A 54,980-nucleotide genomic window follows, 5' to 3' on the forward strand; every position below is an offset into this window, starting at 1 on the left:
CAACACCCTGTACTACGCCTTCGGGGCGCTCGCCTTCCAGCTGATCTTCGACGTGGCCGCCGCCTACTCGCTGTCCAAGCTGCGGCCGGTCTTCGGCAAGGTCATCCTCGGCATGATGCTGGCCACCCTGATGATCCCGGCCACGGTGCTCGTCGTCCCGCAGTACCTCACGGTCCTGGACGTGCCCCTGGTCCAGCGCAACCTGGTCAACTCGCCCTGGGCGATCTGGCTGCCGTCGGTCACCAACGCCTTCAACATCTTCCTGCTGAAGCGGTTCTTCGACTCCATCCCGGGCGAGCTCCTCGACGCCGCGGCCATGGACGGCGCCTCACCCCTGCGCACCCTGCGCTCGATCATCCTGCCCATCTCCCGGCCGATCCTCGGGGTCGTCTCCATCTTCGCCGTCGTCGGCGTGTGGAAGGACTTCCTCTGGCCGATGCTCACGCTGCCCGACCCGAGCAAGCAGACCCTCAACGTGGGCATCTACTCACTGGCCAGCGGCGTCCCCGAGAACGTCCTGATCGCCGCGCTCACCATCGCGTCGATCCCGACGCTGCTGATCTTCCTGCTCTTCCAGCGCAACATCATGAGCGGTCTCACCGCGGGCGGCCTCAAGGGCTGACGCCCGCCCCCCGAAACCGCCCTCCCCTCAGCACTCCGCCGCCGGCCCTTCCATCCTGCCCCGCTTACCGGGCCGGCGGCGGAGTCCCACCTGCCCGAAAGGAACGTCAGTGGCAGCCAACCGTCCGTCCGAGGCCACCGAATCCTGGTGGCGCGACGCCGCCATCTACCAGATCTACGTACGCAGCTTCGCCGACGGCGACGGCGACGGCACCGGCGACCTGGCAGGGGTACGGGCCAGGCTGCCCTACCTCGTCGAACTGGGCGTGGACGCCCTCTGGTTCACCCCCTGGTACCTCTCGCCGCTTGCCGACGGCGGTTACGACGTGGCCGACTACCGCACGATCGACCCCGCGTTCGGCACCCTCGCCGAGGCCGAGAAACTGATCGCCGAGGCCGGCGAACTGGGCATCCGCACCATCGTGGACATCGTGCCCAACCACGTGTCGGACCAGCACGCCTGGTTCCGCGCCGCCCTCGAAGCCGGCTCCGGCAGCCCCGAGCGCGACCTCTTCCACTTCCGCAAGGGCCGCGGCGCGAACGGCGAGATCCCGCCCAACGACTGGGTCTCCGAATTCGGCGGCACCCCCTGGACCCGGCTGGACGACGGCGAGTGGTACCTCCACCTCTTCGCCACCCAGCAGCCCGACCTCAACTGGGCCCACCCCGCCGTCCGCCGCGAACACGAGGACGTCCTGCGCTTCTGGTTCGAACGCGGCGTCGCCGGTGTACGCATCGACTCCGCCGCCCTGCTCGCCAAGGACCCGGCGCTCCCCGACTTCGTCATCGGCAGCGACCCGCACCCCTTCGTCGACCGGGACGAACTCCACGACATCTACCGCTCGTGGCGTGCCATCGCCGACGAGTACGGCGGGGTCTTCGTCGGTGAGGTCTGGCTCCCCGACACCGAGCGCTTCGCCCGCTACCTGCGCCCGGACGAGCTGCACACCGCCTTCAACTTCAACTTCCTGGCCTGCCCCTGGGAGCCGGAGAAGCTGCGGACCGCCATCAACGACACGCTCTCCGAGCATGCCTCGGTCGGCGCCCCCGCCACCTGGGTCCTCTGCAACCACGACATCACCCGGACCGTCACCCGCTACGGCCGCCAGGAGACCGGGTTCGACTTCGCCGCCAAGACCTTCGGCACCCCCACCGACCTCGCCCTCGGTACCCGCCGGGCCCGCGCCGCCGCCCTCCTCTCACTGGCCCTGCCCGGCGCCGCCTACCTCTACCAGGGCGAGGAACTGGGTCTGCCCGAGGCCGACATCCCGCTCGACCGCATCCAGGACCCGATGCACTTCCGCAAGAACGGCACCGACCCGGGCCGGGACGGCTGCCGAGTGCCCATGCCCTGGGCGGCGGGCGAACCGTACGCCGGCTTCGGCGCCACCACGGAGCCCTGGCTCCCGCAGCCCGAGGGCTGGTCCGGCTACGCCGCCGACATCCAGAACGGCGACCCGGACTCCATGCTCAGCCTGTACCGCCAGGCCCTGCGGCTGCGGCGCACCGAGCCGGGCTTCGGGACCGGAGGAGAGCCCGGCATCCGACGGCTGACCTGGCTCGACGCCGCCCCCGGGGTGCTCGCCTTCGCCAGGACCGACGGGCTGCTCTGCGTCGTCAACCTGGCCGCCGAGGCCGCGGAGCTGCCCCCGCACAGCGCGGTGCTGCTCACCAGCGGACCCCTGGACGAGGCCGGGCGCCTCCCGCAGGACACGGCGGTGTGGCTGCGCGCCTGACCGACGCCCCGGCGGGGCCGCATCCGCCGCACGGGCCGGGACGCATGGGAGCGCGTCCAGGCCCGTGCGGCAGGTTCGCGGGCGGGCCGGGGCTGCGGCACAGTGGGCTTATGGACGCTCCGAACGATCTGAATGCCCTCGCCGCCGAGCATCTGGCCGCCGCCCGTGACGCGCCGCACGGCCGCAGCGCCCACCTCGTGCTCCACCAGGACCCGCTGCGGCAGTCCGTCATCGCGCTCACCTCGGGCTCCGCGCTCGACGAGCACAACGCCCCGCCCGCCGCCTCGCTCCTTGTCCTGCGCGGCTCCGTCCGGCTCACCGCCGCCTCCGGCGACGTCGAGCTGACACCCGGACGGCTGCACCCGGTCCCCCAGGAGCGGCACGGGCTGCTCGCCCTGGAGGACGCGGTCGTCCTCCTCACCGCGGTCAACCCCTGACACCCTCTTGTGAGAGCGCTCTCAGAGTAGGCAGGATGGGCCGGTGACCTCGCTTCCCGGCCTCCGGCCCTACCGCCCCGAAGACAGCGCCGCCCTCTCCGACATATGCATACGCACCGCCGCGGGCGGCGGCGACGCCCGGGACATCTACCCGGACCACGACCTGGTGCCGTCCATCTTCGCCACGCCCTACGCCGAGCTGGAACCGGACCTCGCCTTCGTCCTCGACGACGGCACGGGCCGCGCGGTCGGCTACATCCTCGGCACCGCCGACACGCCCCGCTTCGTGAAGGAGTACCGCGAGAGCTGGCTGCCCAGGGTCGCGGACCGCTTCCCGCGGCCCGAGGGCCCGCCGCTGAGCCCGTCCGACGAGATGGCCGCCCTCCTGCACAACCCGGAGCGCATGGTCCTGCCCGAGCTCGCCGGCCACCCCGCCCACCTGCACATCGACCTGCTGCCCGACTGGCAGCGCAAGGGGTACGGGAAGGAGCTGATGCACACCTTCCTCGCGGCCCTGGACGCCAAGGGGGTCGAGGGCGTCCACCTCTCCATGCTCACCTCCAACACACCCGCCAGGGCCTTCTACGACCGGCTCGGTTTCACCGAGATCCAGGTCCCCGCCCCCGGCCCCGTCAGCTATCTCGTACGCGACACGCGGACGGATCAGTAGCACCCGTCCACCCTCCGGAGGGTGCGGCCCGCGATTGCTGGGCAGGTACTGACCGACCGCCGCCGCCGGGCGGCGGATTCCGGCTGGGAGGCGTGTGACGTGAACGAGCGCACCGTGTGGCAATTCACCGACGACCGGGGGCAGTTGTCGGCATCCGGCGAGCGACCGCAACGGGTGCTCGCGTACATCCAGGCCGGTGCCACCCTGGGGGACCACGGGATACGCCCGGCCGGGCTCTTCGGCTCCGGCCACGACGACCCGGCCGCCCCCGACCCCGCGAAGACCGGGTCGCTCCCGCTCGACGGGATCGCGTACGCCGGTGCCGGGGCCACTCTGGACGTGGACGCCTTACTGAGCTGCGCACCGGACCTCGTCGTCGCCGTCAGCTACGGCGGCGGCCAGGTCTACGGCCTCGACCCGGAGACCGCCAAGCACCTGGAGGGCCACGTCCCGGTCGTCGTCATCGACGTCGGCCAGGGGCGCACCCTCGCCGGGATCGGCGACCGGTTCGCGGAGCTGGCCCGCTCGCTCGGCGCCGAGGAACCGGCCTCGGCGAGCCGGGAACTGGACGCCGCCCGGGACCGGCTGCGCGCCCTCACCGAGGGCCCGGACCGGGCGAGGGTCCTCGCCCTGTCCCCGGCCGACCAGGACCAGGCATACCTGGCCCGCCCCCGCATGTGGCCCGAGCTCCGGGTCCTCGCGGACCTCGGCGTCGGCCTGATCGAACCCGCCGAGGGCCCCGGGGCCAACTGGTCCACGGCGGGCTGGGCCGAGGCCGCCGCCCTGCGCCCCGACGTCGTCCTCGCCGACATCCGGGGCAACGCGACCCCGCTCGCCGAGCTGCGCGGCAACGCCGAGTGGGCGGCCGTCGCCGCGACGGCCCGGGTCGTCCCGTGGAACCCGGAACCGGTGTGCAGCGCCCACGCCCACGCCCGGTTCCTGGACCTGGTGGCCGACGCGCTGGACACGTAGAGCCGCTGGTCGGCCGGGGCCGTACGGTGGGCCGGACGTTCCGTCACCCCTCCGCCGCACCCCGGGAGACCCCGCCCTCATGCCCGACCGCCCCGACTTCCTGGTCATCGGTGAATGCGTCGCCGACATCGTCCGCGTCCCGGACGCCCCCGACCGGGTGCACCCCGGGGGCAGTCCGGCCAACCTGGCGTACGGCCTGGCCAGGCTCGGCCACGACGCGGAGCTGCTCACCCAGCTGGGCCGGGACGACAACGGACGGCTGATCCGCGCGCATCTCACCGGGGCGGGCGTCGAGGTGCTGACGGACGGGGCCCCCGGCGCCACCCCGTCGGCCGTCGTCACCCTGGACGGCGAAGGCCGCGCAGCGTACGCCTTCGACATCACCTGGACGCTCGGGCAGGTGGCCCTCGACCGGCAGCCCCGGCACGTCCACACCGGATCGATCGCGGCGGTGACCGAACCCGGGGCGGCCACGGTGCTCGCCGCCGTCGAATCGCTGCGCACGGCCGCCACCGTCAGCTACGACCCCAATGTGCGGCCCGCGCTGATGGGCGACCACGGGACCGCCGTGCGCCGGGTCGAGCGGTGCGTGGGTCTCAGCGACGTCGTCAAGGCCAGCGACGAGGACCTGGACTGGCTGTACCCCGGCCAGGACCCGGCCGAGGCCGCCCGGCGCTGGCTCGGCTCCGGCCCCGCCCTCGTCCTCGTCACCCGGGGCGGCGACGGCGCCACGGCGGTCCTGCCCGGCGGTCAGGTCGACATCGGCGCGCTGCCCGCCGAGGTGGTCGACACGGTCGGCGCGGGGGACGCCTTCATGTCCGGCACCCTGCACGCGCTCGCCGCCCACGACCTGCTCGGCGCGTCCGGCCGGCAGCGGCTGCGCTCCCCGGAGCGGGGCACGGTGAGCGACGTACTGCGCCACGCGGCGGCCTCGGCGGCGGTGACGGTGGCACGGGCCGGCGCGAACCCGCCGGACGAGGCGGAGCTGCGCGGGGCGCTGGGACTGGACTGACATCCGGTCAGGACCGCACCCTCGACCCCCTCCGGCGCGTTCCCCTTCAGAGGACCGACGACGCAGGGGAGGGGCCGGGGCATGGTGCGGGACGCGGGGACGGCGACCGTGGTGACGGGGCTGGGGCTGGTCACCCCCGCGGGCGACGACGAGCGGGCCTTCTGGGCCGGGCTGTGCGCGGGCCGGTCCACGGCCCGGCGCTGCGAGGAACTGGCCGGACTGCCCGCCGACTTCGCCTGCCGGGCCGACCGGACAGATCTGGACGAGGCCATCGGGGGCCGGACCGGCTGGCGGATGGCGCGGTTCGCGAAGATGGCCCTGGTCGCCGCGCGCCGGGCCGTCGCCGACGCCGGGCTGCGCCCGGACCGCTGGGACGGCGGCCGGGTGGGCGTCGTGCTCGGCGTCGGCGTCGGCGGGGTCTCCGCCCTCGTGGACAACGTCCGCCGGTTCGACGGCGGCGGCGCGCAGGCCGTATCGCCGCTCCTCGCGCCGATGATGATGCCCAACGCGGCGGCCGGCGAGATCGCCGTCGACCTGGGCGCCCACGGCCCCAGCCTGGCCCCGGCCACCGCCTGCGCCTCGGGCGCCACCGCCCTCGCCACCGCGCACGACCTCCTGGCCACCGGCCGCTGCGACCTCGTCGTCGCGGGCGGCGCGGAATCCGTCCTGACGCCCCTGGTCGCCGCGGCCTTCGCGCAGCTGGGCGCGCTCTCCACGCGCACCGGCGACCCGGCCGCCGCCTCCCGCCCCTTCGCACCCGACCGCGACGGCTTCGTCCTCGGCGAGGGCGCCGGGGTGCTCGTCCTGGAGCGGGGCGCGCACGCGGCGGCCCGGGGCGCCCGGGTGCGGGCCGTGCTCGCCGGGACCGGGGCCGCCACGGACGCCCACCACCCCACCGCGCCGGACCCCGGCGGCCACGGCGCCCGGCGCGCCGTCGAGGCCGCCCTGGACGCGGCGGGCTGGGCCGCCCACGAGGTCGGCCACGTCAACGCGCACGGCACGTCCACGCCGCTGAACGACGCGATGGAGGCCGAGCTGATCGCCGGCCTCTTCCCGCACCGGCCTCCGGTCACCGCCCCGAAGGGCGTCCTCGGGCACACGCTCGCCGCCGCCGGTGCGATCGAGGCCGCCGCCACCGTGCTCACCCTCGAACACGGCGTCGTCCCGCCGGTCGCCAACCTGGACGCGCCGCCCGCCGACTGGGACATCGACTGCGTCACCAAGGAGCCGCGCCGCCTGCGCGTCGACCGGGCCGTCAGCCACTCCTTCGGCTTCGGCGGGCACAACGTCGCCCTCTGCTTCGAACGGGTTCGCCCCTCCGGACGGTGAACATCTGCACGAGCGCGGTGTCCTGACCGTACGCCGGTCGTTCAGCTTTGTATGACCACCACGCTCACCGGCGTCGATCCCCTCGCACGCCCGCTCACCTCCGTACTCCTCGGCGCCGACGCCCGCCGCGAGCACGGATTCTGGCGGCGGCTCGTCGCCACCGAACCGTTCCGGCTGCCGCCCGGTCCCGCCGCCGGCGGCACCCCGGACGAACGGCTCGCCCGCGCCTACGCACGACTGCGCACCCTCAACGACGCCCTGGACAGCGCCGCCCGCCCGGCCTCCGACTTCCGGGCGCTGGCGGCGCTGCACGAGTGGCTGGCCCCGGTCGACCCCGCGCTCGCCACCATCGCGGGCATCCACTACAACCTCTTCCTCGGCAGCCTCCTGGACCACATCGCCGACAGCCCCCGCGACCTGTCGGACTTCCTGACGCTGCGGCGTACCGGAACCTTCCTGTGTACGGAGGTGGCGCACGGCAACGACGCGGCGGCCGTCGAGACGACCGCCTCCTACGACCCCGTACGCGACGGGTTCGTGCTGCACACCCCGCACTGCGGGGCGCAGAAGTTCATGCCGAACACCGGACGGCCCGGCGGCCCCAAGTCGGGGCTCGTCGCCGCGCGGCTGCTGGCCGGCGGGGCCGACCGGGGGGTGTTCCTGCTGCTCGTGCCGCTCACCGGTGCCACCGGGCCGCTGCCGGGCGTACGGGTGCGCGGGCTGCCGGCCCGCATGGGCAGCCCCGTCGACCACAGCCTGACCTCGTTCGACCACGTCTTCGTGGGGCGCGAGGCGCTGCTGACGGGCCCGCAGGGGTGGATCGACGGCGACGGGGAGTTCCGCAGCGCCATCGAGGGCCGGCGGCGCCGCTTCCTCGCCTCCATCGCCCGGGTCGTCACCGGCAGGATCTCGATGAGCGCCAGCGCCGTCGGCTCGGCCCGCGCCACGCTGGCCGTCGCGGTCCGGTACGGCGGCCACCGCCAGGTCTCCGCCGGACGCGGGGCGCGGCTGCCGGTGCTCGCGTACCGCACCCACTACGGGCCGCTCGCCGAAGCGATGGCCACGGTCTTCGCGATGAGCCTGCTGCACCGCCGCGTCCTGGACCGCTGGGAGGCGGCCCAGGCGGGGCCCGAGGCCGGGCGGGAGGCGGCCGAGCGGCTGGTGGACATCGCCAAGGGCTGGATCACCTGGCGGGCCAGGGCCGTGATCGTGGAGTCCCGGGAACGCTGCGGCGCCCAGGGCCTCCTGGAGAACAACGGGATGGCCGCGCTCGTCACCGGCGTCGAGGGCGCCATCACCGCCGAGGGCGACAACCTCGCCGTCCACGCCAGGGCCGCCGCGGCCCTGCTCGCCGACCGCCCCGCCCACGAACCCGCTCCCGCGCACGGCGACCTCACCGACCTGCGCTTCCTGGTCCGGCTCCTGGGGTGCGCCGAGGAGCTGTGGTTCGCGCGCGCCGGGGCCCGGGCGGCCCGCACGGCGCCGGGCGACCCGCTCGGCCGGTGGAACGCGGCGGCGGGCCCCGCCCTGCGCGGGGTCGAGGCGCATGCCTGCAGGCAGGCGGCCGAGGCGTACGCGGAGGCGGTCGAGGCGCTGCCCGCCGGGGCGGACCGGGACCGGCTCGGCGAGCTGGCCCGACTGTTCGCCCTGGGCCGGGTCGCGCGCGACGGCGGAGACCTGCTCGCGGCCGGTCATCTGAGCGCCGGTCAGGCGGAGGCGCTGACGGACCACACCGAACGGCTCATCCAGGCGGTGGCCCCCCACCTCCCGGAGCTCGCCGGCTCCTTCGCCCTCCCCGACGAGCTGCTCGCCGACTGGCCGATCACGGGCGCCGGTTACGCCGACGCGTACGACGATCCGGAGGCCCACTGGCACACGGAGGAGGGCCGATGACGGGCACCCTCGCCCGCCGTGCGGCACGAGCCGTGCGCGGGCTCGGGGCCGGGGCCGTCCTCCTCGCCTACTGGACGACCGTCGCCGTGTGCGCGCGATGGTGCGAGGCGCCCCGGACGGGCGTTGGCGAATCGGTTCGCCGCAAGGCGTAACCGGAGCGACGCTGCTCAGTTGTTCCGGCGTCGGGGCCGTGCGCGCCGGCGCCGGACACCCCACCGGATGGGCATGAGGAAAGGAAGACCATGAGCACGATCCACCCCCGCATCACCGACGTACTCAGCCGTACCTTCAAGGTGCCCGTGGCCGAGATCCTTCCGGGCTCCACGATGGACAGCCTGGACATGGACTCCCTCGCGGCCGCCGAGTTCGCCGTCGTCCTCCGGGAGACCACCGGGGTCGAGCTGGACAACGGGACCCTGACCCGGGGGACCACTCTCGCCGAGCTCACGGCGCACCTGCAGGCGTCGGCCGGCGCCCGATGAGGACGCCGGCCATCGCCGTCACCGGGCTCGGCATGATCACCCCGGTCGGCAACGACACCGAGTCCACCTGGGACGGCGTGTGCGCCGCCGTGAGCCCGGCCCGCACCGTCCCCGCGCTCGCCGGGTGCGCGGTCGACTTCGCCTGCGTGGTCGACGGCATCGACCTGGACGCCGAGATCGGGCGCCGTACCGCCTTCCGGATGGGCCGGTACGTCAAGTTCGCGGTCCTGGCCGCCAGGGAGGCCGTCGCGGACGCCGGGCTCGACCCGGCCGGCTGGGACGGCAGCCGGGTCGCGGTCGTCGTCGGCACCAGCAGCGGGGGATCCGCGCACCTCACCGACCAGGCGCTGGTCCTGGAGCGGCGGGGCCCGGAGGCGACCTCGCCCGCCGGGGTCCTGCTGACCATCCCCAACATGCCCGCCGCCGAGATCGCGATCGAGATGCGGGCCACCGGCCCCAGCATGGCCCCCTGCACGGCCTGCTCCTCCGGCGTCACCGCACTGTCCGTCGCCCGGGACCTCCTGGCCGCCGGGCAGTGCGACGTGGCGATCGCGGGGGCGACCGAGTCGACCGTCTTCCCGATCGCCATGACCGGCTTCGCCCGGTCCGGGGCCGCCGCCCGCGCGGACGGCGACCTGTCCCGGCTCAGCCGGCCCTTCGCCGCCGACCGCGCCGGACTCGTCATGGGCGAGGGCGCCGCCGTCATGGTGCTGGAGCGCGTGGCCGACGCGGAGGCCAGGGGCGCCGAACCACGGGCCCTGCTCGCCGGCACCGGCGCCACCACGGACGCCCATCACCCCACCAGCCCGAACCCCGACGGGCGGGTCGCCGGGGCCGCCGTCGAGGCCGCCCTGCGCGACGCGGGCTGGCGGGCCGACGAGGTGGAGCACGTCAACGCGCACGGCACCGCGACCCTGCGCAACGACGCCGCCGAGGCCGCGCTGATCAGCCGGGTGTACCCGCACCGGCCACCCGTCACCGCCCCCAAGGGCGTGCTCGGGCACTGCATGGGCGCGGCCGGGGCGATCGAGGCCGGGCTGACGGTCCTCACCCTCCAGCGCGGGGTCGTCCCGCCGGTCGCCAATCTGGACGCGCCCGCGCCCGGGTTCGACATCGACTGCGTCACCAAGGTGCCGCTGGTACGGCAGGTCCGCCGGGCCGTCAGCCACTCCTTCGGCTTCGGCGGGCACAACGCGGTGGTGGCGCTCCAGCGCCCGTGAGCTGCCGTTCCCGGGCGGACGAGGGCGCGGCTGATCTGCGCGTAAGCCCGTGGTAGCGTGCCCGAGCCAGTCGAACTCCACGTAGGGGTCAGGGAATCCGGTGCGAATCCGGAACTGACGCGCAGCGGTGAGGGGGACGGGCGGGGCCACGGCCACTGGGAGACCCGGCGTCTCCCGGGAAGGCGTCCCGCCCGGACGAACCCGAGTCCGAAGACCTGCTGGCGACCGCCGTCCGGGACCGGGCGGCGGGTTCCGTACAGCGGGCCCCGCGCATGGGCCCAGAGACGCCGAGGTACCCCGTGCCGCCGATATCCGGCCCCGCCCGTTCCGCCGCCCTGCTCACCGCCGCCCTCCTCCTGCTGACCGCCTGCGGGGGGCCGCCCTCCGAACAGACCGACGCGACGGGGAAGTCGGACGGCTATCCGGTCACGCTCAAGAACTGCGGGCGCACCGTCACCGTGGACGCCCCGCCCCGGCGTGCCGTATCCGTCGACCAGGGCACCACGGAGATCCTGCTCTCGCTCGGCCTCCAGGACCGGATCGCCGCGACCGCCACCTGGACCGACCCGGTGATGAAGGGCCTGGAGAAGGCCAACGCGGGCGTGAAGCGGATCGCCGACAACCGGCCCTCCTCCGAGAAGGTCCTCGACCAGGAACCCGACCTCGTCGCCGCCGACTTCGAGTCGACCCTCGCCAAGGGCGGCGTCGCCCCGCGCGAACAGTTCGAGAAGCTGGGCGTCCCCACCTATGTCGCGCCCGCCGACTGCACCGCCAAGGACAACACCAAGGACGGCGACGGCGTCCGCACCGGAGCCCTGACCATGGACAGCGTCTACGCCGAAGTGCGCGACCTGGCGCGGGTGTTCGGCGTGCCCGAGCGTGGCGAGAAGCTGGTCGGGCGGCTCCGTGACCGTATCCGCGAGGCCGCCGACGGCATCGGCGGATCCGGCACCTCCGTCATGTACTGGTTCGCCAACTCCGAGGCCCCCTACCTGGCGGGCTGCTGCGGGGCGCCGGGCATCATCAGCCGGGAACTGGGCCTGAAGAACGTCTTCGGCGACACGCACGACGAATGGCCCCAGATCAACTGGGAGACCGTCGCCGACCGCAACCCGGACGTCCTCGTCATCGGCGACCTCACCCGCAAGTCCCAGACCGCCGAGAGCGCCGCCGGGAAGATCGCCTTCCTGGAGTCCAACCCCGTCACGAAGACGATGGACGCCGTACGCCGCAAGCGCTACGTACTGCTCAGCGGCCAGGCCATGAACCCGACCATCCGCACGGTCGAGGGCGTGGAGCTGGTGGCCGCCGGGCTGCGCGACTTCGGGCTCGCGGGGTGACGGCCACCGACCGGCTCGCCGCCCCACCCGGAAAGGCCCCGCGTGACCGGGCACCGGAAGCGGCGCCCGCACGCTCCCGGCTGCGCGGCGGCCTCCTGTGGACCGGTGGCGTCGTGCTGCTCGCCCTCTCCGTCGCGGTCGCCGTCACCATCGGACCCGCCCGGATCTCCGTCGTGGACGTCTGGTCCGCCGTCGCCGCCCACCTCGGCGTCGGCGAGGTACGGCTCAGCCCGATCCGCGACGGCATCATCTGGAACCTGCGCATGCCGCGTACGCTGCTCGCCGCCGTCTGCGGGGCGGGCCTCGCGGTCTGCGGAACCGTCATGCAGTCCCTGCTGCGCAACCCGCTCGCGGACCCGTTCGTCCTCGGCGTCTCCTCCGGCGCGTCCACCGGCGCGGTCCTCGTCGTCGTGCTCGGCGTCGGCGGGGGAGCGGTGACACTGCCCGCCGGAGCGTTCGCCGGGGCGCTGTGCTCCTTCGCCCTGGTGATGCTGCTCAGCCACACCCTGGGCGGCTCCACCGACCGGGTCGTCCTCTCCGGCGTCGCGGCCATGCAGCTGTTCTCGGCGCTGACCTCGTTCGTCGTCATGACGGCCGCCGACGCCGAGCAGACCAGGGGCGTGCTGTTCTGGCTGCTCGGCTCGCTCGGCGGGGTCGGCTGGACCGATGTGTGGGTCTGCTCCGCCGTTCTCGCCGTCAGCCTGCTGATCTGCCTGGGCCACGCCCGTACGCTCGACGCCTTCGCCTTCGGGCAGGACGCGGCCGCCGCCCTCGGGGTGAACGTCGCCCGCGTGCGGACCGTTCTGCTCTGCACGACCGCGCTGCTCACCGCCGCGCTCGTCAGCTCGGCCGGGGCCATCGGCTTCGTCGGGCTGGTCCTGCCGCACGCCGCCCGCGCCCTCACCGGCTCGGGCCATCGCAGACTGCTGCCGGTCACCGCGCTCGCCGGAGCCGTCTTCCTCGTCTGGGTCGACACGCTCGCCCGGACCGTCCTCGACCCCCAGGAGGTCCCGGTGGGCGTCGTCACCGCCCTGATCGGCGTGCCCGCCTTCGTCGCCGTCCTCTACCGCACCAGGCGGCCCGCGTGACCGGGACGACGGCCGAGGGCCTGCGGGCCGAAAGGGTCGCCCGGGAAGCCGGCGGCCGCCTCCTCCTGGACGGCGTGACGCTCGCCCCGGAGCCCGGCACCACCGTGGGCCTGATCGGACCGAACGGCTCCGGCAAGTCCACGCTGCTGCGCATCCTCTCCGGGGTCCTCGCCCCGCACACGGGCGTCGTCACCCTGGACGGCGCACCGCTGCCCGACGTCGGCCGCCGCGCGGTGGCCCGGCGCGTCGCGGTCGTCGACCAGCACGCCGCCACCCAGGACGAGCTGAGCGTCCTGGACGTCGTACGCCTGGGCCGCATCCCGCACCGGCGCGCCTGGTCGGCACCGACGGGGGCGGACGCGGCGGCGGTGGACGAGGCGTTGGAACGCACCGGGCTCACCGGCCGTCGCGACCAGTCCTGGCACACGCTGTCCGGCGGGGAGCGCCAGCGCGTCCAGATCGCCCGCGCGCTCGCCCAGCAGCCGCGCGAACTCCTCCTCGACGAACCGACCAACCATCTGGACATCCAGCACCAGCTGGAACTGCTCGCCCTGGTCGCCTCGCTTCCGCTGACCGCCGTCGTCGCCCTGCACGACCTCAACCTGGCCGCCATGTTCTGCGACCGGATCGTGGTACTCAGCGGGGGCCGGGCGGTCGCGGGCGGCACCCCCGCGCAGGTCGTCACCGAGGAACTGATCGAGGACGTCTACCGGGTGCGGTCCGTCGTCACGCCGGACGGACCGCAGGGGCGGCCCTCGGTGCGCTTCCTGCCCTGACGGCGCCGGGCACACGAGAGGGCGGGCCCGTCGGCGGGCCCGCCCTTCGCTTGTGGTGCGGTGCGGCAGTCATGCCGGCGGGGGGTCAGCGGTGGCGTCCGCGGCCGAGGTCGCCGCCGGTGTCCTTGCCGCCCATGTCCTGGCCGCCCATGTCCTTTCCGCCCTTGGTGGTGCCGTCCGCGTAGTCGATCTGCTCCTTGCGCAGCTCGGCGGAGACCTCCTTCTGCTCGGTCACCCTCTGGGTTTCCATCCGGACGCGCTCGACCGGGACGGTCTCCTTGCGCGTCGTGGCGCGCTCCGCGTGGAGGGTGACCTCCACGTCCTGCTCGGTCAGATCGCCCGTGCGCGCCGTCTTGTCGCCCGGCTGAAGCGGCTCACGGACCACCCGTACCTCCTCGTGCGAGACCGGAACGCTGCGCGTGACGTTCTCGGTGACGACGTACTTGTGGAGGCGGGCCCTGCCGCTCTCGTACTCCTCGGTGCCGATGTGCAGCTGCTCCTCGGAGCGGATCATCTCCTCCTTGCCGCCCAGGTCGGCCCCGGACCGCTGGGCACCCGCGCCGGCTCCGGCCAGCGGGCGTCCCGCGCCCGTGCCCGCCGCCTCGGTGTCCCGGTGCCTGCCGGTGCCGGCCGACTGCGTGCGGTCCGTGCCGGAGGTGCCGGCCGCACCCATGGCCCCGGCCCCTGCCCCGGCCGCCGCGCCGGTCCCGGCCGCGCCCATGGTGCCGGTGCCCGTGGTGGTCGGTGCGCCGGTCCCGGACTTGTCGCCCAGGTTGCCCCGGGTGTTCCTGGTCAGGCCGTAGTGCCGGTACAGCTCCTCCTCCTCCGACACGGACAGATGCGCGTCCGCGTCCACCCGGGGGGCTTCCTTGACCTGGTCCTTGCCGTGGGAGATGTGCAGGTCGGAGCCCACTCGACGGGCTCCGGCGAGAGGCACGAAACTCTCCTTCATGCCGAACAGGCCGGTCTTCACCGTGATCCAGTCCGGGCGGCCGGTGCTGTCGTCGACATACACGCGGCCCACGTTGCCGATCTTCTCGCCCTCGGTGTCGTACACCGTCAGGCCGTCGAGCTCTCCGGAATCCGTGAAACCGTCAGCGGCTCCCATATCCGAATCCTCCTCGCCCGGGCGCGTCCTGTGGGTGGGTCCAGCAGAGAAGGCGCGTCCGGATTCCATCGCGCCTCACCCGGATGGACGCTGCAACCGCCCGGCCACCGGGGGCGGCGCGCCGTGTCCGCATCGGACCGGCGCAGCCCCCGCGTCACGCGGCTGCGCGGCTTCCGCGCCTGTTACGCCATCCGGGTGAACGGGCCGGTCCTCGGACGCCCCGGCCCCGCCGCATATGATCAACGGGTCCACGCCGACCGGCGTCCCGCCGCGCCATCCGGGGGTGCCCCATCCGTTCCGTACGCATCCGGCTCCCCGCACAACGCGGCGAACTGCTCGCCCGGCGCGAGGACGGCGCGGAGCTGCACCACCTCGTGTGGCGGCTGGGACCCGGCTGGCGGGTGTGCAGCAGCGCGGTCCTGGGCGGCGGCATCGGCCCGCGCGAGTGGATCCTCAACGCGCAGGTGCCCGGCGGCTACCCCCGCACGGACCCGGACCGCCACCTCGCCGAGATCGCCGCCGCCGCCCACCTCACCGGCCCCGGCGCCGGCCTCATGACCGCCGCCGACGTCACCGCGTACACCACCGCCGACGACGAGGACGTGCACGCCACCGCCACCTGCGGTCTGGGCGTACGCGGCTGGGCCGCCGCACCGGCCGAGGGCACCGGCGGACCGCCGCGCCCCGGCACCGTCAACATCGTGGTGACCTTCCCGGTACCGCTGTCCGACGCCGCCCTGGTCAACGCCGTGGCCACCGCCACGGAGGCCAAGGTGCAGGCGCTCCTGGACGCCGGACTCGACTGCTCCGGCACCCCCACGGACGCCGTCTGCCTCGCCGCGCCCGAACCGGGGCCGCGGACCGGCGCCGCCGAACCGTTCGCCGGGCCGCGCTCCCGCTGGGGCGCGCGCCTCGCCAGAGCCGTACACGCCGCCGTGCTGGAAGGCGCGCTGCGGCACCCCCAACAAGCCGAAGCCGCCGCGCACTCCGGCGCGCGGCCGACGGAAGGAACCCCATGACGTCAGCAGTCCCCACCGCGCCCCAGCGGCCGGTCGTCGCCGTACTCGGAGCCGGGATCATGGGCGCGGCCATGGCCCGCAGCCTGCTCCGCGCCGGTCTGGAGGTCCGGGCCTGGAACCGTACGCAGGCCAAGGCCGCCCCGCTCGCCGCCGACGGCGCCACCGTCACCGACACGGCGACCGAGGCCGTGCGCGGCGCCCATGTCGTGCTCACCGCGCTCACCGACACGACCGCCGTCGCCGCCGCGCTCACCGCCGCGTCCGAGGGGCTGCACCGGGGCCAGGTGCTGCTCCAGACCTCCACGGTCGGCCCGGACGGCGCCGTCGAACTGGCCCAGCGCGCCGCCGACCTCGGGCTGATCCACCTCGACGCCCCGGTCGTCGGCACCCGGCAGCCCGCCGAGCAGGGCGCGCTCACCGTCCTCCTCTCCGGCCCGGAGGCCGCCCGCCCGGTCGTCGAACCGGTGCTGGACGCGATCGGGCAGCGCACGGTCTGGGCCGGCGAGGAGCCGGGAGCGGCGTCCCGGCTGAAGCTCGTGGTCAACGCCTGGGTCGTCAACATGGTCGGCGGCGTCGCGGAGTGCCTGAACCTCGCCGAAGGGCTGGGCGTCGACCCGCGTACGTTCCTGGGCCTCGTCAAGGGCGGACCGCTCGACTCCGGTTACCTCCAGGCCAAGTCCGCCGCCGTGCTCGACGGCGACCTCACGCCGAGCTTCGCCCTGTCCACCGCCCTCAAGGACACCCGTCTCATCCTCGACGCGGCCGCTCAGGCCGGTGTCCGGCTGGACCTGGCCGCCGCTTCGGCCGCCCGCTTCGAGCGCGCCGAGGCCGCCGGACACGGCGAGGAGGACATGGTCGCCACCTACTACGCGGGCCGGGCCCCCGAACGGGACGGCGGCTGACCGGACCGGGGCAAGGACCCCGTAACGGCGCGAGACCGCCCCACCGGTACGGGGGAGCCCGGTGGGACGGCCGCCCTCAGCGTGCCACAGGACCGCCCGCCGCAGGGGCCGGCCGGCGGGTACCGGGCCGTGATTGAGTCGAAATCGACGGTACGGGAATACCCGGGCGCCACGTGTCCTTGCCGCAGCCGGGGTGCCCGTCAGCAGGGCGCCGGCGCACCAACAGGGGAGAAGGAGTTCATGCCGAAGGCGTACGTGTTCACCCGCAACGGCGGCCCGGAGGTGGAGGGCTTCGCCGATCTGGAACGGCCGAAACCCGGCCCCGGCGAACTGCTGGTCGCCGTCCGGGCGGCGGGCGTCAACCCGGTCGACTGGAAGCTGCGCACCGGCTACACCCGGCCGGGCAGCGAGCCGCTGCCGTTCCCGGCCGTCTTCGGCAGCGAGGCCGCCGGCACCGTCGTGGAGACCGGCCCCGGAGCGGAGGGCTTCGCCCCCGGCGACGAGGTGTTCGGCAACCCGCTGACCGGCGGGTACGCCGAGTACACGCTCATGCCCGTCGCCGTCACCGCCCACAAGCCGGCCGCCCTGTCCTTCACCGACGCGGCGGTCCTGCCCGTCGCCGCCGCCACCGCCTACGACGGGCTGCGCCAGCTCGGCCCCGCCCCCGGCGCCACGCTCCTGGTCACCGGGGCCGGGGGCGGCGTGGGCAGCGCCGCTGTCCAGCTCGCCCGCCACGCGGGCCTCCGTGTCCTCGGCGTCGCGAGCGCGGCCAAGAAGGACTTCGTGGAGTCCCTGGGCGCCGAGCACATCCCGTCCGGCGCCGGCCTCGCCGACCGGGTGCGGGCGGTAGCCCCCGAGGGCGTGGACGCCGTTTTCGACCTGGTCGGCGGCGACACCCTGCGCGAGGTGGCGGCGCTGACCGACCCGGCCGCGCTCATCAGCGCCGGCGGCAAGCCCCTGGTGACCGAGCTCGGCGGAGAACCCGTCCGGCGGGCCCGTACCGCCGCCGTCCTCGACGAGGTGGCGCGGCTGACCGTCGAAGGGGTCCTGCGCACCCGGGTGACCCGGACCGTGCCCCTCGACCGGGCGGCCGAGGCGCTGCGCGCGGTGGAGGACGGCCACGCCCTGGGCAAGACCGTGATCGAGGTGACCGCGTGACCACGCACCCGGACCGGGGCCACCCGCTGGACGACCCGGTCGGCAGCGCGCTGCGAGGCCCGCACGCCCACTTCGCCGAGCGCCGCGGCCGGGTGCTGCGCTACCCCTCCGCGGTCGCCCCCTGGGTGGCCCTCCCGCCGGACCCGGGGCCGGCCGACTGGGCCGATGTGGCGGCGCTCACCGGGCCGGGCGGAGCCGTCACGATCACCGCGTTCCGGGAGCCCCCGCCCGCCGGCTGGGAGATCACCTTCCACGCCGGGGGCGTCCAGCTGGTCGACGCGGGCGTGGCCGCACAACCCCTCCCCGGAGCGGTCCGGCTGGGCCCCGCCGACGTACCGGAGATGCTCGACCTGGTCGCCCGCACCCGGCCGGGCCCCTTCGAGCCCCGGACCGTCGAGCTCGGCACCTACCTCGGGGTGCGCCGGGACGGGGCGCTCGTCGCCATGGCCGGTGAGCGCATGCGCCCGCCGGGCTGGAGCGAGATCAGCGCCGTCTGCACCGACGAGTCGGTACGCGGCCAGGGGCTCGGCGGCGGACTCGTGCGCGCCGTCGCCCACGAGATCCGGCAGCGCGGCGAGATCCCGTTCCTGCACGCGGCGGCCGCCAACACCGGAGCCGTCCGGCTCTACGAGTCGCTGGGCTTCGAGCTCCGCCGGCGGGTCGAATTCCTGGCCGCCCTCGTGCCGGCCGGGGTGTCCGTGGCGGCGCGCTGAGCGGAGCGGTGTCCCCGGGGACACCGCTCCCGCGCTTTCCGGGACCTTCGGCCGGGCCGCCGGGGCCGTAAGCCTCGTGTGCGTCACCCCGCTGACCGGGTCGAATGGAGGCAGACGTCGGCATCCGGCCGGCCGATCCCGGAAGGAGAGGGCCTTGACGTTCGGACTCCTGAGCCGGTCCGCGCCCCGCGTGACGCTTCCCGGCACCGACCTCGGAGAGGCCGCCGTGCGCGCCCCCCGGGTCGGGAACGGGGTGCTGTTCGGCGCACTGGCCCTGCTGACCGCCGCGATCGTCTGCCTGGACGTCCTGTCGGGCCAGGACCTGCGTCTGGTGCCGCTGCTGGTGGTGGTACCGGCCTTCGTCTCGGTGTTCGGCACGATCGCCCAGACCACCGGGGTCGCCGTCTTCGTCATGATGGTGGCCGTCGCCTCGCGACTGGTGAGCGGCGGGAGCAACTGGGACATCGCGAGCAGTGTCGTCTTCACCGTCCTGGCGTGTCTCCTCGGTATCGGCGCCTGTGTGCTGCGCATCCGGCACGCCATCGAGGTCGCCCGGCTCCGTTCGGCCGCCGTCGCGCTCCAGCGCCAGATCCTGCGCCCGCTGCCCATTCCCACCGACCAGATCACCGCCCACGGCTCGTACACGCCGATCGAGGAGGACCACCTGGTCGGCGGGGACATCTACGAGGTCGTGCAGTCGCCCTACGGCACCCGCGTGATCATCGGCGACGTCCAGGGCAAGGGGCTCCCCGCCATCGGTGTGGGCTTCGCCGTCCTCGGCGCGTTCCGCGAGGCGGCCATCCGCGAACCCTCCCTGATCGGTGTCGTGGACCGGCTGGAGGACGCCGTCGCCCGGCAGAACGCCTTCGCCGCCCAGACCGGTGACACGGAACGCTTCGTGACCGCGCTCGTCCTCGGATTCGACGGCGACGGCCGGGCGCAGGCCGTCAACTGCGGCCATCTGCCGCCCCGCCTGGTGCACGACGGAGTCGCCGTCCCGGTGCCGTTGCGCCGGACGTCGGTACCGTTGGGCATGGCGGAACTCAGCAACGAGGGCCGCACCGCGGAGCGGCTCGACTTCCCGTCCGGCGCGACGCTCCTGATGTTCACCGACGGGGTGACCGAGGCCCGTGACGCCGAAGGGCGCTTCTATCCGCTCGACGCCCGGCTGAGCCGCTGGGCACGGCGGGGCCCCCGGGAACTGCTCGACGCGCTCGGACACGACCTGGAGGAGTTCTCCGGCGGCGTGCGGCGCGACGACATCGCCGTACTGGCCCTGAGCCGGGTCGCCGAGTCGGCCCCCGTCCCGGCCGAGCCGACGGTGTACGAGGCGATGCGGCCCGCCGAGGCGTTCAGCGGGCGGTAATCCGCGCAGCTCACAGGCTCACGATGTCCCGGCACGACTTCTGTCGCGCCGGGACATTTTCGGGTGTACGGTGAAAGACATGCAAGCGGAACAGAAGATTCCGGACCGGCGGGGCCGCAAGGCCCGCCGGACCCGGGACGCGCTGGCCGGGGCCGCGTTCGAGCTCGTGCTCGACCGGGGGCTCAGGGAGGTCACGGTCGAGGAGATCGCGGAACGCGCCGACCTGGACCGCCGCACCTTCAGCCGGTACTTCGCGAGCAAGGAGGACGCCGTCCTGGACTCGGTCCGGGGCGACGGCGACCGCATCAACGACGCCCTGCGCGCCCGCCCGGCCGGCGAGCCCCCGCTCACCGCGTACCGCCGGGCCGTCCAGGACTGGCTCGCGGACCCCGGGGTCCCGGCCTGGCACCGCCGCCCGCGCATCTACGAGCTGCTGGTCCTCGCCGAGCGCGAACCGACCCTCTACGCGGCCTTCCACCACATCCGGGTGGACGCCCAGGCGGACTCGGTCGCCATCGTCGCGGACCGGCTCGGCACCGACCCCCTCAGCGACCTGCGGCCCGCCGTCACGGTCGCCGCCGGAGCCGGCGCCCTCCTCGCCGCCCAGGCCGCCTGGGTCCGCGGCGACCGCCCCGACGAGCTGCCCCGGCTCGTGGAACGGGCCTTCGACGCCCTGGCCGGCGAACTCTTCACCGGCCCCGCGCCGCACAGCACCACCAGCACCACCAGCACCACGGAAGGAAACGGCACATCATGAGCACCACCTCCACCGACCAGGAGTTCGCCGGCCGGACCGCCCTCGTCACCGGCGGGGCCTCGGGCATCGGCCTGGCCCTCGCCCACCGGCTCGCCGGCGCGGGCGCCTCGGTCGTCGTCGCCGACTACAACGAGGAGAGCGCCCGCGAGGCGGCCGCCGCCCTGGAGAGCGCCGGCGGCCGGGCCGCCGCCGTGGCCGTGGACGTCACCGACCCCGCGTCCGTCGAGGCGGGCGTGCGGTTCGCCGTCGACACCTTCGGCGCCCTGCACCTCGCCGTGAACAACGCGGGCATCGGCGGCCCCAGCAACCCGACCGGCGAGTACGCCGTCGAGGACTGGGACCGGGTCGTCGCGACCAACCTCAGCGGCGTCTTCTACTCGATGCGCCACGAACTGCCCGCCATCGTCGCCGCGGGCGGCGGCGCGATCGTCAACATGTCCTCGATCCTGGGCACCAACGGCTTCGCCGGTTCGCCGGCCTACGTCGCCGCCAAGCACGGCGTCGTCGGCCTCACCAAGACCGCCGCCCTGGAGTACGCCGCCCAGAACGTCCGGATCAACGCGGTGGGCCCCGGCTTCATCGACACCCCGCTGCTGCGGAACACGGAGGGCCCCGCCCGCGACCACCTGATCTCGCTGCACCCGGCGGGCCGCCTCGGCACGTCCGAGGAGGTCGCCGAGCTCGCCGCGTTCCTGCTCTCCGACCGCGCCTCCTTCATCCACGGCAGCTACCACCTGGTGGACGGCGGCTACTCCGCCTCCTGAGCGGGGCTCCGCGGAGAACGGGGGATCTCGGGGGATCGGGGGTTTCGGGGGTCAGCACAAGAGACAGCCACAGAGGTCGAGGAGGACCCCATGAAGGCAGTTCAGTACCGCGAGATCGGCGCCGCACCCGAGGTCGTCACCGTGCCCGACCCGGAGCCGGGCCCCGGACAGGTGCTGCTGGAGGTCACGGCGGCCGGTGTCTGCCACTCCGACATCGCCGTGATGAGCTGGACCGCGGACCAGTTCCCGTACCCCCTGCCGCTCACCCTCGGCCACGAGGGCGTCGGCACGATCGCCGCGCTCGGTGACGGGGTCACCGGCCTGGAGACCGGCCAGTCCGTCGCCGTCTACGGCCCCTGGGGCTGCGGCACCTGCATCAAGTGCGCCGAGGGCAAGGAGAACTACTGCCTGCGCGCCGCCGACCTCGGCATCAACCCGCCCGGCCTCGGCTCGCCCGGCGCCATGGCCGAGTACATGATCGTGGACGACCCGCGCCACCTGGTGCCCATCGGCGACCTCGACCCGGTGCGGACCGTGCCGCTCACCGACGCGGGCCTCACCCCGTACCACGCCATCAAGCGCTCCCTGCCGAAGCTGGTGCCCGGGGCCACCGTCGTCGTCATCGGCACCGGCGGCCTCGGCCACGTGGCGATCCAGCTGCTGCGCGCCCTGACCTCCGCCCGCGTCATCGCCCTCGACGTCACCGAGGACAAGCTCGCCCTCGCCCGCACCGTCGGGGCACACGAGACCGTCCTGTCCGACGAGCACGCGGCCGCCCGCATCCGTGAGCTGACGGGCGGCATCGGCGCCCAGGTCGTCCTGGACTTCGTCGGCGCCCCGCCGACCGTCGCCACCGCCGGCGCGGCGGCCGCCATCGACTCCGACGTGACCATCGTCGGCATCGGCGGGGGAGCGCTGCCCGTGGGCTTCGGCGCCCTTCCGTTCAACACGACGGTCACCGCCCCGTACTGGGGATCGCGCTCCGAACTGGCCGAGGTGCTGGAGCTGGCCCACGCCGGAGCGGTGGACGTCCACGTCGAGACGTACCCGCTGGACGAGGCACCGCTCGCCTACGAGCGCCTGCACGCCGGCAAAATCAACGGCCGGGCGGTCATCCTCCCGCAGAGCTGAGGCGTAGCGGGCGGGGCCGGCCTCAGGCCCCGCCCTCCGCCAGATGCCCGCGCAACCGGTCCACGAAGACCCGCTGCCCCTTCACCAGCCGCACCGCCGCCTCCTCGGGCGTGCACCAGGCGAACCGGTCCATCTCCGGGAACTCCCGCAGCGTCCCCGACTTCCGGGGCCACTCCATCGCGAACGTGCCGGGCACCGCCGTCGCCGGATCGGCGTCGCCCTCCAGCGCCCACACGGCCACCGTCTTCCCACTGGCCTGCCGCGCCTCGCCCAGCTCCACCCACGCACCGTCCGGCGCCGGATGCCCGAACTCCTCCTCGAACTCCCGGCGCGCCGCCGCCCGCGGCTCCTCGTCGGGGCCGTACTCGCCCTTGGGCACCGACCAGGCGGCCTCCTCGCGCCCCGTCCAGAACGGCCCGCCCATGTGGCCGATGAACACTTCGAGACCGCGCCCGGCACCGGTGCGGAACAGCAGGAGGCCCGCGCTGCGGCGGGTGCTCTTCTTGGCCGTCATACCGCCCAGTGTGCGCGGCAACGCCGCGAGGTGCCGTGCCAGGCGTCGCGGACCCGGCCATGATCGGCAAGACGCCCCCTAGGCCCTGCCGTCACATTCCCGTCTGCCGGGCGGACGACAGCAATGTGACGACACCCCCTAGACCTTGCGGTAGTCGTACGCCTCCGAGGCCGCCGCCACCACCGCGTCGACGTCCCCGCCCGCCGACGCCGTGACCACCGCGGCCACCGCGCCCTCCACGAACGGGGCGTCCACCAGCCGCGTCCCGGCCGGGAACTCGTCGCCGTCGGCGAGCATCGCCTTCACCGTGAGGACCGCACTCCCCAGATCGACCAGGACGGCCACGCCCGCCCCGCCGTCCACCGCCCGGGCGGCCTTCGCGATCAGCTCCGAGCTCGTCCCGAGCCCACCCGCCCCGGTGCCGCCCGCCGCGGCGACCGGAGCCGTCGCCCCGCCCGCCGCCAGCCCCCGGGCCAGCTCCGCCACGGACTCGGCCACCGCCCCGCTGTGCGAGACCAGCACGATGCCCACCTGCGCGCTCACTCCGCGCCCCCGTCCGTGTCCGCCGTGTCCGCCAGCGCGGCGATCAGCAGCGCCGACGAGGTGGCCCCCGGGTCCTGGTGCCCGACGCTGCGCTCGCCCAGATAGCTCGCCCGGCCCTTGCGCGCCAGCAGCGGCACGGTCGCCTCGGCGCCCGCGGCCGCCGCGTCCCGGCCCGCGGCGAACGAGGTCCCCAGCGCCGCCACGGCCGGCAGCAGCGCGTCGAGCATCGTCTTGTCACCGGCCTGCGCCCCGCCCAGCTGTGCCACCGCCGCGACGCCCTCGCCGAGCGCCCGCGCCAGATCGGCGGGGGACACGGCAGGGGCGTCGCCCAGCGCCTTGCCCGTACGCCGCAGCAGCGTCCCGTACAGCGGGCCCGAGGCGCCGCCGACCGTGGAGATCAGCTGCCGTCCGGCCAGCGCCAGCACGGCCCCCGGGGTCTGCGGCGGCTCCTTCGCGAGGGCCGCCGAGACCGCGGCGAACCCGCGCTGGAGATTGCTGCCGTGATCGGCGTCCCCGATCGCGGAGTCCAGCTCCGTCAGGCGGGCCGCCTCACGGTCGACCAGAACGGCGGTCGCGGTCATCCAGCGGTGGAAGAAATCGGCGTCGAGCACATGCACTCCCAGCTCCGTCGCGTGCGGATCAGTGGATCAACGGCCCCAGCGCAGCGCCGGCGTCTCGACCGGCGCGTCCCACAGCCGCAACAGCTCCTCGTCCACCTGGCACAGCGTCACCGAGCAGCCCGCCATGTCGAGCGAGGTCACATAGTTGCCCACGAGCGTACGAGCGACCACCACGCCCCGTTCCCGCAGCACCCGGTGCACCTCGGCTCCGAACCCGTACAGCTCCAGCAGCGGGGTCGCGCCCATGCCGTTGACCAGGGCGAGCACCGGGCCGCTGGGCCGCAGATCGTCCAGGACCGCGTTCACGGCGAAGTCCGCGATCTCCCCGGAGGTCATCATCGCCCGCCGCTCCCGGCCCGGTTCGCCGTGGATGCCGATGCCCAGCTCCAGCTCGCCGGCGGGCAGATCGAAGGTGGGGGAGCCCTTCGCGGGGGTCGTCACGGAGCTGAGGGCGACCCCGAAGCTGCGCGCGGACTCGTTCACCCGGCGGGCGATCGCGGCCACCCGGTCCAGCGGGGCGCCCTCGTCGGCCGCCGCGCCCGCGATCTTCTCGACGAAAAGGGTGGCCCCCGTGCCCCGTCGCCCGGCCGTGTACAGGCTGTCGGTCACCGCGACGTCGTCGTCCACGAGCACCTGCTCGATCCGCAGCCCCTCCTCCTCGGCGAGCTCCGCCGCCATCTCGAAGTTGAGGACGTCCCCGGTGTAGTTCTTGACGACGAAGAGCACGCCCTCGCCGCTGTCCACGGCGGCAGCCGCCCGCACCATCTGGTCCGGCACCGGAGAGGTGAACACCTCGCCCGGACACGCCGCCGACAGCATTCCGGGGCCGACGAACCCGGCGTGCAGCGGTTCGTGCCCCGACCCGCCGCCGGAGACCAGGGCCACCTTCCCGGCCACGGGCGCGTCCCGGCGTACGACGACCCGGTTCTCCACGTCCACCGTCAGCTCGGGATGGGAGGCGGCGATCCCGCGCAACGCGTCGGCCACCACGGTTTCGGGGACGTTGATCAGCATGCGCAACGGAATCTCCCAGGAGGGCTGTCGGATCCGGACGGCGTGAACCGTTCCCACCGTAGGCCGTGATCGCGCCGCTGCGAAGACGGCGGGGCTACGCTGTCCGCGTCCGCCGCGCCCCGCGCCCCCTCCCGCAGGAACAGGTGACCGTAATTGCTGTACATCGCGCTGCTCCGAGGGCTGAACGTGCCGGGCCGCTCCGTGAAGATGGAGCGGCTGCGCGGACTCTTCACGGAGCTGGGGCTCGCCTCCGTGCGCAGCTACATCCAGAGCGGCAACGTCTTCTTCGAGTCCGAGGAGACCGACCGGGCCGCGCTCGCCGCCCGTATCGGCGACCACCTCGCCGGAGCCCTCGGCTACGACGTGGCGGTCTGCCTGCGCACGGTCCCCGAGCTGGAGGAGCTGATCGCGCTCGACCCCTTCAAGGACGTCACCGTCACCGACGACATCCGCCTCTGCGTCGTGTTCACGACCGAGCGCGTCCCGTCGGACCTGGACCTGCCGATGCTCTCCCCGAAGAAGGACATGGAGATCATCGGCCACACCGACCACGACGCCTTCGTCGTCTGGCACCTGATCAACGGCAAGGCACCGGCCGCCAAGGGCTTCCAGGAAGGCGTCCTGGGCCGTGACGCGACGACCCGCTTCTTCCACACCGTCGTGAAGATCCTGGCCGCCGCCCGGAAGGGCCTGGACTGACCGGTCAGGCGCGGTCGATGTGCACGCTGGTCGACTTCACCCGGGCGGTGGCCTGCACCCCGACCTCCAGGCCCAGCTCCTCCACGGCCTCCCTGGTCAGCAGGGACACCAGCCGGTGCGGTCCCGCCTGGATCTCGACCTGCGCGGCCACATCGCCCAGCTTCACGGCGGTCACGATGCCCGCGAACGCGTTGCGCGCGGAGGTGTACGAGACCTCCTCGTCGCCCGTGCCGTTCTGCGCCACCTCCACGGAGAACGCCGCCAGGTCGCGGCCGTCGATGAGGCGGCGGCCGCCCTCGTCGCGGTGGGTCGCGACCCGTCCCGCGTCGGCCCACCGGCGGGCGGTGTCGGGGCTGACGCCGAGGAGCCGGGCCGCCTGCCCGATCGTGTAGGACTGCATGCGCCGTACCCTAACCGGCCCGCGGGCACGTGTACGCGGCACGGCCGGGTGGACCAGCCGGGATGAGGAATCACCCCGCGCGTCCTAGGGTGCGAACCATGGCAGACAGCGCGGGGGACCGGGGTTCCGACGGGCACGACACGCCCGATCCGCGACGGTGGCAGGCGCTCGCGGTCTGCCTGGTCGCCGGCTTCATGACCCTCCTGGACGTCTCGATCGTCAACGTCGCGCTCCCGTCCATCAAGGAGGGGCTGCACACCCCGGAGTCCGATCTGCAATGGGTCCTGTCCGGTTACGCCCTGGCCTTCGGCCTGTTCCTCATCCCGGCCGGGCGGCTCGGCGACGCCCGCGGCCGGCGCGCCGTGTTCATGGCGGGGCTCACGCTCTTCACGCTGTCCTCCGCGGCCTGCGGCGCCGCGCAGTCGAGCATGTGGCTGGTGATCGCCCGACTGGTCCAGGGGCTGGCCGGCGGCATGGTCTCGCCGCAGATCTCCGCCCTCATCCAGCAGATGTTCCAGGGCCGGGAGCGCGGTCGCGCCTTCGGCATGTTCGGCACGGTGGTCGGCATCTCCACCGCCGTCGGCCCGCTGCTCGGCGGCCTGCTGATCCAGGCGGCCGGAGCGGAGGAGGGCTGGCGCTGGGTGTTCTACGTCAACCTGCCGCTCGGGCTCGTCTGCCTCCTGCTGGCCCGCCGCCTGCTGCCCGACACCCCGTCCGCCGGCCCGGTCCGGCTGCGCGACCTCGACCCGCTCGGGGTGCTGCTGCTCGGCAGCGGGGTCCTGGCCCTGCTGCTGCCCTTCGTCCAGTCCCGGCAGTGGCCCGGCGACGAGAAGTGGCTGCTGCTGATCCTGGCCGTGGCGCTGCTCGGCGCGTTCGTCGGCTGGGAGTCCCGGTGCGGCCGGCGCGGCACCCAGCCGGTCGTGGACCTCCGGCTCTTCAAGGTGCGCTCGTACTGGCTGGGCTGTCTGCTCATCCTGCTGTACTTCGCCGGATTCACCTCGATCTTCTTCATCACCACGCTCTACCTCCAGAGCGGTCTGCACTACACCGCCCTCCAGGCCGGTCTGGCGATCACGCCCTTCGCCCTGGGCTCCGCCGTCGCCGCAAGCCCCGGCGGCCGGCTCGTCGGACGCTTCGGCCGCCCCCTCGTCGTCGTCGGCCTGGCCGCCGTGGCCATCGGGCTCGGGGCCACCGCGCTCGCCGTCCACCTGGTGCCCGGCCGGGGCGCGGGCTGGGCGATGGCGGCCCCGCTGCTCTTCGCGGGGCTCGGCAGCGGCCTGGTCATCGCCCCCAACCAGACCCTGACCCTCTCCGAGGTGCCGGTGGCCACCGCGGGCAGCGCCGGCGGCACCCTCCAGACCGGGCAGCGCGTCGGCTCCGCCATCGGGATCGCCGCCGTCGGAGCGGTGTTCTTCGCCCAGGTCGGCGGGGACGGCTGGTCCGACGCGTACGACCACGGGCTCATCGTCTCCGTCGCCTTCGTCGTCGGCGCCCTGCTCGTCGCGGTCGCCGACGTGGGCGGCGGCCGACGGGGCAGACGCCGTACACGGCACTCCCCGCCTCCCGCAGCCGCATCCTGAGGAGAACGCGATGAACGACTCCGCCGGCACCGACGGCAACAGCTCGTACGGGCACAAGCCCTTCAAACGCTCCCGCAGCCATTTCGCGGACCGCATCACCGCCGACGGCCGCGACGGCTGGCCCGTCGAAGCGGGCCGCTACCGTCTCGTCGCCAGCCGGGCCTGCCCCTGGGCCAGCCGCGCCCTGGTCTCCCGCCGGCTGCTCGGCCTGGAGGACGCGCTCTCGCTCGCCGTCACCGACCCGCTCCAGGACGACCGCAGCTGGCGCTTCACGCTCGACCCGGACGGCCGGGACCCGGTGCTCGGCATCCGCTACCTCAGCGAGGCGTACGACGCCCGCGAGCGCGACTACCCGGGCGGCGTCAGCGTCCCGGCGATCGTGGACGTCCCCAGCGGCAAGCTGGTCACCAACGACTACCAGCAGATCACCCTCGACCTCGCCACCGAGTGGACCGCCCTGCACCGTCCCGGCGCGCCCGACCTCTACCCCGAGCCGCTGCGCGCGGAGATCGACGCGGTGATGGAGGGCATCTACCGGGACGTCAACAACGGGGTGTACCGCGCCGGGTTCGCGGACGGCCAGGACACCTACGAGGAGGCGTACGAGGCACTGTTCCGCCGCCTTGAGCAGATGTCGGATCGGCTCACGGACCGCCGCTACCTCGTCGGCGACACGATCACCGAGGCCGACATCCGGTTCTTCACCACCCTGGTCCGCTTCGACCCCGTCTACCACGGCCACTTCAAGTGCAACCGCCGGAAACTCGCCGAGGACCCGGTGCTGTGGGCGTACGCCAGGGACCTCTACCAGACCCCCGGATTCGGGGACACGGTCGACTTCCACCACATCAAGCAGCACTACTACCGGGTGCACACCGGCATCAACCCCACCGGCATCGTGCCCCTGGGCCCCGACCTCTCCGGCTGGCTGACCCCGCACCACCGCGAACAGCTCGGCGGCCGCCCCTTCGGCGACGGCACCCCGCCCGGACCCGTGCCGCCCGGCGAGGAGATCCCGCCCGAAGGCCGTCCGTAGCGGGATCCGGCCGGTGTGGGGCAGGGCCCTGTCGAGACCGCGCCGCTCACGAGATATCTTGATGTCAAGCAATGTTGCAGACGTGGAGCGGAGCACAGGGTGACTGACTCGACCATCATCTATACACACACCGACGAGGCCCCGGCCCTGGCGACGTATTCGTTCCTGCCCGTGATCGAGGCGTACGCCTCCAAGGCCGGTGTCACCGTCGAGAGCCGGGACATCTCCCTGGCGGGCCGGATCATCGCAGGCTTCCCCGAGCGCCTCCGCGAGGACCAGCGCATCGACGACGCTCTCGCCGAGCTCGGCGAGCTGGCCACCACGCCCGGGGCCAACATCATCAAGCTTCCGAACATCTCGGCCTCGATCCCGCAGCTGAAGGCCGCGATCGCCGAGCTCCAGGCCCAGGGCTACGCCCTCCCGGACTACCCGGACGACCCGCGGACCGACGAGGACAAGGACGTCCGCGCCCGTTACGACAAGGTCAAGGGCAGCGCCGTCAACCCGGTCCTGCGCGAGGGCAACTCGGACCGCCGCGCCCCCGCCTCGGTCAAGAACTACGCCAAGACGCACCCGCACCGCATGGGCGCCTGGACCTCCGACTCCAAGACCGACGTCGCCACCATGGGCGTCGACGACTTCCGGTCCACCGAGAAGTCCGCGGTCATCACCGAGGCCGGCAACCTGCGCATCGAGCTCGCCGGTGACGACGGCACCACGACCGTCCTGCGCGAGTCCGTACCCGTCCTCGCGGGCGAGGTCGTCGACGCCTCCGTCATGCGCGTCGCCGCCCTGCGCGAGTTCATCACCGCCCAGATCGCCCGCGCCAAGGCCGAGGGCGTCCTGTTCTCCGTGCACCTCAAGGCCACGATGATGAAGGTCTCCGACCCGATCATCTTCGGCCACGTGGTGCGCGCGTTCTTCCCGAACACCTTCGCCGAGTACGGTGACGTGCTCGCCGCGGCCGGCCTGACCCCGAACGACGGCCTGGGCGGCATCCTCAAGGGCCTGGAGGCCCTGCCCGAGGGTGCGAAGATCAAGGAGTCCTTCGAGGCCGAGCTGGCCGAGGGCCCGGCCCTCGCCATGGTCGACTCCGACAAGGGCATCACCAACCTGCACGTCCCCAGCGACGTCATCGTCGACGCCTCCATGCCGGCCATGATCCGCACCTCCGGGCACATGTGGGGCCCGGACGGCAACGAGGCCGACACCATCGCCGTCCTCCCGGACAGCAGCTACGCCGGTGTCTACCAGGTCGTCATCGACGACTGCCGCGCCAACGGCGCCTTCGACCCGGCCACGATGGGCTCCGTGCCCAACGTCGGCCTCATGGCGCAGAAGGCCGAGGAGTACGGCAGCCACGACAAGACCTTCGAGATCCCCGCCACCGGCACCGTCCGTGTCGTGGACGCCGCCGGCAACGCCGTGCTGGAGCAGACCGTCGGCGCCGGCGACATCTTCCGGATGTGCCAGACCAAGGACCTGCCGATCCAGGACTGGGTCAAGCTCGCCGTGACCCGCGCCCGCGCGACCGGCAGCCCGGCCGTCTTCTGGCTCGACGCGGACCGCGCGCACGACGCGAAGCTCATCGAGAAGGTCAGGACCTACCTCGCCGAGCACGACACCGAGGGCCTCCAGATCGAGATCATGACCCCGCAGGAGGCCACCGCCTTCTCCCTGGAGCGCATCCGCCGCGGCGAGGACACCATCTCCGTCACCGGCAATGTGCTCCGCGACTACCTCACGGACCTCTTCCCGATCCTGGAGCTCGGCACCAGCGCGAAGATGCTCTCCGTCGTCCCGCTGATGAACGGCGGCGGCCTCTTCGAGACGGGCGCCGGCGGCTCCGCGCCCAAGCACGTGCAGCAGCTCGTCAAGGAGGACTACCTGCGCTGGGACAGCCTGGGCGAGTTCCTGGCCCTCGCCGTCAGCTTCGAGCACCTCGCGCAGACCACGGGCAACGCCCGCGCCCAGGTCCTCGCCGACACGCTGGACCGGGCCACGGCCACGTTCCTCAACGAGGACAAGTCGCCCTCCCGCCGCCTCGGTGGCATCGACAACCGCGGCAGCCACTTCTACCTGTCCCTGTACTGGGCCCAGGAGCTGGCGCAGCAGACCGCCGACGCCGAGCTCGCCGCCGCGTTCGCCCCGCTCGCCAAGACGCTGGCCGAGCAGGAGCAGACGATCGTGGACGAGCTGATCGCGGTCCAGGGCAAGCCGGCCGACATCGGCGGCTACTACCAGCCCGACCCGGCCAAGGCCGCGGCCGTCATGCGTCCGTCCGCGACGTTCAACCAGGCGATCGCGAGCCTCGCCTGACCCGAAGGTCACCCGAAGCCCCGGCCGGCCTCCGCCGCGCCGGGGCTTCGGCGTTCCGTAACCCCCCTGACGGGTGAATGTCGCGGCCGGGCGGGTGCCGGGCCGCGCGACGGGCCCGCTTCGCTGGTTTGCTGCATCCGGTAACACGGATGCACAAGCGAAGGAGCGGCCCCGTGACGACGACGGGCACACCAGGGACGGCCGAGGACGAGGAGTCGTACTCCAACGAGCTGCCGGTGCGCAGCAGGGAGCCCGGCAACGTCGTCATCAAGTGGGCGACCACCACCGACCACAAGACGATCGGCACGCTCTACCTGGTCACCTCGTTCGCGTTCTTCCTCGGCGGGGGCCTGCTCGCGCTCTTCATGCGCGCCGAACTGGCCCGGCCGGGCATGCAGATCATGTCGAACGAGCAGTACAACCAGGCGTTCACGATGCACGGCACGATCATGCTGCTGATGTTCGCGACGCCGCTGTTCGCCGGCTTCACGAACTGGATCATGCCGCTGCAGATCGGCGCGCCCGACGTGGCGTTCCCGCGGCTGAACATGTTCGCGTACTGGCTGTACCTCTTCGGCTCGCTCATCGCGGTGGCCGGCTTCCTCACCCCGAACGGCGCCGCCGACTTCGGCTGGTTCGCCTACTCGCCGCTGACCGACATCGTCCGCTCGCCCGGGATCGGCGGCGACCTGTGGATCATGGGCCTGGCCTTCTCCGGATTCGGCACGATCCTCGGCTCGGTCAACTTCGTCACCACGATCATCTGCATGCGCGCCCCCGGCATGACGATGTTCCGCATGCCGATCTTCGTCTGGAACGTCCTGCTGACCGCCGTGCTGGTGCTGCTGGCGTTCCCGGTGCTCGCCGGGGCGCTCCTGGCGCTGGAGGCGGACCGCAAGTTCGGTGCCCATGTCTTCGACGCGGCCAACGGCGGCGCCTTGCTCTGGCAGCACCTCTTCTGGTTCTTCGGCCATCCGGAGGTGTACATCATCGCGCTGCCGTTCTTCGGCATCGTCTCCGAGATCATCCCGGTCTTCAGCCGCAAGCCGATCTTCGGCTACATCGGCCTGGTGGCCGCGACGACCGCCATCGCTGGCCTCTCGATCACGGTGTGGGCGCACCACATGTACGTCACCGGCGGGGTGCTGCTGCCGTTCTTCTCGTTCATGACGTTCCTCATCGCGGTGCCCACCGGGGTGAAGTTCTTCAACTGGATCGGCACGATGTGGCGGGGCTCCCTCTCCTTCGAGACCCCGATGCTCTGGTCCGTCGGCTTCCTCGTCACCTTCCTCTTCGGCGGTCTGACCGGGGTGATCCTGGCCTCGCCGCCGCTCGACTTCCACGTCTCGGACTCGTACTTCGTGGTGGCGCACTTCCACTACGTCGTCTTCGGCACGGTCGTCTTCGCGATGTTCGCCGGGTTCCACTTCTGGTGGCCGAAGTTCACCGGGAAGCTGCTGGACGAGCGGCTGGGCAAGATCACCTTCTGGACGCTGTTCGTGGGCTTCCACGGCACGTTCCTGGTGCAGCACTGGCTGGGCGCGGAGGGCATGCCGCGGCGTTACGCGGACTACCTCGCCGCGGACGGCTTCACCGCGCTGAACACCATCTCGACCATCGCCTCCTTCCTGCTGGGCCTGTCGATGCTGCCCTTCATCTACAACGTCTGGAAGACCGCCAAGTACGGCAAGCAGGTCGAGGTGGACGACCCGTGGGGCTTCGGCCGTTCGCTGGAGTGGGCGACCTCCTGCCCGCCACCGCGGCACAACTTCGTCACGCTGCCCCGTATCCGCTCCGAATCCCCGGCGTTCGACCTCCACCACCCCGCCGTGCGGGAACTGGAGGAGGCCTCCACCCGGCCCCACACCTCCGTGACGGTGGCTCCGGGGGACAAGCAAGAGTGAGCGGCGAGAAGAGGCGGGCGCCGGCCGACCCGGACGCCGAGAGCGCCCGGGGACTGGCCCGGATGGAGGGCTACCTGCTGTGGAACGCCGAGGTCGAGCAGGCCCGCAGGCTCGCCCGCCGTTTCACCGACCAGCTGCCCTGGCTCACCACTGCCCAGCGCGAGGACGTGGAGCGGGTCTACACCGCCGAGCGGACCGCCGAATCCCGGGTGGTGCTGGCGCGGATCTCCGCCCGCGCCCTGCAACTGCGCGGCGAGTACACCGAGCGCTACCGCAGGCTGCGCGCCCGCTGTGTCGCCGCCGCCGTGCTCTGCGCGGGCGCGGCGGGCGGCGCCTGCGGCGTGGTCACCTACCTGGCCAGGTGAGCCGGCGCGGTCGTCCGTTCTGCCGTCCCAGCAGGCGCACTCGCCTCCCGGTCGTGAAGATGAGAGGTGACGGGCGCGTGTGACGGGGCAGGCGAACGGACGACCGTGCAGACCCCCAGAAGGGACGATCACTGTGGCACGACCCAGGATTCTCGTAGTCGGAGCCGGTTTCGCCGGGGTCGAGTGCGTACGCCGTCTGGAGCGGGGGCTGCGGCCCGGAGAAGCGGACGTCTCGCTCGTCGCCCCGTTCTCGTACCAGCTCTACCTGCCCCTGCTGCCCCAGGTGGCGTCCGGCGTGCTGACCCCGCAGTCCGTAGCGCTCTCGCTGCGCCGCAGCAGCCGTCACCGCACCCGGATCATTCCCGGCGGGGCCATCGGGGTGGACCCCGAGGCGAAGGTGTGCGTGATCCGCAAGATCACCGACGAGATCGTCAACGAGCGGTACGACCACCTCGTCCTCAGCCCCGGCAGCGTCACCCGGACCTTCGACATCCCCGGGCTCCTCGACCACGCCCGCGGCATGAAGACGCTGGCCGAGGCGGCGTACGTACGCGACCACGTCATCGCGCAGCTCGACCTCGCGGACGCCAGCGACGACGAGGAGGAGCGCGCCTCCCGGCTCCAGTTCGTCGTCGTCGGCGGCGGATACGCCGGCACCGAGACCGCGGCCTGCCTCCAGCGGCTCACCACCAGCGCGCTGCGGCACTACCCCCGCCTCGACCCGAAGCTCATCAAGTGGCACCTGATCGACATCGCCCCGAAGCTCATGCCCGAGCTGGGCGACAAGCTGGGCGCCAGCGCCCTCAAGGTGCTGCGCGACCGGGGCATCGAGGTGTCGCTCGGCGTGTCCGTCGCCGAGGCCGGCCCCGACACCGTGACGTTCACCGACGGCCGGGTGCTGCCCTGCCGGACGCTGATCTGGACCGCCGGGGTCGCCGCCAGCCCGCTGGTCGGCACCTTCGACGCGGAGACCGTGAAGGGCCGGCTCGCCGTCACGCCCGAGATGGTGCTGCCCGGCCACGACGGCATCTTCGCGCTCGGCGACGTGGCCGCCGTGCCCGACCTGGCCAAGGGCGACGGCGCGATCTGCCCGCCCACCGCCCAGCACGCGCAGCGTCAGGGCCGCAAACTCGCCGACAACCTCCTCGCGAAGCTGCGCAACGAGCCGCTCCAGCCCTACGTGCACAAGGACCTCGGGCTCGTCGTGGACCTCGGCGGCACGGACGCCGTGTCGAAGCCCCTCGGCATCGAGATGCACGGCATCGCCGCCCAGGCCGTGGCCCGCGGCTACCACTGGTCGGCGCTGCGCACCAATGTGGCCAAGGCCCGCGTCATGGCGAACTGGCTGATCAACGCCGCCGCCGGTGACGACTTCGTCCGCACCGGCTTCCAGATGCGCAAAGCGGCGACCCTGCGCAATTTTGAATACACCGACAGCTACCTGACCCCGGAGGAGGTCCGGAAGCACACCGCCGCCCTCCACACCCGGATGTGACCGGACGCGGCGGGCGGCGGCCGCTCAGACCACCGGGCCGGGGCCCCGGAACGCGTTGAGGATCTCCTCGGCGGCCAGCGTCGCCGGGAGCGTCCCCTCCCGCACCCGGCGCTCCAGGTCCGGGGCCACCGCCCGCACCCCGGAGTGGGCGCGCAGGCTCTCCAGGAGTTCGTCGCGCACCATCGTCCAGGCCCAGTCCACCTGCTGCTCGCTGCGCTTGGCGGCGAGCCGGCCGGTCGACTCCAGCAGCGCCCGGTGCTGTTCCAGCCGCTCCCACAGCGTGTCGAGCCCCGTCGACTCGCGGGCGCTGCAGGTGAGGACTGGTGGTGTCCACGCCGCGTCCGCCGGGTGCATCAGCCGCAACGCGCCCGCCAGTTCACGGGCGGCGGCCCGCGCGTCGCGTTCGTGCGGGCCGTCCGCCTTGTTGACGGCGATGGCGTCCGCGAGCTCCAGGACGCCCTTCTTGATGCCCTGCAACTGGTCACCGGTGCGTGCCAGGGTCAGCAGCAGGAACGTGTCGACCATATTGGCGACCGCGGTCTCCGACTGGCCGACCCCGACGGTCTCCACCAGCACCACGTCGTAGCCCGCCGCCTCCATCACCACGACGGACTCGCGGGTCGCCTTCGCCACGCCGCCCAGCGTGCCGGCGGTGGGGGAGGGGCGCACGAAGGCGTTCGGGTCCACCGCCAGCCGCTCCATCCGGGTCTTGTCGCCCAGGATGGAACCGCCGGTCCGGCTGGACGACGGGTCGACCGCCAGCACGGCGACCCGGTGTCCGAGCCCGGTGAGCATGGTGCCGAGCGCGTCGATGAACGTCGACTTGCCGACCCCGGGCACCCCGCTGATGCCGACGCGCCGGGCCTGGCCCGAGTGCGGCAGCAGCCGGCGCAGCAGCTCCTGGGCGAGTGCCCGGTGGTCGGGCCGGGTGGACTCGACGAGGGTGATGGCGCGCGCGATGTGCGCGCGCTTCCCGTCGAGCACGCCCTTCACGTAACTGTCGAGATCGATCCTCGGGGCCATCGCTCAGCGGCTCACAGCTCGTGGCCGAGCGCGGCGCCGAGCCGCGTCACCAGGTCGTGGGCCGCTTCCGGGATCACCGTCCCGGGCGGGAACACGGCGGCGGCGCCCGCCTCCAGGAGCGCGTCCACGTCCTGGGGCGGAATCACCCCGCCCACCACGATCATGATGTCCTCGCGCCCCTCGGCGGCCAGCTCCTCGCGGAGCGCCGGGACGAGCGTGAGGTGGCCGGCGGCCAGCGACGAGACGCCCACGATGTGCACGTCCGCCTCGACCGCCTGCCGGGCGACCTCGCCCGGCGTCTGGAAGAGCGGGCCGACGTCCACGTCGAAGCCCAGGTCGGCGAAGGCGGTCGCGATCACCTTCTGGCCCCGGTCGTGCCCGTCCTGGCCCATCTTGGCGACGAGGATGCGCGGACGCCGCCCCTCCGCCTCCTCGAACGCGTCGACCAGCGCGCGGGTGCGGTCCACGGACGGTGACTGGCCTGCCTCGTTGCGGTACACACCGGAGATCGTACGGATCTGGCCCGCGTGCCGGCCATAGACCTTCTCCAGGGCGTCCGAGATCTCGCCCACGGTCGCCATCGCGCGCGCCGCGTCCACGGCCAGGGCCAGCAGATTGCCCTCAAGACCGGGGCCCGGGTCGCGCTCGGCGGCGGCGGTCAGCGCGCGCAGGGCGTCCTGGCAGGCCTGTTCGTCGCGTTCCTCGCGCAGCCGGCGCAGCTTCTCGATCTGCTGGGCGCGTACCGAGGTGTTGTCGACCTTGAGCACGTCGATCTGCTCGTCGGTCTCGACCCGGTACTTGTTCACGCCGATGACGGGCTGACGGCCGGAGTCGATGCGGGCCTGGGTGCGGGCGGCGGCCTCCTCGATGCGGAGCTTCGGGATGCCCGCGTCGATGGCCTTCGCCATGCCGCCGGCCGCCTCGACCTCCTCGATGTGCTGCCAGGCCCGCCGCGCCAGGTCGTACGTCAGCTTCTCCACGTACGCGCTGCCGCCCCACGGGTCGATGACGCGCCCGGTGCCGGACTCCTGCTGGAGCAGCAGCTGGGTGTTGCGGGCGATGCGCGCGGAGAAGTCCGTGGGCAGGGCCAGTGCCTCATCGAGCGCGTTGGTGTGCAGCGACTGGGTGTGGCCCTGCGTCGCGGCCATCGCCTCCACACAGGTGCGCGTGACGTTGTTGAACACGTCCTGCGCGGTCAGCGACCAGCCCGACGTCTGCGAGTGCGTCCGCAGCGACAGCGACTTGGCGTTCTTCGGCTCGAACTGCTGCACGAGCTTGGCCCACAGCAGGCGGGCGGCGCGCAGCTTCGCGATCTCCATGAAGAAGTTCATGCCGATCGCCCAGAAGAAGGACAGCCGGGGCGCGAACGCGTCGACGTCGAGCCCCGCGCTCTGCCCGGCGCGCAGGTACTCCACCCCGTCGGCCAGGGTGTACGCCAGCTCCAGATCGGCCGTCGCCCCGGCCTCCTGGATGTGGTAGCCGGAGATGGAGATCGAGTTGTAGCGCGGCATCTTCTGCGAGGTGTACGAGAAGATGTCGGAGATGATCCGCATCGACGGCTTCGGCGGATAGATGTAGGTGTTGCGGACCATGAACTCCTTCAGAATGTCGTTCTGAATGGTCCCGGCCAGCTTCTCGGGCGGAACGCCCTGTTCCTCGGCGGCCACGATGTACAGCGCGAGGACCGGCAGCACCGCGCCGTTCATCGTCATCGACACCGACATCCGGTCCAGCGGGATGCCGTCGAAGAGCTGACGCATGTCGTAGATCGAGTCGATCGCCACACCGGCCATGCCGACATCGCCCGTCACGCGGGGGTGGTCGCTGTCGTAACCGCGGTGCGTCGGCAGGTCGAAGGCGACCGACAGACCCTTCTGCCCGGCCGCCAGATTCCGCCGGTAGAAGGCGTTGGACTCCTCGGCCGTCGAGAAACCCGCGTACTGCCTGATCGTCCACGGCTGGTTGACGTACATCGTCGGGTACGGGCCACGCAGATACGGCGCGATGCCCGGGTACGTACCCAGGAAGTCCAGGCCCTCCAGGTCGTGCCCGGTGTACAGCGGCTTGACCGCGATGCCTTCGGGGGTCTCCCACAGCAGATCGCCCGCCGAACTGCCGGAGGACTCCTTGACCGCGGCACGCCACTGGTCCTCGGTGACCTCGGGGGAGCCGTCCGGCCCGAGCCCGATGTCGGAGAAGTCGGGGATACGCATTACGCCACACCCATCCGGTCGAGAAGGGAAGAGAGCACGGCCACGGCGTCGCAGCCGGCGAAGACGTACTCGTCCACACCGTCGTACGCGCCGGGCCGCCCCGCCAGATACACGCGCCGTGCGCCCGCCGAGACCAGCGCCGCGGCGACCTCCGCCGCCTGTTCGGCGTAGAGCGCGTCGCTGGAGCACAGGCACGCCACGTCCGCCCCCGAGGCGGCGAACGCCTCGGCCGCCGTCGACGCGTCCACCCGCACCGGCTCGTGCACCGGCTCGATGCCGCCCGCCTGGAACAGGTTCGCGGCGAAGGAGACCCGTGCGGTGTGCACCGCCGCCGGGCCGAGCGCGGCGATGAACACGCGCGGCCTGCTCCCGGTCGCCGCGAGACGGGCGTCCGAGCGGGTCCGCAGCGCCTCGAACGCCTCGGCGCGCCGGACGACCGGAAGGCCGCCCCGGGCCGGGGCCGCCGGGAACGGCTCGCGCTCCACCGGCCGTTCGGCCAGCAGCGGGAACTCGCTCACCCCGGTCACCGGCTCCTTGCGCCGCGCCAGGTCCTTGCTGCGCGCCGCCCAGGTCGCAGCGATCCGCTCCCCGACAAGACCCGAGCCCAGCGCGGCGGCCTGGCCGCCCGCCCGCTCGATCTCCTGGAAGAACGCCCAGGCCGCTTCGGCGAGTTCGTCGGTGAGCCGCTCCACGTACCAGGAACCGCCCGCCGGGTCGATGACCCGGGCCAGGTGCGACTCCTCAAGGAGGATCGTGGAGGTGTTGCGCGCGATGCGCCGGGCGAACGCGTCGGGCAGCCCCAGCGCGTGATCGAACGGCAGCACGGTCACCGCGTCGGCTCCGCCGACACCCGCGCCGAGGCTCGCCAGTGTGGTGCGCAGCATGTTCACCCACGGATCGCGCCGGGTCATCATGACCGGCGAGGTCACCGCGTGCTGGCGCTGCGCCCCGGCGCCGGGAGCCCCGCAGACCTCGGCGACCCGGGCCCACAGCCGGCGCGCAGCCCGCAGCTTGGCGATCGTCAGGAACTGGTCGGCGGTCGCCGCGTAGCGGAACTCCAGCTGCCCGCACGCCGCTTCGAGGCCGAGCCCGGCGTCGGTCAGCGCCCGCAGATAGGCGACGCCCGTCGCCAGCGAGGCGCCCAGCTCCTGGGCCGCCGAACCGCCCGCCTCGTGGTACGGCATCGCGTCCACGACGACCGCGCGCAGCCCGGGGTACTCCTCGGCGCACCGGCGCGCCCAGCGGACGGCCTCCGTCAGGTCGGGCTCGGTGCCCTCGCGTGCGGCCCGCCCCAGCGGATCGGCGCCGAGGCTGCCCCGTACCTGCTCGGTCGGGACACCGCGCTCGCCGTGCAGCCGCAGCAACTCGGCCGCTGCGGCGTCCAGTTCGGCGCCCGGGTCCAGGACGATCGGCGCCAGGTCGAGCAGGACGCCGTCGAGTGCCCGGTCCAGACCGGCGACCGGTACGCCGTCGTTGCCTCCGACGGCCAGCCACAGCGAGGTGACGCCGTTCTCCAGATCCGCGAGCACCGCCTCGTTGAGCCGGGCGGGATCGGTGAACGCGTGCCGCTGCCGTACGCCCCAGCTGTCGGCCGTACCCCCCTCGGGCTTGCTGCCGCGGGTGAACGGGGCGAAGCCCGGGAGACCGGCATCGGGCGCGTCGTCGCGCGAGGTGTAGAGGGGCCGGGTGATGAGCCCGTCCTCCACCGTGGTGGACAGCGCTTCCTCGGCTGCGGATCCCGACACGTCCTTACCCGATTTGCGCAGCACACCTTCGACAAGGCTCTGCCACTGCTCATGGGCGGGGTCAGGGAATCCGGCGGCCAGTGAAAGCCCGTCAGCAGGTTGGACCGTCATGGGCCAGATGCTAGGGCAGCCCCCGGGGGAAGAGCAGTGCGCCGGCCTGTGACCTTGCCCTCCCCCAGCGCACTTGATCCTTTACGCACGGTCGCGTCGCCATAGAGATAGGTATGTGTGTGTTCGTCGCGGTGCGGGGTGAAATACCCGAAGTTATGCTGCTGACAATCCATTCATGCGGAGAGGACGCGCCCGTGACCGTGGGACCTGTGGAATACCTCGTCGTCGCGTTTCCCGGCAGCCGGTTCACCGGCGCCATCGCCCCGGCGCTGGCCGACGCGGTCGCCTCCAAGGCGGTGCGCATCCTGGACCTGACCTTCGTGCAGAGGGCCGAGGACGGCTCGATCCAGGCCGTCGAGCTGGACGATCTCGACCCCGATGACCTGGTCTCCTTCGAGCCGGTCGAGGGCGAGGTCAGCGGCATGCTGAACAGTGAGGACATCCGGCTGCTCGGCGAGCGCGTGCCGCCGGGCAGCTCCGCCGCGCTCATCGTGTGGGAGGACCTCTGGGCGGTCCCGCTGGCCGAGGCCGTCCGGGCCTCGGGCGGACAGGTCATCGCCCACGAACGGATTCCCGCCGAGGTCGCGGAGGCCGCCGCCTCCGCCGCCGGCCACGAGAGCTGACGCCCGCACCGGAAGGGGAACCCACCATGCCGATCTTCCGAGGACCCGGAATGAACCGCCGCGGACCCGGCCTCATCGGGGCCGCCGCGCGCACGGCCGTCATCGCCGGTACCGCGTCCGCCGTCACCGGACGGGTCCAGCAGCACCAGCAGAACAGGTTCGCCCAGCAGGAGGCGGACCAGTACGCGGCCCAGCAGCCGATGCCCCCCGCCCCGCAGCCCGCCGCACCGCCGGCGGCGCAGGGCGACGATGTGGTCGGGCAACTGGAACGGCTGGCCGCGCTGAAACAGCAGGGGATCCTGACCGAGGCCGAATTCGAGGCCCAGAAGGCACGACTGCTGGCCGGGTGAGTGAAGGGTTACGGGGCGCCTGCCCCGTAACCCCGCTTCCGGCTGCCCGCGAGACGGCGACGCCCTGCCGCTCGGCGATCCCCGGCGTTTTACTTTGTCGATGTGACGACATCATGCGATTTTTGATCCGGCCAGGCCGAAATCATTCGGATGCGCGCCGGGAAAAGAGGAAATCCATCGTGCAAACCGTCAGGGCCGTTCCGACCGTCTCCGCCCTCAATCTGCGCGATCTCGGCGGCATCGCGCTGGGCCCGGGCCGGCAGGTCCGGCCGGGTGTGGTGCTGCGCGCCGGCCGGCTCGGCGGCCTCGATCCGGTGGACGCCGCGGCCGTGGCCGCGCTCGGCATCCGTACGGTCGTCGACCTGCGGACCGCCGACGAGCGGGGCTCGGCCCCCGACTCCCTGCCGCCCGGCGCCCGGCTCTTCGTCGCCGACGTGCTGGGCGACAACCCGGGCGTGACCCCCGCCCGGTTCCGCGCGCTGCTCGCCGAGCCCGTCGAGGCCGAACGGCTGCTGGGCGACGGCAAGGCGGAGGAAGCGGTCGCGCGGTCGTACCGGCAGCTGGTGCTCTCGCCGGGGGCGGCGGCCGCGTACCGCGCCTTCATCGACACGGCCGCCGACCCCGCCGCGCGGCCGGTGCTCTTCCACTGCGCCACCGGCAAGGACCGCGCCGGCTGGGGGGCCGCCCTGCTGCTCCTGATCCTCGGCGCCTCGCGGGACGTCGTGCGGCAGGAGTTCCTCGCGGTGAACCCGGTGCTGCGGGTCGTCGGACGGCCGTACGTACAGGGCTTCCTCGACGCCGGCGGCGACCCGGAGATCGCGTCGGCGATCATCGAGGTCCGCCCTCGCTACCTCGAAACGGCCCTGGCCGCCATGGACGAGCGCTGGGGCGGACTGGACGGCTACGTACGCGACTGCCTGCGCGTGCCCGGCCCCACGCTCCGACGGCTGCGCAGCGAACTCGTCGTCTACACCGGCCAGTAGCCCGCCGCCCTCCCCGCACAGCACGCTGCCCCGGCACGCCGAGTGCCGGGGCAGTCTTCGTCTCCGCGAGGGTGTCAGACCTTCAGGAGGCGTTCCGTGAGGTCGCGGTAGTGCTGGAGCGTGATCCGCAGCTCCTCGGTCCGTGCCCCGGGGTCGCCGCCGTCGCCCTCGCCGACGTGCAGGGTGCTGCGGCGCTCCTTGAGCGCGCTCGTGAGGCCGGCGACCACCGCGTCGAACGTGGACTCGGCCTCCTCCACCGCCCGGGCCGGGCTCTCCACGAAGTCGGTCACGGCCTGGTGCAGCCGGTGGGCCAGCTTGTCCTGGTCGCCGGCCGGGAGGAGACGCTCCGCGCCGTCGTGCGCGGTGTGCGCCCGGGCGTCGCGGTCCGGGGTGTGCGGGCGTTCCGTACGGTCGGCGGTGTGCGGCCGTTCCGCAACGCCGGTGTCCTTGTGCGTGTCCTTGTGCCCGAGGTCCGTGGAGCCGGTGTCCTTGTGCCCGAGGTCCGTGGCGCCGGTGTCCTTGTGCGTGTCCTTGTGCCCGAGGTCCTTCTCGGCGAGGGGGACCGGGGCGGCGGCCGGGGGAGTGGAGGGCGCCGTCCGGGGCGGGCGGGCCGAGGTGTCGTCGGAGAGGTACGGGGAGCCGCCGCGGGCGGACCCGTCCTCGGTGGCCGGACGGCTCGTGGGCGCGGCCGTGGGCCGCGGGGTGGGGTCGGTGTCCTTGGTCATGCCGTGCCACTTCCTTCCGTGTGATGGTGCTTGTCCGTGTGAGCGTGCTTGTCGCGGGGGACCGGGCGGTCCGAGCCGTTGGACACCAGCACGTCGAAGAGGCCCCGGGCCTCGACCAGTGCCGTGCGCAGCTGCTCCGTGTCGCCCTCGCCGCGCTTGGCGGCGTGCACGCGCCGGTAGCCGTGGACGTGCTTGGCGTGGTGGACGGAGAGCGCGTCGCTCTGCTCGTCGAAGTCCTTGCCGTCGGGGAAGCCCATGTCCCGGGCCAGCTCCGCGAGGAGCGTGTCGGCCTCGGCGACCGCCTGCTGCGGCGAGTCGACGAAGCGGTCCTGGACCTGCGCCCAGCGGGCGAGGTAGCGCTCCCGCTCCTCGGGCGTCAGCGCACGCTCGTCCAGCGAGCCGTGCCGCTTCAGCCGTTCGTTCAGTTCGAGTTCGGCGGCCTTGGTGTCGCCGTCGTGCCGGGCCACGACACGCTCGTACTCCGGTCCGAAACGCCGCCGCAGGCCGTGGCCGCCGTTCTTCCGGCCGAAGACGAGGAACGCTCCGGCGGCCACCACCACGACGACCGCGAGGATGATCACGAGGGTCGTCATCGTCACCACCCCCGGCGGTAGTCGGTCTGCGGGTCGCTGTGTTCCACTCCCACCACCCCTTCGGGTTCGTTGCCCGGCGTGCCTTCCGGCCGGGCGTGACGCTCGTGTACCCCCGCGAACGCGTTCGAGACGCGCCGGTTTCGACATCCGCTCCCGACGGGCCCCGGAGGCGCCCTCGATAGGGTGGGAGACGCCGCAGCAGGCGTACTCCGAGAGGGGATCACGGTGACCGAGCGCAAACCCGCGGGTGTCAGCTTCGAATCATGGGTGGACCAGCAGATCCGGGAGTCCGAACGGAAGGGCGACGTCTCCAAGCTGTCCGGGTTCGGGAAGCCGATCGAGGCGCTGAGCGCCCCGTACGACGAGGCGTGGTGGATCAAGTCGAAGATGCAGCGCGAAGGGGTGTCCGTGCTGCCGCCCGCCCTGGCGCTGCGCAAGGAGGCCGAGGACGCCGTCGCCGCGCTGCCGGGGATCCGGACCGAGGCCGAGGTGCGCCGGGTGCTGAACGAGGTGAACGACAAGATCCGCGAGGCCGTCCGCAGGCCGCCGCCGGGCCCGCTGCTGAACCTGCGCCCGTTCGACGTGGACGCCCTGGTGGCGGAGTGGCACACCGGGCGCGCCGCCTCCTGACGAGGCCGGGGCCGCTCCCCGGAGGGGATGCGTAATACTCGCCCCATGAGATCAAGCGTCACGCCGACGGGCCGCCGGGCATCCGGCGGCCCGGTTCGCGTCAGGCGGGCCACCGCGCGTGACGCCAAGCGGCTCACCCGGCTGGTCCGGTCGTCGCGCGCCTACGAGGGCCCTTACGCGTCGATGGTCGCCGGGTACCGGGTGGGCCCCGACTACATCGAGGCCCATGAGGTCTTCGCGGCCGTGCAGGAGGCGACGGAGCGGGTGCTCGGCTTCTACGCGCTCGTCCTGGACCCGCCCGAACTGGACCTGCTCTTCGTCGCGGACGACGCCCAGGGCACCGGCACCGGGCGGCTGCTGATCGGCCATCTGCGGGCGGAGGCACAGGCGCGGCGGCTGTCCGGCGTCCGCGTCGTCTCGCACCCCCCGGCGGAGGGTTTCTACCTGACCATGGGCGCGCGACGCACGGGCACCGTACGGGCCGCGCCCCCGGCGGTCATGTGGGACCGGCCCGAACTGCTGCTGCCGGTCGCCTGAGCCAGGCTCGTCAGGCCGCCCCGGCGTCCGAGGCGCGGTGGACGTCCGTGACGGTGAAGAGCCCGCCGTCCGGGTCCAGGAGCGTCGCCTCCCGGCCCTCGGGGTGCGCCAGCTCCTCCACCAGGGAGCCCCCGTGCTCGCGGGCCCGCTCCACGGCGAGGGTCACGTCGTCCACCGGGAAGTTGACCTGCCAGTGCGGGCGGACCAGCGGATCGGGGGCGGCCTCGACCGCGCCGGAGCTGATCCGGGCCAGCTGGCGGCCCCCGCACTGGACGATCACCTCGTCCTTCGCGTACGACACCTCGCAGGCCCCCGGCTTCCCGCTCGCCCAGTCCAGCACTTCGCCGTAGAAGATCGCGGCGTCGAAGGCGCTCCGGGTGCGCAGCCGCAGCCAGGCGTGCGCGTGGCCGTCCGGGGAGGTCGCCGGCTCGGTCCGCTCCCAGATGCCGAACCCGGCCCCGTCCCGGTCGGCCGCCAGCGCACCGCGCCCCTTGCCGAGCGACAGCGGCCCCACCGCCACCGTGCCGCTGCGCTCCCGGATGCGGGAGGCGGCCACATCGGCGTCCCGGACGGCGAAGTAGGGCGTCCAGGCCACCGCGACCCGGAAGGCGGTGGCCACGGCCCCGATGCCGGCGACCGGCACATCGCCGCGGCGGGCCACCGAGAAGTCGTCACCGAGCCGGCCCGGGCGGAAGCTCCAGCCCATCACCGGGCCGTAGAACTTCTGGGCGGACTCCAGATCGCGGGTCATGAGATTGACCCAGCAGGGAGCGGCGGACCCGGTCAGGGCCGCACGCGCGGGCGCCGTACCGGAGGTGCTTGGGGTCATGGTGCCACTGCCTTCATCGGGGGTGCGGCAGATGTGCCGACGGGCTTCGGGGCCGTCACCCAGCCTGGCCGGGGGCGGCCGCTCCCGCAAACGCGACGCCCGCTCCCGCACCCCTTCCGAAGGGCGAGGTCAGTCGCGCTTGTCGTCGTCCTCGTGGCGGATCGGCTCGTTGCCGTGCCCACCGAGCTCGTACGGCGAAAGGCCCCGGCCGTCGTCGGGGAAGCGGTCGTCCCCGTGGACGTCCGGCTTCTCCTCGTGGCTGCGGTGCTCGGGGCCGACCGGCTGCTCGTCCGGCCGGGGCGGGGGCAGTTCCTGGTCGTGCCGTCGCTTGCCCAGCAGGAAGGCACCGATCAGCATGATCACCAGGAGCACGCCGATCACACCCATCACGACGCCCGTCGCGCCGCGTCCGTCCGCGAGAGTGACCGCCAGGGAATTCAGGGCTCCATCCGAAACGTCCATGCTTGCCGGATACCCCAGGACACAGGCGTCACTCGGTGTGGCGATCGAATTCATGTTTTAAGTGGATATGGCCATCGAAAATGTTTCGGGCGGTGTGAGCCCAGGCCGTGCAGGGCACGCGGGGGAGTCCGGGCCGCTCCTGTCGCCGTCGCACGTGTGCGGGGTCAGCCTGGAAAGTACGGCAATGCCCCTTCGGAAGGAGTCGCGGTGAACAGCGCACAGGACAAGCGACAGGTCACGGAGGACCACTACGGCCAGGAGGTGTCGGTCGTCCTCAGCGAGTGCCCCGAGGAGGACGCCCGCACCGTCTTCGACGTGCTGAGGGCCGCCTTCACCACCGACCGCTCCTCGGCCGACGTGCCCCATGAGGCCGCGGGCAGCCGGCCCACGGCGTGGGCCGCGACCGTCGACGTCTCCGAGGCCCGGGTGGTCTCGGGGTCCGTGACCCTCGGCGCCCCCGTCACGCTCGACGTGCAGGGCGGCTATCACGCCGTGGACCGGCTCAGGGGCGGGCTGGCCGACGCCTTCGCCGTGCGGGTGGTGGGCACGGTGTCCGGGGATCAGGAGGAGGAAGTGCGGCTCCGGCTGGAGAACAAGTAGGCCGAACGCCCCGCGCGGGGTCACGAGGGCGCCGATGTGCCGCCGATATCTGGTAGAACTCGGACAAATGTGACTTCTCTGAAAGGTGTCGCGCGTGGATCCGTCCAGTTCGTGGGAGGGCGGCGACGCCGCATCGCAGGCGCCCGGCGACCTGCCCTCCGCCACCCTGACCCTGTACGTCAACGGCACCGGGCGCACCGTCACCCTCGACCACCGCACCACCCTCCTGGACGCCCTGCGCCACCACCTGGACCTCACCGGGGCGAAGAAGGGCTGCGACCACGGCCAGTGCGGCGCCTGCACCGTTCTCGTGGACGGCCGCCGCGCCAACAGCTGCCTCCTGCTCGCCGTCGCCCAGGACGGTTCGCGCATCACCACGGTCGAGGGCCTCGCGGACGGCGACCGGCTGCACCCCCTCCAGGAGGCGTTCCTGGAACGTGACGCCTTCCAGTGCGGCTACTGCACCCCGGGCCAGCTGTGCTCCGCCGCCGGCGTCCTCGCCGAGGCCGACCACGGCCACCCCTCGCACGTCACCCCGCACGACGCCCCCGTCGCCACGCCCGCCCGGCTCGGCCCCGAGGAGATCCGGGAGCGGATGAGCGGCAACCTCTGCCGGTGCGGCGCCTACCCGCGGATCGTCGAGGCCATCGAGGACGTGGCGTCGTGAAGCCCTTCGCCTATCTGCGCGCCGAGACCGTCGCCGACGCGGTGCGCGCCTGCGCCGCCCACCCGGGCGCCAAGTTCCTCGGCGGCGGCACCAATCTGGTCGACCTGATGAAGCTCGGCGTGGAGACCCCCGGGATGCTGGTCGACGTCAGCCGGCTGCCGCTGGACCAGGTCACGGACACCGCCGAGGGCGGCCTGCGCATCGGCGCGACGGTGCGCAACAGCGACCTCGCCGCCCACCCTGCCGTACGGACCCGCTACCCGGTCCTGTCCCAGGCGCTGCTGGCCGGCGCGTCCGGGCAGCTCCGCAACATCGCGACCACCGGCGGCAACCTCCTCCAGCGCACCCGCTGCCTCTACTTCCAGGACACCTCCAAGCCCTGCAACAAGCGCGAACCCGGCACCGGCTGCCCGGCCCGCGACGGCAGCCACCGCGACCTCGCCGTCATCGGGCACTCCGAGGAGTGCGTCGCCACCCACCCCTCCGACATGGCCGTGGCCCTCGCCGCGCTCGACGCGGACGTCGTGCTGCACGGGCCGGAGGGCGAACGGACCGTCGCGGTCACCGACTTCCACCGGCTGCCCGGTGACAACCCCGACGCCGACACGGTCGTCCGGCCCGGCGAACTCGTCACCGAAGTACTGCTGCCACCCCGGGCCGACGGAACGGTCTGCCTCTACCGCAAGGTCCGCGACCGCGCGTCCTACGCCTTCGCGCTGGTCTCCGTCGCCGCCGTCCTGCGCGTACGCGACGGGCACGTCGAGCACGCGGCGCTCGCGTTCGGCGGGCTCGCCCACCGCCCCTGGCGGGCCCGCGCCGCCGAGGAGATCCTGCACGGCGCACCCGCCACCGAAGCGACCTTCCTCCGCGCCGCCGACGCCGAACTGGCCCAGGCCCGCCCGCTGCGCGACAACGCGTTCAAGGTCCGCCTGGCCCGCCACCTGGCCGTAGACGCCCTCGCCGCACTCACCGCCCGCACCTGAAGAGCCGAGGATCCCGCCATGAGCCACGCCCCCCAGCCGCTCGGCGCGCCCGCCGTCCGTCGTGAGGGCCGCGCCAAGGTGACCGGCGCCGCGCGCTACGCCGCCGAACGCGGCCTGCCCGGCTGTCTGTACGCCTGGCCGGTGCCCGCTTCCGTCCCGTCCGGCCGGGTCACCGCCGTCCGCACCGTCGACGCCCTCGCCCACCCCGGCGTCCACTCCGTCCTCACCCACGACAACGCGCCGCGCCTGGCCGAACCGGACGACCCGATCCTCGCCGTCCTCCAGGACGACCGGGTGCCCCACCGGGGCTGGCCCGTCGCACTCGTCCTCGCCGACAGCCTCGCGAGCGCCCGGGCAGGCGCCGCCGCCCTGCACATCACGTACGCGACGGACCCGCACGACGTCGTGCTCACCGAGGACCACGCGGGCCTCTACACCCCCGAAGAAGCCAACGGCGGCTACCCGGCCGTGCGCGAACGCGGCGACTTCGACCGGGCCTTCGCGGCCTCACCGGTCCGGATCGACGCCACGTACACCCTGGAACCGCTCCACAACCACCCCATGGAGCCGCACGCCTCGACCGCTCACTGGTCGCCCGACGGGCACCTCACCGTGTACGACTCCAGCCAGGGCGCCACCAAGGTGCGCGACAGCCTCGCCGCCGCCTTCGGGATCGGGGCCGACCGGATCACCGCCGTCTCCGAGCACGTCGGCGGCGGCTTCGGCTCCAAGGGCACCCCGCGCCCGCAGACCGTGCTCGCCGCGATGGCCGCCCTGCACACCGGCCGGCCCGTCGAACTCGCCCTGCCCAGGCGGCAGATGCCCGCGCTCGTCGGGCACCGGGCGCCCACCGTGCAGCGCGTCAGGCTCGGCGCCGAGGCCGACGGCACCCTCACCTCGGTCGCCCAGGAGGTCATCACCCACACCTCCCGGATCAAGGAGTTCGTGGAGCAGGCCGCCGTGCCCGCCCGCGTCATGTACGGCTCACCGCACAGCCGCACCACGCACCGGGTCGCCGCCCTCGACGTGCCCAGCCCCTCATGGATGCGGGCCCCGGGCGAGGCACCCGGGATGTACGCCCTCGAATCCGCCATGGACGAACTCGCGGCGGAGACCGGCGTCGACCCCGTGGAGCTGCGGCTGCGCAACGACCCCGCCGACGAACCCGACTCCGGCAAGCCCTTCAGCAGCCGGGGCCTGGCCGCCTGTCTGCGCGAGGGAGCCGAGCGCTTCGGCTGGCCGGACCGCGACCCCGCCCCCGGCGTCCGCCGCGAGGGCGCCCTGCTGCTCGGCACGGGCGTCGCCTCGGCCACGTACCCCGTCTACGTCAGTGCCGCCCACGCCTGCGCGCACGCCGCGCCCGACGGCACCTACCGGATCGCCGTCAACGCCACGGACATCGGCACCGGCGCCCGTACCGTCCTCGCCCAGATCGCCGCCGAGGCGCTGGGCGCACCGCTGGACGACGTGGCCATCGACATCGGCGACAGCGACCTGCCCGACGCCCCGCTGGCCGGCGGCTCGTCCGGCACCGCCTCCTGGGGCTGGGCCGTGCACAAGGCCGCCGCCGGGCTCGCCGGGGAACTCGCCGCGCGCGGCGGGCCGGTGCCCGCCGAAGGGGTGACCGTCACCGCCGACACCACCGAGGAGACCGCCGAGACCTCCCCGTACGCCCGCCACGCCTTCGGGGCGCACTTCGCCGAGGTCGCCGTCGACACCCGCACCGGCGAGGTCCGGGTGCGCTGGATGCTCGGCGTCTTCGCGGCCGGTCGCATCCTCAACTCCCGTACCGCACGCTCCCAGTTCATCGGCGGCATGACCATGGGCATCGGGATGGCCCTGACCGAGGGCTCCACCCTGGACCCGGTGTACGGCGACTTCGCCGAGTGCGACCTCGCCTCCTACCACGTCCCCGTCTGCGCCGACGTGGCCGCCGTCGACGCGCACTGGATCGAGGAGGACGACCCCCACCTCAACCCCATGGGCAGCAAGGGCATCGGCGAGATCGGCATCGTCGGCGCGGCCGCGGCCGTCGGGAACGCCTTCCGGCACGCGACCGGCGTCCGCGTGCGCACCCTGCCCCTCACACCCGACCGGGTGCTCACCCACCTGGCCTGACCGATATGTTGCGCGACCGGCCCAGCCGGGTCACCCTGTGGAGTGACCCAGAAGAGACATCTGCTCACTCTTCGTATTCGGGGGTCGTTGGTTCAACGAGGCGAAGTCGTGGGCCTCGATGTGAGGAGCCTCGACGATGACCGTTCCACTCGACCGGCACTATCTGGTCGAACTCCAGGTTTCCGCAGACCGTGTGGACCAGCTGCGACGCATAGTCGCTGCCCACCTGCGCCACTGGAGTCTCGAACTCCACGTACGGCCCGTGTGCCGTGCCGTGGAGGAGCTGCTGACCAATGTCCACCGGCACGTCGGTGACGACAACCGCTGCGTCGTCGAACTCCGGTGGTCCGGACGGCACCTCACGGTCTCCGTCGCCGACAACGGCTCCGAGATGCCGCGACTGCTCCACGAGGGCGGCGGCCTGAGCCGGGTCATGGCCCTCAGCGACAGCTGGGGCACCTGCCGGACCGCCGACGGCAAGGTCGTCTGGTTCACCCGGTACGCCCAGGAGCCGCAGCACATCGAGCTGGTGCCGCTGCCGCCGCTGCCCGGCGTCCGCGAGTTCCGCCGCCCGCCCGCCGCGGTCGCGGAGATCCCCGAACCGGTCCCGGCCGCCGCCGACGAGACCCTCCCCGTCCCCGACGCCGCCCCGGCGCTCGTCTGAGGCGTACGGCCCAGCCCCCGCACCGCAGGCCCCCGGCCGGCGCGGATCGCATGTCCCGAGCATGCATGATCCGCGCCGGCCGGGTATGCGGTGGCGGGGGCGGTGCCGTGTCACGGTCCGCGTTGCGGGCGGGCCCACCGCGCGGCACGGTCGAAGTACCGAGGCAAGGAGGCCACAGTCATGCCCATCGCGACGGTCAATCCCGCGAACGGCGAGACACTCAGGACGTTCGACGCGCTGGAGGACGACGAGATCGAGAAGCGGATCGCCGCGGCCGACGCCACGTTCCGCGACTACCGCACCACCACGTTCGCCGAACGGGCCCGGCTGCTCAACCGCGCCGCCGACCTCCTGGACGAGGACCAGCAGGACATCGCGCGCACCATGACCCTGGAGATGGGCAAGCCCGTCAAGGCCGCCCGCGCCGAGGCCGCGAAGTGCGCCAAGGCGATGCGCTGGTACGCGGCACGGGCCGAGGGCCTGCTCGCCGACGAGCACCCCGCCGCCGCCGATGTGGAGGACTCCGGCGCGGTGCGCGCGTACGTCCGCTACCGGCCGCTCGGCCCGGTCCTCGCCGTGATGCCGTGGAACTTCCCGCTGTGGCAGGTCGTGCGCTTCGCCGCCCCCGCCCTGATGGCCGGCAACACGGGCCTGCTGAAGCACGCCTCGAACGTGCCGCAGACCGCTCTCTACCTCGGCGACCTCTTCCACCGCGCCGGCTTCCCGGCCGGCTGCTTCCAGACCCTGCTGGTCGGCTCCAAGGCCGTCGAGGGCATCCTCCGCGACCGCCGGGTGGCCGCCGCGACGCTCACCGGCAGTGAACCGGCCGGCCGCTCCGTCGCCGCCGTCGCCGGTGACGAGGTCAAGCACACCGTCCTGGAACTCGGCGGCAGCGACCCCTACCTGGTCCTGGCCTCGGCGGACGTCGCCAAGGCCGCCCGCACCGCCGTCACCGCCCGCGCCCAGAACAACGGCCAGTCCTGCATCGCCGCCAAGCGGTTCATCGTGCACACCCAGGTGTACGAGGAGTTCGCCGAGCGCTTCACCGTCGGCATGCGCGAGCTGACCGTGGGCGACCCGCTGGAGGAGACCACCGACATCGGGCCGATCGCCATGGAACAGGGCCGCGCCGACCTGGAGGAGCTGGTGGACGACGCGGTGGGCCGGGGCGCCGAGGCGCTGTGCGGCGGCGGGCGCCCCGAGGGCCTCGGCGGCGGCCTGGAGAACGGCTGGTTCTACGCCCCCACCGTCCTCGCCGGGATCACGCCCGAGATGCGCATCCACCGCGAGGAGACCTTCGGCCCGGTCGCCACCCTCTACCGCGTGGACAGCCTGGACGAGGCCGTCGACGTCGCCAACGACACCTCCTTCGGGCTCAGTTCCAACGTCTGGACCCGCGACGCCGCCGAGACCGAACGCTGCGTCCGGGACCTCCAGGCCGGCGGCGTCTTCTTCAACGGCATGACCGCCTCCCACCCCGCGCTGCCCTTCGGCGGGGTGAAGCGCTCGGGCTACGGGCGCGAGCTCGCCGGACACGGCATCCGCGAATTCTGCAACGCCACCACCGTCTGGTACGGCTCCGAGCCCCGGTGACCGCACCCGCGACGCCCCCGCACCCGCCCCGCCCCGCCGAGAGGTCACCATGAGCGACGCCCCACCGCCGCCCGGCCCGTCCGACCAGGAGCTCGACGCGCTGGACGCGCACTGGCGTGCCGCCAACTACCTGGCCGTCGGGCAGATCTACCTGATGGACAACCCCTTGCTGACCCGGCCGCTCGCCCCCGAGCACATCAAGCCCCGGCTGCTCGGACACTGGGGCACCTCGCCCGGGCTCAACCTCGTGTACACCCACCTCAACCGCCTCATCGGCGCGCGCGGAACACCGGTGCTGTGCATCTGGGGCCCCGGCCACGGCGGGCCCGCCGTCCTCGCCGGCTCCTGGCTGGAGGGCAGCTACTCGGAGACGTACCCGGACGTCGGCCGGGACGCGGAGGGCATGGGCCGGCTGTTCAAGCAGTTCTCCTTCCCCGGCGGAGTCCCCAGCCATGTCGCCCCCGAGACGCCGGGCTCCATCCACGAGGGCGGCGAACTCGGCTACTCCCTCGCCCACGCCTACGGCGCCGCCCTCGACCACCCCGGACTGCTCGTCACCTGCGTCATCGGCGACGGCGAGGCGGAGACCGGGCCGCTCGCCGGGTCCTGGCACGCCAACAAGTTCCTCGACCCGGTCCACGACGGGGCCGTCCTGCCGGTCCTCCACCTCAACGGCTACAAGATCGCCAACCCGACGGTCCTCGCCCGCCTCCCGCACACCGAGCTCGACGCCCTGCTGCGCGGATACGGCCACGACCCCCTCTACGTGGAGGGGGACGAACCACGCGCCGTGCACCGGTCGATGGCCCTCGCCATGGACCGCGCCGCCGACCGCATCGCGGAGATCCAGGCCGCCGCCCGCACCGGCGGCGAGACGGAGCGCCCGCGCTGGCCGATGATCGTGCTGCGGACCCCGAAGGGCTGGACCGGGCCCGCCGAGGTCGACGGGCTCCCCGTCGAATCCACCTGGCGCGCCCACCAGGTCCCGCTGCCCGGCGTCCGCGACAACCCGGACCACCTGCGCCAGCTGGAGGCGTGGCTGCGGTCCTACCGGCCCGGCGAACTCTTCGACGCCGAGGGCCGCCCCACCGAACAGGTCCTGGCCTGCGTCCCCGAGGGCGCCGCCCGCCTCGGCGCCACCCCGTACGCCAACGGCGGCCGGCTCCTGCGCGACCTGCCCGTCCCGGATCTCGACGCGTACGCCGCCCCCGTGGACCGGCCCGGCACCACCCTCCGGGAGCCCACCCGCGTCCTGGGCGGTCTCCTCGAAGCGGTCATGGCGGCGACGGCCGACCGCAGGGACTTCCGGCTCGTCGGACCCGACGAGACGGCCTCCAACCGGCTCGACGCCGTCTACGAGGCCAGCGGCAAGGCGTGGCAGGCCCGCACCCTCCCGACCGACGAGCACCTGTCCCGGGACGGCCGGGTCATGGAGGTCCTGTCCGAGCACCTGTGCCAGGGCTGGCTGGAGGGCTATCTGCTGACCGGCCGGCACGGGCTGTTCTCCTGCTACGAGGCGTTCGCGCACATCGTGGACTCGATGGTCAACCAGCACATCAAGTGGCTGCGCACCTCGCGCCGGCTCGCCTGGCGCCGCCCCATCGCCTCCCTCAACTACCTGCTCACCTCGCACGTCTGGCGCCAGGACCACAACGGCTTCTCGCACCAGGACCCGGGCTTCGTGGACCACATCCTCAACAAGAGCCCCGAAGTCGTACGTGTCTACCTGCCGCCCGACGCCAACACCCTGCTCTCCGTCGCCGACCACGCCCTGCGCAGCCGGGACTACGTGAACGTCATCGTGGCGGGCAAGCAGCCCAGCTTCGACTGGCTCACCCTCGACCAGGCCCGGGAGCACTGCGCGCGCGGCGCCGGGCTCTGGGAGTGGGCGGGCACCGAGGACGGCAGCCGCGAGCCCGATGTCGTCCTCGCCTGCGCCGGTGACGTACCCACGCTGGAGACCCTGGCGGCCGCCCAGCTGCTCAGGCGCCATCTGCCGGAGCTGGCGGTGCGGGTGGTCAACGTGGTCGACATGGCCCGGCTCATGCCGCACTCCGAGCATCCGCACGGCATGCCGGACTCCGAGTACGACGCGCTGTTCACCCGGGACAAGCCGGTCATCTTCGCGTACCACGGCTACCCGTGGCTGATCCACCGGCTGGCCTACCGGCGCACCGGCCACGGGGAGCTGCACGTGCGGGGCTACAAGGAGGAGGGCACGACCACCACGCCCTTCGACATGGTCGTCCGCAACGACCTGGACCGCTACCGGCTGGTCATGGACGTCATCGACCGGGTCCCCGGCCTGGGCGTACGCGCCGTGGCGGTGCGTCAGGAGATGGCGGACACCCGCACCCGCCACCACGCCTGGATCCGCGAACACGGCACCGACCTGCCCGAGGTCGCCGACTGGACCTGGGAGGGCTGAGCCCGGCAGCACGGCGGGGGGCCGGGCGGGCGCGGCGGGCCGGCGCCCCCCCGGGGCGGCGGGGCGCCCCCGCGCCGCGCCCCCCCGGACCCCGCCCGCGGGGCTGGCGGCGGGGGCGCC

Annotated in this window: 54 protein-coding genes and 1 riboswitch (1 of these 55 cut by a window edge); of the genes, 41 read left to right on the forward strand and 13 right to left on the reverse strand. The window is 73.4% G+C overall.

The genetic code is table 11. The features are described 5' to 3' along the window. The 14 genes from ACFZAT_RS23920 to ACFZAT_RS23985 all read left to right on the forward strand — a co-directional run. A protein-coding gene (locus ACFZAT_RS23920) for an ABC transporter permease subunit (protein WP_391266818.1) crosses the window boundary here: on the forward strand, positions 1–622 show its 3' portion. 338 nt of this gene lie to the left of the window's left edge; only the last 622 of its 960 coding nucleotides appear in the window; the start codon falls outside the window, past its left edge; it ends in the stop codon at positions 620–622. A 109-nt stretch (positions 623–731) separates the two neighbouring features. Continuing rightward, positions 732–2,357, forward strand: a complete 1,626-nt coding sequence (locus ACFZAT_RS23925; RefSeq protein ID WP_391266821.1) for an alpha-amylase family glycosyl hydrolase — start codon at positions 732–734, stop codon at positions 2,355–2,357. A gap of 110 nt (positions 2,358–2,467) precedes the next feature. After that, positions 2,468–2,794 carry a cupin gene (locus ACFZAT_RS23930; RefSeq protein WP_391266824.1) on the forward strand — a complete coding sequence of 109 codons (327 nt, stop codon included), beginning with the start codon at positions 2,468–2,470 and terminating at the stop codon, positions 2,792–2,794. A 43-nt stretch (positions 2,795–2,837) separates the two neighbouring features. After that, positions 2,838–3,464, forward strand: coding sequence for a GNAT family N-acetyltransferase (locus tag ACFZAT_RS23935; protein ID WP_391266828.1), 627 nt, complete (start codon positions 2,838–2,840; stop codon positions 3,462–3,464). Positions 3,465–3,563: 99 nt separating this feature from the next. After that, on the forward strand, positions 3,564–4,436 hold the full coding sequence (locus ACFZAT_RS23940) for an ABC transporter substrate-binding protein (RefSeq protein ID WP_391266830.1): 873 nt from the start codon (positions 3,564–3,566) through the stop codon (positions 4,434–4,436). A 79-nt stretch (positions 4,437–4,515) separates the two neighbouring features. Beyond that, the gene (locus ACFZAT_RS23945) at positions 4,516–5,448 is read left to right on the forward strand and encodes a PfkB family carbohydrate kinase (RefSeq protein ID WP_391266832.1); all 933 of its coding nucleotides are present in this window, start codon (positions 4,516–4,518) and stop codon (positions 5,446–5,448) included. An 81-nt stretch (positions 5,449–5,529) separates the two neighbouring features. Continuing rightward, positions 5,530–6,777 (forward strand): beta-ketoacyl-ACP synthase II, encoded by a 1,248-nt coding sequence (locus ACFZAT_RS23950; RefSeq protein ID WP_391266834.1) that lies wholly within the window; start codon positions 5,530–5,532, stop codon positions 6,775–6,777. Positions 6,778–6,828: 51 nt separating this feature from the next. After that, positions 6,829–8,670: an acyl-CoA dehydrogenase gene (locus ACFZAT_RS23955; protein WP_391266837.1), complete on the forward strand. Its 1,842-nt coding sequence runs from the start codon at positions 6,829–6,831 to the stop codon at positions 8,668–8,670. Beyond that, the gene (locus ACFZAT_RS23960) at positions 8,667–8,822 is read left to right on the forward strand and encodes a hypothetical protein (protein WP_391266839.1); all 156 of its coding nucleotides are present in this window, start codon (positions 8,667–8,669) and stop codon (positions 8,820–8,822) included. Before ACFZAT_RS23955 ends, ACFZAT_RS23960 begins: the two co-directional genes overlap by 4 nt. Positions 8,823–8,912: 90 nt before the next feature. Next, positions 8,913–9,152: a phosphopantetheine-binding protein gene (locus ACFZAT_RS23965; protein WP_391266842.1), complete on the forward strand. Its 240-nt coding sequence runs from the start codon at positions 8,913–8,915 to the stop codon at positions 9,150–9,152. Continuing rightward, entirely contained in the window at positions 9,149–10,372 is a 1,224-nt protein-coding gene (locus ACFZAT_RS23970; protein ID WP_391266844.1) for a beta-ketoacyl synthase N-terminal-like domain-containing protein, read from the forward strand. The genes ACFZAT_RS23965 and ACFZAT_RS23970 overlap by 4 nt, the downstream gene beginning before the upstream one ends. Positions 10,373–10,422: 50 nt before the next feature. Next, positions 10,423–10,610: riboswitch (cobalamin riboswitch) on the forward strand. A gap of 61 nt (positions 10,611–10,671) precedes the next feature. Further along, on the forward strand, positions 10,672–11,712 hold the full coding sequence (locus ACFZAT_RS23975) for an ABC transporter substrate-binding protein (RefSeq protein WP_391266847.1): 1,041 nt from the start codon (positions 10,672–10,674) through the stop codon (positions 11,710–11,712). Beyond that, entirely contained in the window at positions 11,709–12,800 is a 1,092-nt protein-coding gene (locus tag ACFZAT_RS23980) for an iron chelate uptake ABC transporter family permease subunit (RefSeq protein WP_391266849.1), read from the forward strand. The genes ACFZAT_RS23975 and ACFZAT_RS23980 overlap by 4 nt, the downstream gene beginning before the upstream one ends. Beyond that, a complete protein-coding gene (locus ACFZAT_RS23985; protein ID WP_391266854.1) occupies positions 12,797–13,576 on the forward strand; it encodes an ATP-binding cassette domain-containing protein in 780 nt (259 codons plus the stop codon). The genes ACFZAT_RS23980 and ACFZAT_RS23985 overlap by 4 nt, the downstream gene beginning before the upstream one ends. An 85-nt stretch (positions 13,577–13,661) precedes the next feature. Here ACFZAT_RS23985 and ACFZAT_RS23990 read toward each other — a convergent pair whose 3' ends face one another. Further along, on the reverse strand, positions 13,662–14,684 hold the full coding sequence (locus tag ACFZAT_RS23990; protein WP_391266856.1) for a DUF2382 domain-containing protein: 1,023 nt from the start codon (positions 14,682–14,684) through the stop codon (positions 13,662–13,664). 374 nt (positions 14,685–15,058) lie between these two features. Here ACFZAT_RS23990 and ACFZAT_RS23995 point away from each other — a divergent pair, with 374 nt between their 5' ends. The 8 genes from ACFZAT_RS23995 to ACFZAT_RS24030 all read left to right on the forward strand — a co-directional run bounded on the left by ACFZAT_RS23995 (position 15,059) and on the right by ACFZAT_RS24030 (position 22,494). Beyond that, the gene (locus ACFZAT_RS23995) at positions 15,059–15,703 is read left to right on the forward strand and encodes an adenosylcobinamide amidohydrolase (RefSeq protein WP_391266859.1); all 645 of its coding nucleotides are present in this window, start codon (positions 15,059–15,061) and stop codon (positions 15,701–15,703) included. Beyond that, positions 15,700–16,605 carry an NAD(P)-binding domain-containing protein gene (locus tag ACFZAT_RS24000; RefSeq protein WP_391266861.1) on the forward strand — a complete coding sequence of 302 codons (906 nt, stop codon included), beginning with the start codon at positions 15,700–15,702 and terminating at the stop codon, positions 16,603–16,605. Before ACFZAT_RS23995 ends, ACFZAT_RS24000 begins: the two co-directional genes overlap by 4 nt. Before the next feature lie 240 nt (positions 16,606–16,845). Continuing rightward, on the forward strand, positions 16,846–17,763 hold the full coding sequence (locus ACFZAT_RS24005; RefSeq protein WP_391266863.1) for a zinc-binding dehydrogenase: 918 nt from the start codon (positions 16,846–16,848) through the stop codon (positions 17,761–17,763). Further along, positions 17,760–18,476, forward strand: coding sequence for a GNAT family N-acetyltransferase (locus ACFZAT_RS24010; RefSeq protein WP_391266866.1), 717 nt, complete (start codon positions 17,760–17,762; stop codon positions 18,474–18,476). The genes ACFZAT_RS24005 and ACFZAT_RS24010 overlap by 4 nt, the downstream gene beginning before the upstream one ends. 154 nt (positions 18,477–18,630) lie before the next feature. Beyond that, entirely contained in the window at positions 18,631–19,842 is a 1,212-nt protein-coding gene (locus tag ACFZAT_RS24015) for a SpoIIE family protein phosphatase (protein ID WP_391266869.1), read from the forward strand. A gap of 79 nt (positions 19,843–19,921) precedes the next feature. Further along, entirely contained in the window at positions 19,922–20,599 is a 678-nt protein-coding gene (locus ACFZAT_RS24020; RefSeq protein ID WP_391266871.1) for a TetR family transcriptional regulator, read from the forward strand. Beyond that, complete coding sequence (locus ACFZAT_RS24025) at positions 20,596–21,363, forward strand: glucose 1-dehydrogenase (protein WP_391266874.1); 768 nt, start codon at positions 20,596–20,598, stop codon at positions 21,361–21,363. The genes ACFZAT_RS24020 and ACFZAT_RS24025 overlap by 4 nt, the downstream gene beginning before the upstream one ends. 90 nt (positions 21,364–21,453) lie before the next feature. Continuing rightward, positions 21,454–22,494 carry an alcohol dehydrogenase catalytic domain-containing protein gene (locus tag ACFZAT_RS24030; RefSeq protein ID WP_391266877.1) on the forward strand — a complete coding sequence of 347 codons (1,041 nt, stop codon included), beginning with the start codon at positions 21,454–21,456 and terminating at the stop codon, positions 22,492–22,494. Between the two features lie 22 nt (positions 22,495–22,516). Here the strand turns inward: ACFZAT_RS24030 and ACFZAT_RS24035 are convergent, their stop codons facing one another. From ACFZAT_RS24035 to dhaK, 4 genes are all read right to left on the reverse strand, one after another. After that, complete coding sequence (locus ACFZAT_RS24035; RefSeq protein ID WP_391266880.1) at positions 22,517–23,008, reverse strand: NUDIX domain-containing protein; 492 nt, start codon at positions 23,006–23,008, stop codon at positions 22,517–22,519. Between the two features lie 138 nt (positions 23,009–23,146). Further along, complete coding sequence (locus tag ACFZAT_RS24040) at positions 23,147–23,551, reverse strand: PTS-dependent dihydroxyacetone kinase phosphotransferase subunit DhaM (RefSeq protein ID WP_391266883.1); 405 nt, start codon at positions 23,549–23,551, stop codon at positions 23,147–23,149. Then, positions 23,548–24,162, reverse strand: coding sequence for a dihydroxyacetone kinase subunit DhaL (dhaL, locus tag ACFZAT_RS24045; RefSeq protein ID WP_391266885.1), 615 nt, complete (start codon positions 24,160–24,162; stop codon positions 23,548–23,550). The genes ACFZAT_RS24040 and dhaL overlap by 4 nt, the downstream gene beginning before the upstream one ends. 36 nt (positions 24,163–24,198) lie before the next feature. Then, complete coding sequence (gene dhaK, locus ACFZAT_RS24050; RefSeq protein ID WP_391266887.1) at positions 24,199–25,191, reverse strand: dihydroxyacetone kinase subunit DhaK; 993 nt, start codon at positions 25,189–25,191, stop codon at positions 24,199–24,201. Between the two features lie 147 nt (positions 25,192–25,338). Here dhaK and ACFZAT_RS24055 point away from each other — a divergent pair, with 147 nt between their 5' ends. Next, entirely contained in the window at positions 25,339–25,884 is a 546-nt protein-coding gene (locus tag ACFZAT_RS24055; RefSeq protein WP_391266888.1) for a DUF1697 domain-containing protein, read from the forward strand. A gap of 4 nt (positions 25,885–25,888) precedes the next feature. Here ACFZAT_RS24055 and ACFZAT_RS24060 read toward each other — a convergent pair whose 3' ends face one another. After that, the gene (locus tag ACFZAT_RS24060; protein WP_391266890.1) at positions 25,889–26,284 is read right to left on the reverse strand and encodes a TOBE domain-containing protein; all 396 of its coding nucleotides are present in this window, start codon (positions 26,282–26,284) and stop codon (positions 25,889–25,891) included. Positions 26,285–26,382: 98 nt separating this feature from the next. Between ACFZAT_RS24060 and ACFZAT_RS24065 the strand changes: the two genes are divergently transcribed. The 6 genes from ACFZAT_RS24065 to ACFZAT_RS24090 all read left to right on the forward strand — a co-directional run bounded on the left by ACFZAT_RS24065 (position 26,383) and on the right by ACFZAT_RS24090 (position 34,983). Further along, positions 26,383–27,864 (forward strand): DHA2 family efflux MFS transporter permease subunit, encoded by a 1,482-nt coding sequence (locus tag ACFZAT_RS24065; protein WP_391266892.1) that lies wholly within the window; start codon positions 26,383–26,385, stop codon positions 27,862–27,864. A 10-nt stretch (positions 27,865–27,874) separates the two neighbouring features. Beyond that, positions 27,875–28,900 carry a glutathione S-transferase C-terminal domain-containing protein gene (locus tag ACFZAT_RS24070; RefSeq protein WP_391266895.1) on the forward strand — a complete coding sequence of 342 codons (1,026 nt, stop codon included), beginning with the start codon at positions 27,875–27,877 and terminating at the stop codon, positions 28,898–28,900. 99 nt (positions 28,901–28,999) lie between these two features. After that, complete coding sequence (locus tag ACFZAT_RS24075; protein WP_391266897.1) at positions 29,000–31,219, forward strand: NADP-dependent isocitrate dehydrogenase; 2,220 nt, start codon at positions 29,000–29,002, stop codon at positions 31,217–31,219. A 149-nt stretch (positions 31,220–31,368) separates the two neighbouring features. Beyond that, positions 31,369–33,123: a cytochrome c oxidase subunit I gene (ctaD, locus tag ACFZAT_RS24080; RefSeq protein WP_391266900.1), complete on the forward strand. Its 1,755-nt coding sequence runs from the start codon at positions 31,369–31,371 to the stop codon at positions 33,121–33,123. After that, positions 33,120–33,488: a hypothetical protein gene (locus ACFZAT_RS24085; protein WP_391266901.1), complete on the forward strand. Its 369-nt coding sequence runs from the start codon at positions 33,120–33,122 to the stop codon at positions 33,486–33,488. Before ctaD ends, ACFZAT_RS24085 begins: the two co-directional genes overlap by 4 nt. A 133-nt stretch (positions 33,489–33,621) precedes the next feature. Beyond that, positions 33,622–34,983, forward strand: a complete 1,362-nt coding sequence (locus ACFZAT_RS24090; RefSeq protein WP_391266903.1) for an FAD-dependent oxidoreductase — start codon at positions 33,622–33,624, stop codon at positions 34,981–34,983. A 24-nt stretch (positions 34,984–35,007) separates the two neighbouring features. On the opposite strand, the gene meaB is transcribed toward ACFZAT_RS24090, so the two are convergent. From meaB to mutA, 3 genes are read right to left on the reverse strand one after another with little or no spacing between them, the layout of a single operon-like run. Then, positions 35,008–36,006: a methylmalonyl Co-A mutase-associated GTPase MeaB gene (gene meaB / locus ACFZAT_RS24095; protein ID WP_391266905.1), complete on the reverse strand. Its 999-nt coding sequence runs from the start codon at positions 36,004–36,006 to the stop codon at positions 35,008–35,010. An 11-nt stretch (positions 36,007–36,017) separates the two neighbouring features. Continuing rightward, on the reverse strand, positions 36,018–38,219 hold the full coding sequence (gene scpA, locus ACFZAT_RS24100) for a methylmalonyl-CoA mutase (RefSeq protein ID WP_391266909.1): 2,202 nt from the start codon (positions 38,217–38,219) through the stop codon (positions 36,018–36,020). Further along, entirely contained in the window at positions 38,219–40,075 is a 1,857-nt protein-coding gene (gene mutA, locus ACFZAT_RS24105) for a methylmalonyl-CoA mutase small subunit (protein WP_391266912.1), read from the reverse strand. The genes scpA and mutA overlap by 1 nt, the downstream gene beginning before the upstream one ends. Before the next feature lie 194 nt (positions 40,076–40,269). Between mutA and ACFZAT_RS24110 the strand changes: the two genes are divergently transcribed. The 3 genes from ACFZAT_RS24110 (at position 40,270) to ACFZAT_RS24120 (ending at position 42,031) form a co-directional block, all read left to right on the forward strand. Then, the gene (locus ACFZAT_RS24110) at positions 40,270–40,698 is read left to right on the forward strand and encodes a DUF6325 family protein (protein WP_391266915.1); all 429 of its coding nucleotides are present in this window, start codon (positions 40,270–40,272) and stop codon (positions 40,696–40,698) included. Between the two features lie 50 nt (positions 40,699–40,748). After that, entirely contained in the window at positions 40,749–41,048 is a 300-nt protein-coding gene (locus tag ACFZAT_RS24115) for an SHOCT domain-containing protein (RefSeq protein WP_391266918.1), read from the forward strand. A gap of 179 nt (positions 41,049–41,227) precedes the next feature. Beyond that, a complete protein-coding gene (locus ACFZAT_RS24120) occupies positions 41,228–42,031 on the forward strand; it encodes a tyrosine-protein phosphatase (RefSeq protein ID WP_391266920.1) in 804 nt (267 codons plus the stop codon). Positions 42,032–42,105: 74 nt separating this feature from the next. Here ACFZAT_RS24120 and ACFZAT_RS24125 read toward each other — a convergent pair whose 3' ends face one another. Together ACFZAT_RS24125 and ACFZAT_RS24130 are read right to left on the reverse strand one after the other, a co-directional pair. Beyond that, complete coding sequence (locus ACFZAT_RS24125; protein ID WP_391266923.1) at positions 42,106–42,756, reverse strand: hypothetical protein; 651 nt, start codon at positions 42,754–42,756, stop codon at positions 42,106–42,108. Next, a complete protein-coding gene (locus tag ACFZAT_RS24130) occupies positions 42,753–43,358 on the reverse strand; it encodes a hypothetical protein (RefSeq protein ID WP_391266925.1) in 606 nt (201 codons plus the stop codon). The genes ACFZAT_RS24125 and ACFZAT_RS24130 overlap by 4 nt, the downstream gene beginning before the upstream one ends. A gap of 216 nt (positions 43,359–43,574) precedes the next feature. On the opposite strand from ACFZAT_RS24130, the gene ACFZAT_RS24135 reads away from it, so the two are divergent. Next, positions 43,575–43,979: a DnaJ family domain-containing protein gene (locus ACFZAT_RS24135; RefSeq protein WP_391266927.1), complete on the forward strand. Its 405-nt coding sequence runs from the start codon at positions 43,575–43,577 to the stop codon at positions 43,977–43,979. Positions 43,980–44,024: 45 nt separating this feature from the next. After that, positions 44,025–44,516: a GNAT family N-acetyltransferase gene (locus ACFZAT_RS24140; protein ID WP_391266930.1), complete on the forward strand. Its 492-nt coding sequence runs from the start codon at positions 44,025–44,027 to the stop codon at positions 44,514–44,516. Positions 44,517–44,526: 10 nt separating this feature from the next. On the opposite strand, the gene ACFZAT_RS24145 is transcribed toward ACFZAT_RS24140, so the two are convergent. Together ACFZAT_RS24145 and ACFZAT_RS24150 are read right to left on the reverse strand one after the other, a co-directional pair. Beyond that, positions 44,527–45,345, reverse strand: coding sequence for a VOC family protein (locus tag ACFZAT_RS24145; protein ID WP_391266932.1), 819 nt, complete (start codon positions 45,343–45,345; stop codon positions 44,527–44,529). Positions 45,346–45,474: 129 nt separating this feature from the next. Next, a complete protein-coding gene (locus tag ACFZAT_RS24150; protein ID WP_391266934.1) occupies positions 45,475–45,807 on the reverse strand; it encodes a DUF6479 family protein in 333 nt (110 codons plus the stop codon). Between the two features lie 207 nt (positions 45,808–46,014). Here ACFZAT_RS24150 and ACFZAT_RS24155 point away from each other — a divergent pair, with 207 nt between their 5' ends. From ACFZAT_RS24155 to ACFZAT_RS24185, 7 genes are all read left to right on the forward strand, one after another. Beyond that, on the forward strand, positions 46,015–46,407 hold the full coding sequence (locus ACFZAT_RS24155) for a hypothetical protein (RefSeq protein WP_391266936.1): 393 nt from the start codon (positions 46,015–46,017) through the stop codon (positions 46,405–46,407). 151 nt (positions 46,408–46,558) lie between these two features. Then, positions 46,559–47,074 carry a 2Fe-2S iron-sulfur cluster-binding protein gene (locus ACFZAT_RS24160; protein WP_391267254.1) on the forward strand — a complete coding sequence of 172 codons (516 nt, stop codon included), beginning with the start codon at positions 46,559–46,561 and terminating at the stop codon, positions 47,072–47,074. Beyond that, positions 47,071–48,057: an FAD binding domain-containing protein gene (locus ACFZAT_RS24165; RefSeq protein ID WP_391266939.1), complete on the forward strand. Its 987-nt coding sequence runs from the start codon at positions 47,071–47,073 to the stop codon at positions 48,055–48,057. Before ACFZAT_RS24160 ends, ACFZAT_RS24165 begins: the two co-directional genes overlap by 4 nt. Positions 48,058–48,075: 18 nt before the next feature. Next, positions 48,076–50,175: a molybdopterin cofactor-binding domain-containing protein gene (locus ACFZAT_RS24170; RefSeq protein WP_391266943.1), complete on the forward strand. Its 2,100-nt coding sequence runs from the start codon at positions 48,076–48,078 to the stop codon at positions 50,173–50,175. A 136-nt stretch (positions 50,176–50,311) separates the two neighbouring features. After that, complete coding sequence (locus ACFZAT_RS24175) at positions 50,312–50,839, forward strand: ATP-binding protein (protein ID WP_391266946.1); 528 nt, start codon at positions 50,312–50,314, stop codon at positions 50,837–50,839. 180 nt (positions 50,840–51,019) lie between these two features. Continuing rightward, positions 51,020–52,432, forward strand: a complete 1,413-nt coding sequence (locus ACFZAT_RS24180) for an NADP-dependent succinic semialdehyde dehydrogenase (protein ID WP_391266948.1) — start codon at positions 51,020–51,022, stop codon at positions 52,430–52,432. Between the two features lie 49 nt (positions 52,433–52,481). After that, a complete protein-coding gene (locus ACFZAT_RS24185; protein WP_391266952.1) occupies positions 52,482–54,860 on the forward strand; it encodes a phosphoketolase in 2,379 nt (792 codons plus the stop codon). Positions 54,861–54,980 lie beyond the last annotated feature (120 nt).

The organism is Streptomyces sp. NPDC008163 (assembly GCF_042956885.1).
In the GTDB taxonomy this organism is placed as follows: domain Bacteria; phylum Actinomycetota; class Actinomycetes; order Streptomycetales; family Streptomycetaceae; genus Streptomyces; species Streptomyces drozdowiczii_A.

What these genes read in the sequence shown, in the direction of transcription:
- ACFZAT_RS24185 (WP_391266952.1), top strand. Translation starts at nt 52,482, where the DNA reads ATGAGCGACGCCCCACCGCCGCCCGGCCCGTCCGACCAGGAGCTCGAC.
- ACFZAT_RS24150 (WP_391266934.1), bottom strand. Translation starts at nt 45,807, where the DNA reads ATGGACGTTTCGGATGGAGCCCTGAATTCCCTGGCGGTCACTCTCGCG.
- ACFZAT_RS23965 (WP_391266842.1), top strand. Translation starts at nt 8,913, where the DNA reads ATGAGCACGATCCACCCCCGCATCACCGACGTACTCAGCCGTACCTTC.
- ACFZAT_RS24020 (WP_391266871.1), top strand. Translation starts at nt 19,922, where the DNA reads ATGCAAGCGGAACAGAAGATTCCGGACCGGCGGGGCCGCAAGGCCCGC.
- ACFZAT_RS23955 (WP_391266837.1), top strand. Translation starts at nt 6,829, where the DNA reads ATGACCACCACGCTCACCGGCGTCGATCCCCTCGCACGCCCGCTCACC.
- scpA (WP_391266909.1), bottom strand. Translation starts at nt 38,219, where the DNA reads ATGCGTATCCCCGACTTCTCCGACATCGGGCTCGGGCCGGACGGCTCC.
- ACFZAT_RS23930 (WP_391266824.1), top strand. Translation starts at nt 2,468, where the DNA reads ATGGACGCTCCGAACGATCTGAATGCCCTCGCCGCCGAGCATCTGGCC.
- ACFZAT_RS24030 (WP_391266877.1), top strand. Translation starts at nt 21,454, where the DNA reads ATGAAGGCAGTTCAGTACCGCGAGATCGGCGCCGCACCCGAGGTCGTC.
- ACFZAT_RS24115 (WP_391266918.1), top strand. Translation starts at nt 40,749, where the DNA reads ATGAACCGCCGCGGACCCGGCCTCATCGGGGCCGCCGCGCGCACGGCC.
- meaB (WP_391266905.1), bottom strand. Translation starts at nt 36,006, where the DNA reads ATGGCCCCGAGGATCGATCTCGACAGTTACGTGAAGGGCGTGCTCGAC.
- ACFZAT_RS24145 (WP_391266932.1), bottom strand. Translation starts at nt 45,345, where the DNA reads ATGACCCCAAGCACCTCCGGTACGGCGCCCGCGCGTGCGGCCCTGACC.
- ACFZAT_RS23950 (WP_391266834.1), top strand. Translation starts at nt 5,530, where the DNA reads ATGGTGCGGGACGCGGGGACGGCGACCGTGGTGACGGGGCTGGGGCTG.
- ACFZAT_RS24000 (WP_391266861.1), top strand. Translation starts at nt 15,700, where the DNA reads ATGACGTCAGCAGTCCCCACCGCGCCCCAGCGGCCGGTCGTCGCCGTA.
- ACFZAT_RS24065 (WP_391266892.1), top strand. Translation starts at nt 26,383, where the DNA reads ATGGCAGACAGCGCGGGGGACCGGGGTTCCGACGGGCACGACACGCCC.
- ctaD (WP_391266900.1), top strand. Translation starts at nt 31,369, where the DNA reads ATGCACAAGCGAAGGAGCGGCCCCGTGACGACGACGGGCACACCAGGG.
- ACFZAT_RS23945 (WP_391266832.1), top strand. Translation starts at nt 4,516, where the DNA reads ATGCCCGACCGCCCCGACTTCCTGGTCATCGGTGAATGCGTCGCCGAC.
- ACFZAT_RS23990 (WP_391266856.1), bottom strand. Translation starts at nt 14,684, where the DNA reads ATGGGAGCCGCTGACGGTTTCACGGATTCCGGAGAGCTCGACGGCCTG.
- ACFZAT_RS24140 (WP_391266930.1), top strand. Translation starts at nt 44,025, where the DNA reads ATGAGATCAAGCGTCACGCCGACGGGCCGCCGGGCATCCGGCGGCCCG.
- ACFZAT_RS23960 (WP_391266839.1), top strand. Translation starts at nt 8,667, where the DNA reads ATGACGGGCACCCTCGCCCGCCGTGCGGCACGAGCCGTGCGCGGGCTC.
- ACFZAT_RS24170 (WP_391266943.1), top strand. Translation starts at nt 48,076, where the DNA reads ATGAGCCACGCCCCCCAGCCGCTCGGCGCGCCCGCCGTCCGTCGTGAG.
- ACFZAT_RS24025 (WP_391266874.1), top strand. Translation starts at nt 20,596, where the DNA reads ATGAGCACCACCTCCACCGACCAGGAGTTCGCCGGCCGGACCGCCCTC.
- ACFZAT_RS24175 (WP_391266946.1), top strand. Translation starts at nt 50,312, where the DNA reads ATGACCGTTCCACTCGACCGGCACTATCTGGTCGAACTCCAGGTTTCC.
- ACFZAT_RS24060 (WP_391266890.1), bottom strand. Translation starts at nt 26,284, where the DNA reads ATGCAGTCCTACACGATCGGGCAGGCGGCCCGGCTCCTCGGCGTCAGC.
- ACFZAT_RS24125 (WP_391266923.1), bottom strand. Translation starts at nt 42,756, where the DNA reads ATGACCAAGGACACCGACCCCACCCCGCGGCCCACGGCCGCGCCCACG.
- ACFZAT_RS24035 (WP_391266880.1), bottom strand. Translation starts at nt 23,008, where the DNA reads ATGACGGCCAAGAAGAGCACCCGCCGCAGCGCGGGCCTCCTGCTGTTC.
- mutA (WP_391266912.1), bottom strand. Translation starts at nt 40,075, where the DNA reads ATGACGGTCCAACCTGCTGACGGGCTTTCACTGGCCGCCGGATTCCCT.
- ACFZAT_RS23970 (WP_391266844.1), top strand. Translation starts at nt 9,149, where the DNA reads ATGAGGACGCCGGCCATCGCCGTCACCGGGCTCGGCATGATCACCCCG.
- ACFZAT_RS24005 (WP_391266863.1), top strand. Translation starts at nt 16,846, where the DNA reads ATGCCGAAGGCGTACGTGTTCACCCGCAACGGCGGCCCGGAGGTGGAG.
- ACFZAT_RS24070 (WP_391266895.1), top strand. Translation starts at nt 27,875, where the DNA reads ATGAACGACTCCGCCGGCACCGACGGCAACAGCTCGTACGGGCACAAG.
- ACFZAT_RS24180 (WP_391266948.1), top strand. Translation starts at nt 51,020, where the DNA reads ATGCCCATCGCGACGGTCAATCCCGCGAACGGCGAGACACTCAGGACG.